The sequence below is a fragment of the Sandaracinomonas limnophila genome, from assembly GCF_004005965.1.
Lineage (GTDB): Bacteria > Bacteroidota > Bacteroidia > Cytophagales > Spirosomataceae > Sandaracinomonas > Sandaracinomonas limnophila.
In genome coordinates, this window is record NZ_SACY01000002.1 from 403,700 (window position 1) to 458,938 (window position 55,239).

The following is a 55,239-nucleotide window of genomic DNA, read 5'->3' on the forward strand; positions in this document are numbered from 1 at the left end:
TTGAGTAAACTTACCTACTAATTCAACTCCGTCCCACTCTAACCAGTTAAAACGCTTAGGAGAACGACCTTCTAATGAATTGGAAACAACTTCCAATGATTTTGATTTTTCACGAACACCTACTAATTGTCCAGGACGTAATGAGTAAGATGGCACATTTACTACATCTCCATCAACAATGATGTGCTTGTGAATAACTAATTGACGAGCTGCACGGCGAGTAGGAGCAATTCCTAAACGGTAAACAACATTATCTAAACGTGCTTCACACAATTTTAATAAGTTTTCACCAGTGATACCCTCTTTTACAGCTGCTTTATGGAACAAGTTTTCGAACTGACGCTCTAAAATTCCATAAGTATATTTAACTTTTTGCTTTTCTTTCAATTGTAATGCATATTCGGAAACTTTAGCGCGCTTGCCTTTTCCGTGCATACCTGGAGCATAATTTTTACGAGCTAATGCTTTACTCGGACCTAAGATTGCTTCTCCGAAACGACGTGCAATTTTAGATTTTGGACCTGTATATCTTGCCATTTTGTTAAAAAGTCATTGAACCTATTATTCAATGAAGTAATTAAATTGTGAAAAAATAATTGGAGGAAATAATTACTAATTGCTCCAACGTTAAAAAATTATTAAACTCTACGACGCTTTGGTGGGCGACATCCATTGTGTGGCATTGGAGTAATATCTTTAATGATAGATACTTCAATTCCAGAATTTTGGATGGTACGGATTGCAGACTCACGTCCTGCACCTGGTCCTTTTACAAAAACCTCAGCTTTTTTCATACCCGCCTCAACTGCAACTGCTGCACAGTTTGAAGCCGCCATTTGAGCAGCATAAGGAGTGTTCTTTTTAGAACCACGGAATCCCATCTTTCCTGCAGAAGCCCAAGAAATTACTTGTCCTGCAGAATTAGTAATAGAAATAATAATGTTGTTGAATGACGCCTTGATGTGTACTTGACCTGCTTGCTCAACTACAACCACCCTTTTCTTGGCTTTGTCTTTTCTTTTTGCTTGTGCCATACTATTTGTTTAGAAATCGGATCTCACGACCCTCGTTTATTACTTAGTTACCTTCTTTTTGTTAGCAACTGTTTTTCTTCTTCCTTTTCTGGTACGAGAGTTGTTTTTAGTACGTTGACCACGTAAAGGTAAACCCTTACGATGGCGCAAACCACGGTAACAACCAATATCCATCAAACGCTTAATGTTTAATGAAATCTCAGACTTCAATTGACCTTCCGTCTTGAACTCAGCAGCAATGATAGCACGAATAGCGCTAGCCTCTGTATCGTTCCACTCTCCGGCTTTTTTGTCCCATGAGATAGAAGCTTGTGTCAAGATTTTTTGAGCAGTGCTACGACCAATACCAAAGATATAAGTCAACGCAATCTCACCTCTTTTTTTATCGGGGATATCAACCCCAGCAATACGAGCCATATAGGTAATTTATTGTTTATTTATCTATTAAATTCTTATCCTTGTCTTTGCTTAAACTTTGGATTTTTCTTGTTAATCACAAAAAGTTTTCCGTGACGACGAATCACCTTACACTCGGCGCTACGCTTTTTAATGGATGCTTTAACTTTCATTTTTATTAATTTTTAATCTTTTATTTATACCTGTAAACAATTCTCGCCTTACTTAAATCGTAAGGTGACATTTCTAATTTCACCTTATCACCAGGTAAAATCTTAATGTAGTGCATTCGCATCTTACCAGAAATATGCGCAATCACTTGATGCGTATTTTCTAATTCAACACGAAACATCGCGTTCGAAAGAGCTTCTAAAATAATTCCATCAACTTCAATCGATGACTGTTTTGCCATAATTTATTTAAATATTCAACAATACTGTTGATGTTTTTAAAACTTCTTCAATCGGAGCAAAAGTCGTTAAAATTTCCGCTTTTTCTTTTCCGACAGCTACTGTATGCTCAAAATGGGCAGAAGGTCTTCCATCGCGTGTACGGATCGTCCAGCCGTCCTTATCCATCACAATGTTCTTTTGTCCCAAATTAATCATTGGCTCAATGGCAATAACCATTCCTGCCTTTAATTTAGAACCTTCACCTTTTCTACCATAATTAGGAACTTCAGGACTTTCATGCAAATTTTTACCAACTCCATGTCCTACCAATTCTCGTACCACACCGTAGCCTCTGGCTTCCGTGTAAACTTGAACAGCAGATCCTATATCGCCAGTTCTTTTACCTTCAATTGCCTGTTGAATTCCAACATACAAGGACTCTTTTGTCCTTTTTAATAATTCTTGCGCTTCCTCCGCCACATTTCCAATTCCGTAGGTATAAGCACTATCCGCGTGAAATCCATTCTTATAAACTCCGGCATCAATGGCAATTGTATCACCCTCTTTTAAAACTAAATTCCCAGGTAAACCATGAACAACCACGTCATTCACTGAAATACATAAAGAATAAGCATAGGTTTTACTACCTACTTTATAATTTAAAAAAGATGGATGTGCTCCATTATCTTTAATAAATGCTAAAGCAATTTTATCTAATTCCAAAGTGGTAATTCCAGGTTTAATTGCTTTAGCGACTTCCGCATGGCACTTTCCTAAAATTTCACCATTTTGTTTAATAATGGCTAATTCCTCTGGAGACTTAAGATAAATCATATTATCTTCCAATCACTTCAGAGCGACCTTTCACTCTTCCTGATTGCATTAATCCTTCGTACTTTCTCATCAACAAATAACTTTCTATTTGTTGCAATGTATCTAAAACAACACCTACTAAAATCAACAAAGAAGTTCCTCCAAAGAAGGATGCAAAACTTCTCGTTACACCAAACAAGTTGGCAATAGCAGGTAAAATTGCAATGATCGACAACATTACTGCACCTGGCAAAGTAATACGGTCTAAAATAGTTGCAATGAAATTTGATGTTTCTTCACCTGGCTTAATACCTGGAACAAATCCACCACCGCGCTTCATATCATCTGAAATTTGCGTCGGGTTGATAGAAATTGCTGTGTAGAAGAAGGTAAATAAGATAATTAAAACAGCAAACAAAACATTGTATTGCCAAGTTGTAAAATCTCCAAATGCCTGAGCCACCGATTGTGCAAATTCACTTTTATCAGCGAAAGACTGTGCTGCTAATCCTGGGATAAACATCAAAGCTTGCGCAAAAATGATTGGCATAACACCTGAAGCATTTAATTTCAAAGGAATATACTGACGCTCACCGCCAACCGCATTGGCATTCGAACCAACAACTTGCTTTGCATATTGAACTGGGATACGACGTACAGCCTGAACAACCATAACAGCACCCATTACAACAAAGAATAGAGCCAAAACTTCAATGATAAACAACAAGGCACCAGACATTCCGCGAGAAGTTGCTTCCTGAATTAATGCTGAAGGGAATCGAGAAACGATACCAATCATAATTAACATTGAAATACCATTTCCGATACCTTTGTCAGTAATTTTTTCACCTAGCCACATACATAACATGGTACCTCCTACTAAAATGGCAACACCATACAAGCGGAAAAACCAAGGATCTACTAAAATAGCTTCAGTAGGAATTGTAACCTGCAAGTAAGTAAAACCTTGTGCAGCAGTAACAAAAATGGTTAAAATACGAGTGATTTGATTCAATTTCTTACGTCCAGCTTCTCCATCCTTCTGCATTTTTTGGAAGTAAGGCAAAGCAATTGTTAACAATTGAATGGCAATTGAAGCTGAAATGTATGGCATAATACCCAAAGCAAATACAGACGCATTGCTTAAAGCTCCACCAGAGAACATATTCAACAATCCAAATAAACCACCATCACCAGTTTGAGTTAATTTCGTTGCATCTACACCTGGTAGTACGATGTAAGAACCCAATCTAAAGAAAGCAAGAAAAAGGAGCGTACTAAAGATACGTCCTTTTAATTCTTCGATAGAAAAAATATGCTTTAAAGTTGTAAATAACTTATTCATCAGCTGTTTTTAAGAAGATTAGTCAACAATAGCTTGTCCACCAGCAGCTTCAATAGCAGCTTTAGCGGCAGATGAGAATCCTTTTGCATGAACTTCTATAGCAGAAGAAATAGCACCACGACTCAAAATTTTAACTAAATCAGATTTGGAAACCAAACCGTGAGTATATAAGGCTTCGAAATCAACCACTTTCAACTTGTAAGTATCAGCCAATAACTGGATTGTATCCAAATTGATTGCTTTATACTCCACACGGTTGATGTTTTTGAAACCAAACTTAGGAACACGACGCTGTAAAGGCATCTGACCACCTTCAAAACCACGCTTACGTGAATAACCTGAACGTGACTGAGCACCTTTGTGTCCACGAGTGGAAGTTCCACCTAATCCTGAACCTTGACCACGACCAACTCTTTTTCTTGTTTTTACTGAACCTTCTGCAGGTCTTAAATTTGATAATTTCATATCTATTGGGCTTAGCGCTGTTTAAAAAACAACTCGCAAAATTAATTAAATATTTTCTACTACAACTAAGTGATTTACGGCACGAATCATACCTTGAATAGCAGGATTTAATTCTACCTCAACACTTTTACGGATTTTTCCTAATCCTAAAGCTTGGATTGTACGTTTTTGTACTTCCGGGCACTTAATTGCGCTTTTAACTTGAGTAACCTTAACTTTCGACATTTTAATCTTTGTATTAAGAGGTTCAGGACCTCGGATTATCCATTAAATACTTTTGCAACAGAAATTCCTCTCTGGAATGCAACACTGTGTGGAGCTCTCATTTTAACTAAGGCATCAACAGTTGCTTTAACCACGTTGTGTGGGTTTGAAGAACCTTTAGACTTAGCTAAGACGTCGTGAACACCAGCTGATTCCAATACAGCACGCATCGCACCACCGGCGATCAATCCTGTACCTGGAGCTGCAGGCTTCACTAAAACGAAACCACCAGAGAATTTACCTAATTGCTCGTGAGGAACAGTATTTTTAATTAAAGGAACTTGGAACAAGTTTTTCTTTGCATCTTCAATTCCTTTTGTGATTGCATCAGTAACCTCGTTCGCTTTTCCTAAACCGAATCCAACGATACCTTTACCATCACCCACTACTACGATAGCAGAGAAACTGAAACGACGACCACCCTTAACTACCTTCGCAACACGATTGATAGCTACAACTTTCTCCTTCAATTCTCCCTCGTTTACCTTAACAGGTTTTGCTTGTAAATGTGACATATTTATTAAAATTGTAAGCCACCCTCGCGAGCGCTTTCTGCTAATGATTTAATTCTACCGTGATACAAATAACCGTTACGATCAAAAACAACTTTGCTAATTCCAGCTGCTGTAGCTTTTTCAGCAATTGCTTTTCCAACTTTAGAAGCTGCTTCGATGTTATTGTTTACTTTTCCTTTAACATAAGAAGTTGCAGCAGCCAAGGTCTTTCCTTGTGCATCATCTATAATTTGCGCATATACTGCTGAATTAGAACGATACACGGTTAAACGTGGACGCTCTGCAGTACCCGCGATCTTACCACGGATTGATTTCTTAATGCGACTTCTACGAGAATCTTTTAATGTTGCCATTTTAAATTATATTTTGTGGATTTCCGACCCACTAATTAATTACTATTTTTTACCACCTGCTTTACCTGCCTTACGACGAACCTGCTCACCAACAAAACGTACACCTTTACCTTTGTATGGTTCAACTGGACGAAGTGACTTAATTTTAGCAGCTACTTGGCCAATTAATTGCTTATCAATACCTTCCAACACAACCATTGGATTCTTTCCTTTCTCCATTGCAGTTGCAACTTTGATTTCAGAAGGAACAGCCATGAAAATTGCGTGAGAATATCCTAAGTTCAACTCAAGGATGTTTCCTTGATTAGCAGCCTTGTAACCCACACCAATGATTTCCATTTCTTTCTTGAAACCATCAGAAACACCAACCACCATATTGTTGATCAATGAACGGTATAAACCATGTAGAGCTTTGTGACGCTTTTGTTCTGTAGGACGTTTTACAGTTAAAACGTTACCTTCTTGTTCAACAGTGATATCCACATCAATTTGCTGAGATAAAGTTCCTTTCGGGCCCTTTACTGTCACCAAATTAGCAGGACTAACTTCAATTGTTACACCAGCTGGAACGTTAATAATCTTGTTACCTATTCTAGACATTGTAAATTTTTTGTGCTTAAATTACGAGCTAGGCTCCTTTCAGCGTTAAACATTTATTAATATACGTAGCACAATACCTCACCACCTACGTGTAAAGTACGAGCTTCTTTATCCGTAATTACTCCTTTGGAAGTTGACAAAATCGCAATTCCTAAACCGTTCAATACGCGTGGTAACTCTTCTGTTCCTTTATACTTACGTAAACCAGGTTTAGAAATACGAGTTAGGTTAACGATTGCAGGTTGTTTAGTAACTGGGTTATATTTTAACGCAATTTTGATGGTTCCTTGAACGGAATTATCATCAAACTTGTAGTTAGCGATATAACCTTTGTCGAACAATACCTTCGTAATCTCCTTTTTAATATTAGAAGCAGGGATCTCAACTACCCTATGGCGAGCCTTAAGGGCATTTCTCAATCGGGTCAAATAATCTGCTATAGGATCTGTCATTGTCTTTAAATTTTCCGCAAACCTCTTAAAAAGGCCTGCAAAATTACAAAAATGAATTTAATTAATCAAATTTTTATTACCAGCTTGATTTAGTTACTCCTGGTATTAATCCGTTGGAAGCCATTTCACGGAATGTAACACGGCTAATTCCGAATTTACGCATATAACCACGAGGACGACCAGTTAACTTGCAACGGTTGTGTAAACGAACCGGAGAAGCATTTTTTGGAAGTTTATCCAAGCCAACATAATCACCTGCAGCTTTCAATGCAGCTCTTTTAGTTGCATATCTAGCCACTGTTGCTTCGCGCTTTCTTTCTCTTGCTTTTACTGACTCTTTAGCCATTATTTCTACGTTTAGTAATTGTTATCGTTTAATATTTGCAAATGGTAAACCAATCGCTGCTAATAAAGCATAAGATTCTTCATCAGTTTGAGCGGTAGTTACAAAAGTGATATCCATACCCGAGATTTTAGCTACCTTATCGATAGAAATTTCTGGGAAGATAATTTGTTCTTTCACACCCAACGTATAGTTTCCTCTTCCGTCGAATCCCTTTTCAGAGATACCTTTAAAGTCACGAACACGTGCTAAAGAAACTGTAGTCAAACGATCTAAAAATTCGAACATACGATTTCCACGTAAAGTAACTTTTACACCAATCGGCATATTTTCACGTAACTTAAAGTTAGAGATCGCTTTCTTAGAAATTGTCGCAACCGCTTTTTGACCAGCGATCAATGTAATTTCGTCGATAGCTACATCTACTAATTTCTTATCAGCCACAGCTGCTCCTACACCTTTATTGATTACAATTTTAGTAATCTTTGGTACTTGCATTACGGACTTGTACTGAAACTTTTCTTTCAAGCTTGGTACAACCTCCTTTACATAACGTTCTTTTAATCTAGGTACTGCCATTTTTTTGTTATTTGTGGATTTCCGACCCACCTAATGTTAAATTATCCGATAAATTTGCCTGTCGCTTTAGAATAACGTTGTAATTTACCCTTGTCATTCAATTTACGACCTGTACGAACTGCCTTTCCGTTTTCTACAACCATTAGGTTGGAGATATGAATAGAACCTTCGCGTTTTTCGATTCCACCTTGTGGATTGTTAGCAGATGGCTTAACGTGCTTAGTTTGCAAATTAACACCTTCCACAATCGCACGAGATTTCTCGATAATCACTTCTTTGATCACACCAGATTTGCCTTTAGCATTTCCAGAGATTACCATTACGGTGTCTCCTGTGCGAACGTGCAATTTTGATTGCTTGTTATTTTTATTTTCCATTGTCTGATTCGTAAAATGGGTTACCCCATCATTAATTCATCTTTTATTATAAAACCTCTGGTGCTAATGAAACAATTTTCATAAAACCTGCCTCACGCAATTCACGAGCTACTGGACCGAAAATACGAGTTCCTCTTGGCTCATCATTGTTGTTTAACAACACCGCTGCATTATCTTCAAAGCGAATATAAGTTCCATCTTTACGACGAATTTCTTTCTTCGTACGAACCACAACCGCTCTTGAAACAGTTCCTTTCTTCATACTTGAAGAAGAAAGAGCTGATTTTACAGAAACTACAATTTTGTCTCCAACTGAAGCATATCTTTTTCCAGTACCGCCTAATACGCGAATTACCAAAACTTCTTTTGCTCCAGAATTATCCGCTACACCCAATCTAGATTCTTGCTGTAACATTTCTTATATATCTTTAATATTGAATATTTATTTAACAAGTTTGGTTATTTCGCTTTTGCGATTACTTCAACCAATCTCCAACGCTTATTTTTAGAAAGAGGACGAGTTTCCATCACCTTCACTGTATCACCGATACCACACTCATTATTTTCATCATGAGCCATTAATTTGGTAGTCTTTTGTACGAATTTTCCATACAAGGGGTGTTTCACTTTACGTTCCACCGTAATTGTGATAGATTTATCCATCTTATCACTTACTACCTTCCCTATCCTAACTTTTCTTAGATTTCTTTCCATCGTTGGACTTGTTAAACAATTGGTCATTAGCAAAATCGAAATGACCTGTAAGGTTAAAAAATTATTAAGCTTGTGATTTTACGTTCAAAACAGTGTTTAAACGAGCAATCAATCTACGAGTTTGGCGGATTCTCATTGGGTTTTCGATTGGTGAGATAGCGTGCGCTAACTTCAAACGATCCAAATTTTCCTGCTCGTTAACGATTAATTTCGCTAACTCTTCAACTCCTAATTTATTTATTTCTGCGTTTTTCATATCAATGCGGGATAATCCTTATCGGATAAACTATTCTTGGTAATCTCTACGAACTACAAATTTGGTACGCAATGGCAATTTTTGAGCCGCTAAACGCAAAGCTTCTTGTGCCAATGCTAATGGAACTCCTGCAGATTCAAATAAAATCGTTCCAGGACGAACATTGGCTACCCAATATTCTGGAGCTCCCTTTCCCTTACCCATACGAACCTCAGCAGGCTTCTTTGTAATAGGTTTATCAGGAAAAATACGAATCCATACTTGGCCTTCACGCTTCATTGCACGCGTTACAGAAATACGAGCTGCCTCAATCTGACGAGCAGTAATACGTCCTGGCTCTAATGATTTGATAGCGAAAGATCCAAAATCAATTTCGTGTCCGCGGGTAGCAAGTCCTCTTACGCGGCCTTTTTGTTGCTTACGAAATTTCGTTCTTTTTGGTTGTAACATTTTAGTATTAGTCTAATGTCTGTTCTAATTGAATTCTAATTATCTCTTGCGAGGGGCACGACCACCTTTATTGCGATCGCCAGCATCAGCTCCCTCACCACGGCGACGGTCACGGCCACCACGACGGTCATCATCACGGCCACCACGTGGTCCACGATCTCCACCACGGCCTTCGTTGCCACCTGGTAAATTAGCTAAGTTCGCATTTGGAGAAAGGTCACGCTTTCCATAAACTTCACCGCGGAAAATCCATACTTTGATACCGATTTTACCATATACAGTTAAAGCTTCTGAGATTGCGTAATCAACATCTGCACGTAAAGTGTGCAATGGAATACGACCCTCCTTGTAACCTTCAGAACGTGCCATTTCAGCACCACCTAAACGTCCAGATAATTTTAATTTAATACCTTGAGCACCTACACGCATTGCTGAAGCGATTGCTTGCTTCATTGCGCGACGGAAAGAAATACGAGCTTGTAATTGTTGAGCGATTGCTTCTCCCACTAATTTTGCATCGATTTCAGGACGCTTAATTTCAAAAATATTGATTTGAACGTCTTTTCCAGTGATACTCTTTAATTCTTCTTTTAACTTATCAACCTCTGCACCATTCTTTCCGATAACCACACCTGCACGAGCCGTGTTGATTGTTAATGTAATTCTTTTTAAAGTACGCTCGATGATTACTTTAGAAATAGATCCTTTCGGGATACGAGCTGCAACGTACTTTCTGATTTTTTCGTCTTCAACTAATTTATCAGCAAAAGTCTTGCCTCCGTACCAATTGGAATCCCAACCTCTTACGATACCTAATCTTAAACCAACGGGGTTAATTTTTTGTCCCATTTCTTATATTATCTAATAGTTTATTATTCTGCTGAATTCGATTCTTCCATTGCAGGAGCTGCCGAAGAAGCTACTACCAAAGTAATGTGATTTGAACGCTTAAGGATTCTATGTCCTCTTCCTTGCGGAGCTGGACGAAGACGCTTCAAAGAAGCTCCACCATCAACAAAAATTGTTTTGATGAACAAATCTGCATCTTCAATCTTTGCATTCTCATACTTATTTTGCCAGTTTGAAACCGCCGATAAAAGACATTTTTCGATCGCTTTCGCACCTACTTTGGGCTCAAATTTTAAGATTCCAAATGCTTTGGATACCTTTTGTCCACGTACCATATCCGCTACAATACGCATCTTTTGAGGCGAGGTAGGAATATTTCTTAATTTAGCAACTGCTTCCATTTTTTCGATTACTGTTTAAGCTGGTCCTAAGACCATTCTTTTACTTTTTACCTTTGTCTTTTTTCGCTATGTGACCACGGAAATTACGCGTTGGCGAAAACTCTCCTAATTTATGACCTACCATATTTTCTGTTACATAAACCGGAATGAATTTATTCCCGTTGTGAACTGCGAAAGTATGACCAATGAAGTCTGGTGAAATCATCGAACGTCTAGACCATGTTTTGATAACTGATTTCTTTCCAGAATCATTCATAGCCTGAACCTTGATATCAAGGCGGTAATCAATGTAAGGACCTTTTTTTAATGAACGTGCCATCTACTATTTTTTTCTTCTACTAATGATAAGACGATTTGTATGTTTCTTTGGATTACGAGTTTTCTTACCCTTAGCCAATAAACCTGTACGAGAACGTGGGTGACCACCGGATGCACGGCCTTCACCACCACCCATTGGGTGATCAACTGGGTTCATCACAACACCACGAACACGTGGACGACGACCCAACCAACGCTTACGTCCTGCTTTTCCTAAGTTAACATTCATGTGGTCAGAGTTTGATACTGTACCAACCGTTGCTAAACAACGTGCCAATACCATACGCATCTCACCTGAAGGTAACTTTAACGTAGCGTATTTTCCATCACGCGCTAATAACTGAGCATACGTACCAGCTGAACGAGCCATTTCAGCTCCTTTACCTGGTTGCAACTCAATCGCGTGAACCAAAGTACCCAAAGGAATATTTGATAAAGGTAAAGTGTTTCCTACTTCTGGTGCTACATTAGAACCAGAAATAATAGTTTGCCCAACCTGAATTCCTTGAGGTGCAATAATATATGATTTCTCGCCATCTGCATATTCAATCAATGCAATACGAGAAGTACGATTCGGATCGTATTCAACGGTTAAAACAGTTGCAGATACATCAAACTTCGAACGATTGAAATCGATAATACGGTAACGACGCTTATGGCCACCACCGATATAACGCATCGAACGACGACCGTCTGCATTTCTACCACCTGTACGCTTAATAACCTCCAACAAAGGCTTGTACGGCTTGTCCGTTGTAATCTCCTCAAACGTTGGCGCAATACGCTGACGTTGTCCTGGAGTTGTTGGTTTTAATTTTTTAATTGCTGCCATTTAAAAGTTCAATTTATCGGGATGAACCCCCTTATTTTTTAAAATTAAATGCCTTGGTAGAAATCAATTACTTCTCCCGCAGCTACTGTAACGATTGCCTTCTTGAAAGTTGAAGTACGGCCAGTAGTAATCTTAGTACGTGTACTTCTAGATTTCTTCTTTCCGATCTGACGAAGAGTAGCTACATCCGTAACATTTACTCCGTACATCTTCTTAACCTCCTTAGCAATCTCAATCTTGTTTGCATCATTATCAACTACAAACACATACTTGCCTTTTTCTTGCATGGCTTGCGACTTTTCAGTCAAGGCCGGACGCTTAATTATGCCCATTGTATATTTGTTTTAACAGATTCTCTGATCTTATTTATTAAATGAAGTCTCGATTGCTTGAAGCGCAGCTTCAGTAATCAATAATTTGGAAGCATTTACTAAATCGTAAGTATTCAAATCAGCTGCAGTAGAAACTTTAGCTTTTGGAATGTTACGACCCGACAATACCACATTTTGATTTACTTCAGGAGTAATCAACAATGATTTAGTAGCATCGAATGAAAATGCCTTTAACATTGCCAAATAAGCTTTTGTTTTTGGCGCTGCAAATGCAACTGCATCTAAAATAGTTACATCGCCTGACTGTACTTTCGCAGCAATTGCTGATTGACGAGCCAAAGACTTCACTTTTTTATTCAATTTGAAATGGTAATCACGTGGACGTGGACCAAAAATACGACCACCACCTTTAAATAATGGTGATTTCATCGAACCTGCACGTGCTCCACCTGTTCCTTTTTGTTTCTTCAACTTACGAGTAGAACGTGAAACTTCTGCACGCTCCTTCGCCTTGTGTGTTCCTTGGCGCTGATTAGCAAGATATTGCTTCACATCCAAATACACAACGTGCTCGTTTGGAACAATTCCAAAGATCTCGTCAGAAAGCTTAACTTTCTTTCCGGTATCTTTTCCTTCTATGTTATATACTGATAATTCCATATTTCCGAATGTCTATCGAAAGACTGGCTTTCTTTTTTTAATTTTCAATGATTACGTATGAGTTCTTCGCTCCCGGTACAGAACCTGAAACAACTAATAAGTTCTTCTCAGGATAAACTTTCAAAACTTCTAAGTTTTGAACCTTAACGCGATTGCCACCTGTACGGCCCGCCATACGCAAACCTTTGAATACACGAGATGGGAATGAACATGCACCAATAGAACCTGGGTGACGACCCCTGTTGTGCTGTCCGTGAGTTTGACCACCCACACCACCAAATCCGTGACGCTTTACAACACCTTGGAAACCTTTACCTTTTGAAGTACCAATTGCATCAATAAATGATCCAACTTCAAATCCTTCAACTGTAATTACATCTCCTAAGTTTGAAGTACCCTCAAATGAACGAAACTCCACCAATTTCTTCTTAGGTGTAGTTTTAGCTTTCTTGAAATGTCCCAACAACGATTTAGTTGTATGTTTCTCTTTTTTCTCACCATAACCAACTTGAACAGCATCATAACCGTCAGTTGCTACAGTCTTAACCTGTGTAACCACACATGGTCCGGCTTCAATCAGCGTACATGCAAGAGCTCTTCCGTCTTCCATGTATAGGCTGGTCATACCGATTTTTTTTCCAATAATTCCAGACATAATTGTTTGTTTTTAATAATTATCGCTTACAAGGCTACCGTGGCTTGTTGTAAGACTTTATATTCAAAATCGCTCCAAAAAACGATATAGAATCAATTCAATAAGGCAGAACAGGATAAAAAGTGGACAAGATGAGGGCGCTGAAATCAGCGAGTGACACCTTGTGCAGCTTAATATTCAATCAATGAGATGGGCATTCAAAACATTAACCAATACCAGTTCTGTCACAAAAAAATCGGCTTTACCAATTTTTAACCCTTTTTCGAACCGTGCTTTTGTGTTTTTTAAGATAATCAAAGAAGTTCTGCCAACCTCTTTCGACTGAAAAAACCACGTAAGTCGAACGGGAGTGCAAAGGTAGGAATAAAAATTTAATTTACAAACATACTTAGCAAAATTTATATGTGTACCTTTGGTGAAAAATCAACCCAATGAAAAAACATTTTCTTCTTTTTGCCGCATTTATTGGGATTACACTCTCCATTGGCCTGTTTTCCTGCAACAACAACACGCCAGCTAACAGCAAAAACAATTATTTTAATCTGAAAGATTTTTTACAAAAAGAAATACAAAACCAACAAAATCAAGGATTTAAACTGCAAAAATCCATTATTTTAGACCAAAAAAAGGAAGACAAAATCCTTTCTGAAATCAAACTTGCAGACGAACTCTCCCTGTTCATTAATGCCGACCTCAATAAGCCCGCTTTTGAAAACAGCTATGATAACCTTTCTGAAAATGGCATCTTATGGTATTCACTAAAAACAGATGAAAATTTACCTGTAAAGAAAATGGTTATTCACCTAGATGCTTTTGAACATCCTGAAAATATTGAAATTGTCATTCAAGAAAAAAACATCCTTTTTCAAACAGAGAAAAAACTGAACATGAACCTGCATGAAGGACATATTCAAACCTATTCAATTGAAGGAAAGCAGCAATTGGCCTGGCTTGAACCTACCACCTATAAAATTTTAGGTGTGATTTTAAGCAAATAACCCTGACGACAAATACCGATCTCCACGATCACATATAATACATACAATAAGTCCAGTGTCCAAGGTTTGTGCCAATCGTAAACTGGCAGCCACTGCACCACCGCTACTCATCCCCCCAAATATGCCATCAACTTTTGCCAATTTCCGAGTAGTCTCAGTTGCCTCCGCCTCGGAAATATCCATTATCAAATCCACTCGCTCAGGTTGGTATATTTTGGGACGATATTCTATTGGCCAACGTCTAATACCTGGAATTTTTGAACCTTCCGTCGGCTGACATCCTACAATTTGTATAGCCGGATTTTGCTCTTTTAAATACATGGATGTCCCCATGATGGTACCCGTTGTACCCATTGAACTCACAAAATGAGTAATATGACCATCCGTATCCTTATATATCTCTGGCCCGGTACTTTTATAATGCGCCAAATAATTATCTGGATTTTCAAATTGATTCAACACAAAATACCCTTCCTTCTCAGCTTTATCTAAGGCATAATCTCTAGCCGACTCAATGGTTTCTGTCAAAGTCACCTTCGCGCCAAAGGCTTCCATTGTTTGGATTCTTTCTAAAGTAGAATTGGAAGGCATCGCCAATTCAATTTCTAATCCATACAATCGGGCAATCATTGCCAAAGCAATACCCGTATTTCCAGAAGTCGCTTCAATCAACCGACTTCCTCTTTTTATTTCTCCCCTTTCCAGTGCCGATTGAATCATGTTTTTGGCAGCACGGTCTTTTACCGACCCACCCGGATTATCTCCTTCCAATTTTCCATAAATCTTCACATTAGGATTTGGATTCAAGTTTTTGATTTCAACTAAAGGGGTATTTCCCACCAAATCCAATAAATTAAATAGCTTACTCATTGATTACTTTTACGTTTTCTTGGTGATAAATTTTTGTTTGAGCCGGAACTGACTTCGTCAACCAAACATTTCCGCCAATGATTGAATTAGCCCCAACAATGGTTTCCCCTCCTAAAATGGTTGCACCAGAATAGATAACTACTCCATCTTCAATTGTCGGATGCCGCTTGGTAGAAGCCATGCTTTTGTCTACCGATAGCGCTCCAAGGGTCACTCCTTGATAAATCTTTACCCGTTCTCCAATTTCACATGTTTCTCCAATTACAATTCCAGTGCCATGGTCCATAAAAAAATGTTTCCCAATTTTTGCGCCTGGGTGAATATCAATTCCAGTTTTGGAATGAGCATATTCGGTTAAAATTCGAGGGATAATCGGTATTTTCAATTCATGCAATCCATGAGCTAAACGATAAAAAGCTAAAGCATAAAACCCAGGATAGGTTCTCACGACCTCAAAATCGGTTGTAGCAGCTGGGTCTCCATCTACCATTGCCTGAATATCCGTACAAAGTAAATGATAGATTTCAGGTATTTTATTTAAAAAAGCTTTTGTCAAGGCAGGTACTTCCCCTGGGCATTGTTCTTTAATACTATACAATAGACTCTCCAATCCATTTTCAATCCCCGCCCAATACAATTCCAAATCTTCTAAACTTTTTACACGTTTTTGAGTTTGTTCTGGAAACAAGGACAAAACGATTTTAGTAAATAGTTTTTGGATTTCGGAAGTTGAAGGGAATGGATGTGTTTCGTTGTGTCGTTGAAACAATTCCTTTAAAAATTCTTTTGAAAACATCATTTTAAAATTCTTTGATCAAAGGCAAAATTGCCTCATACTGTAAATTAGGATCAATTGTATTTACTTCAATAGGTCGTATCTGAGGATTTTCTCTCTGATGCAAACCAAACATATACGCTTTATCGTAATAGGTCAAAGTGATTTTTGCTACCTCTGCAAAATCACCCACATCAAGTGCCTTCAATGCCAACTGATGCCAATTTCCACCTAATCGACGTTGAATTTTGCCTAAGGCCATCGCAATATCTTCCTTGGGATAACCTGCATAAACCTTGACTAAATGGGGCAATCGAGTTTCCACCGAAATATCCATGAACAGAATTGGAGCATTTCTTATTTTATTATAAAAAACCACATCCATAAAAACCTTGCCAATGTGCCTACTCTCGTCTTCGACCCAGATAGGTTTTGAAACATCTAAAGCTAATATTTCTTTTGCAAGCAAATTTTCAAAATGTTCAGAACTTGGCTGGGCTTCCATTCCAAAATGTCCAAACGCAGATCCCCTATGTTTGGCAATACCTTCTAAATCTAAAATTTGATGTCCATGTGATTTTATAACATGTAACAACTCTGTTTTTCCACTTCCAGTTTTACCGCCTAAAACACATAATTTAAGATCTTGTGCAAATTGACTTAAAACAAAATTTCGGTAGGCTTTGTATCCACCTTCTAGTAAATAAACTTTTAATCCGGCTGTTTCCAACAACCAGGCCATACTTCCAGAGCGCATTCCTCCTCTCCAACAATACACCAAAATTTCCCCATCAACTGCGAATTTTTTAGCCGTCTTTACAAATTGATGCAATTTGGGTCCAACAAACTCCAAACCCATTTCAACCGCTTTTTCTTTACCAATCTGTTTATAACATGTCCCAACCTTTGCACGTTCCTCATCGGTAAATAGGCACATGGAATTTGCACCTGGGATATGTCCTTTTTTATATTCGCCTGGTGAGCGAACATCCAAAATTGGAATAAATTTCGCCTTTTCAACAAATTCTTTAGCTACTAATTTTTGTGGCATTAGGCTTCCAGGGTCAAAAAGTTCATTTCAAAAGCAAATGGATCTAACTGTTCCAATAATTCTTGGATAAAATTAGTATGCTCTGCATAATAATTTAAAAAGCTATCTCTTCTCTCCTGCCAGGTTCCGTTTGGGAAAAGTTTAGATTTCAAAAGTAAGATTTGATCCAACCATTCCTTTTGGTTACGAATTTCTGCTTTGGCTAATTTCTTTTGTAAATCATCAAAAGCATTTGATGCCTTTTTCAAATGTGCCTCCACGCTTTGATCTAAGGTTTTTTCTATTTTAGAAGCCTTTTGCTTGATTTGGTCAAAGAGCCGCTTTAGCTCTATTTTTTGCTGTTTTAAATCTTCTTCCCCGCTCCCAAATTTGCTCAATACAAGTTGCTTGATTTCTAATTCGTTTAAAAACAAATCTTTTAAATCAAGTCCGATTTTTGCTACTTTTTCTCGTTGATTTTTCTTCAAAATAGTCGCAAAGTTTCTTGGAAATAACAAAGGGAAAGGCGTTTGATGTTGATCAAAAACAGCTTTAAGCTGTAGCCAATAGACAATTTCAGCAGGACCGCCAATATATGCCAAATTGGGTAAGATGTTTTCTTGGTACAAAGGCCTTAAAATAACATTCGGACTGAATCGATCAGGATGGCTGGCAATTTCATTATTAATTTCCTCTTCAGAAAACTGAATATTAGTTTCCAAAACTTCCCATTTGTCGTTTTTTTGAATTCTTTCTCTTAAACCATCTTTTAAATAAAAGAAATTTATCGATCGAGCATTGACCTGGGTTTTGTAGCCTAAATCATTTAATTTTTTTGAAGAATTTTGAACCAATTGTTCATGTGATTGCTGTAAAACATCCTTTGCAATCACATCCGAAAACAATTGCTTCATATCCTTGTGATCGGCATCTAAGCAAATTAAGCCTTCCTTGCCAAATAATTCATCCATGTAACGAATGACCGCTTCAGCCAGTGTTTTAGATGCTGCATAGGCCTTTTTAAAGATTGAAACCGTTTCGGGAAATTGATTGGCAAGTTTACTTAAATCTTCTACTTGGAATCTACCAACAGCACCCTTTTGGTCAGATTTCCATTCGTGCTTTTGATTATTCCAAAAGAAGTGATTGATTTCCTCAAAGTCATGATCCTCACTAGCTAACCAATAAATTGGCACAAAGTTTTTATCTGGAAATTGTTTTTTCAATTTTCGAGCCAATTGAATCGTGCTTACTATTTTGTAAATCACATATAATGGACCTGTAAATATATTGAGCTGATGACCCGTTGTAACTGTAAATGTGTTTGGGTCTGCCAGCAATTGTATCCCTTCTCTTTCTCCAATATTTTCATATTGCTGCTGCAAACAATGCACCAAAACTTCCCGATTTTTTGCAGAAAACGTAGATTTAGATTTGATTTGAGCCTCAAATGATGATAATATTGGTGGGGCTGTAAAAAAGGGTTGTAAATTTGACTTGTTATTTAAATAATCAATTAACAAAGGCGAAAAGCCCTTAATTTGAGAGATATGAACTACTTCTTTTTTCATTTAGTCAACAAGGCAAACACGAATTTAAGGATAAAATTCTCTTATATCGGAGGATTTTAAATATATTTATAGGATTATTTATCATCCAACAACGTTAATGAAATACCAAAGGTTCCTAATTCTCTTCTTTTTCTGTTCATTTTCGGTTTTAGGGCAACAAATTCCTCAGTTTTCACAATATTATGCTAATAAATTTTTGTACAATCCTGCCTTTGCTGGTTTTGAAGATTTTGCAGAAATAAAATCGGGGTATCGCTCACAATGGCAAGGTATTGGCAATACAAATTCCACATTTTATATCAATGGAAATATGCCTTTGGGAAAAACGGATTATACTTCAGATGGTCCTTCACCAAATATTTCATCCTCCAAATCCTATTCTTATAAAAAAACGTATACTCGAGGAAAAGAACATAGAACTGGAACACATAAAGGAGTTGGTTTTCAGTTAATGGCAGATAATTGGGGGCCAGTACAAAGTTTATCTTTTGCTGCAAGCTATGCCTTTCATTTGCCGGTTGGTGGAGAAAACAAGGTTTCAGGTGGCTTTTCATTGGGAAGCTATTACAGAACAATTTCTTTGGGGTATAAAGATTATGATGTATCAAATCCAAACGACCCTTTATTAAATTCATTGGGAAAATTAAGTGCCAGTCAAAATTTATTTAACATGGGAGTTACCTATTACAATAGAACTTCACATGTAGGATTAGCCATTTGGCAACCCATTATGGGATCCTTCAATTTCAGTGCAAAATCAGATAGTGTGTATTCGGTTTTACCTAATGCCAGCCAAACTGCAAAAGATACTATATCCATCACTAAAAACAGTTTAGGTCAAATGCCTACAGTTTTTATTTTGCAAGGCGGAACCCGATGGGACCTTTCGGAAGATATTAAAGTTTATCCTAGCGTAATGCTAAAATTCACAAGTTTAAGTCATTTAACCGCCGAAGGAACTTTGCGAACCATGTTAAAGGAAAAAATCTGGGCTGGAGTTTCGTATCGCTTCAAAGAAGCAGTTGGATTTCATTTAGGAGCATTGTTAGGACCTAAAACGACACTAAATTATTCTTATGACATCCATACTGGGATTGGTCCATTTTCAACGGCTTATAGCTCCAGTGAATTTACGCTGGGGTATATGTTTTATTGGAAAAAATAATTAGTTGAACTTTTCGTAGGCTTTTGGAGGGACTGGACTTTTGAAATCTTCGGCTTGAATGTTGGGTTTTTCCCATTCTAAATATCCTTTAACCCATGCATATGCAAGGCCCAAGCCTAAAATTCCTATAAAAATTAACATTTCAAATAGGGCAAAATGTTTCCAATTTTCAGAGGCTGCTGCCAACTGCTTGTCGCCAAATACTACTGCCCAAGGAAAAAGTAGAATTAATTCAATCTCAAATAATACGAATAAGAGAGCATAAAGATAGAAGCGTGGATTGAAACGCACATTGGCATTACCAACAGGTGCTTCTCCCGACTCATAGGTGCTCAGTTTTTCATCATTTGGGCGATTAGGTCTAATAAAACGTGCTAAAGTAAGAACCAAGGCCATAAATCCTGTTCCAGCAACTAAAAAAGCCAACACATAGCCAAACGACTCTATCATTTTTTCAATTTAAAATACCCACGAATTATTGTAAAAGTTGTAATTCCTAAGAAAAACAAAATAATATATTGTACATAGTTGATAATCCATGGAAATTCGTGCCCAAGATAATATCCAGAAGTAACTAAAATACCTACCCACAAAAATCCTCCTAATAAATTTAATCCAACAAAGGTAAACCAAGACATTTTAATGATTCCTGCCAATATGGGAGTAAAAGTACGCACTATAGGTAAAAACCTAGATATTACAAGCGCCATGACTCCATATTTATCAAAAAAATCTCGGGTAGAATCCAAGTTTTTCTTTTTAAATAAGAGGCTATCGGGTCGATTTTCAATAGATTTTCCAAAAAACCGCCCCGTGAGGTATCCGACCAGGGACCCGATGACGGCAGCGCCAAAAATACTAAGTAATAGTTGAGAAAGCGGCTCTTTAAGTACACCCGTTCCACCAAAAACACCTGTTAAAAACAATAGATAATCTCCTGGAAGAAAAAAGGCAAAAAATAAACCATTTTCAGCGAAGACAATTAAAGTAATAACCAAAAGTCCTGAACGGATAATCGTTTCAGAATCGGTTAGTTGGTGCCACAAGAGGTTTATTTGATCCATAAAAATAATCAAAAGCCAATTTAACTCATTTTTTGCAGCTTTTGTCTCAAATATTTCAAAATCAATTATAAATATCTGTGAAAAATTTCAAAAATGATTACATTTGAAAGATGAAAACCATTTTAGCTAGCATTTTGTTCTGTATTTTCTTTGGAGGTAGCCTACTTCCAAAAGTTGGTATAGAACAATCTTTCAAGGCTCATGAGCTGCTAAAACATTTTCAAGATCATAAAAAACAAGCCCCAAAAGGTTTTAGTTTTATAGATTTTCTTTGGATGCATTACAGTGCTGATTCCAAACACCCCAAAACATCTCAACATCCGAATATGCCAAGTCTCGATTTTTCTGGCATTTGTGGCTTTGTTTTACCTGGCTTGATGGTATTTTTTATTTCAGCCTACATTCGATCAATCTCAAGAAGAACACAAATTAATTGGTCAAATCTGTACCAATTTACGATTATAAATGTCCTAATTGCCCCTCCTCGAGCAATTGCAGTGTATCATTAATTTACATTGTTAGACATTTATGAACTTTTATGATTAATTCAATAATTCAATTTAGTATCAAAAACAAACTTATTGTGGGTTTGTTTGTACTTGGACTTATCACTTGGGGTGGATATTCCCTTACCCGACTCCCCATTGATGCCTTACCAGATATTACCTCTAACCAGGTTCAGGTAATTACACAATCCCCTGCATTAGCCGCTTCTGAGGTAGAAAAATTTGTTACTTATCCTTTAGAAATTTCGCTTAGAACCATCCCAAATGTAAAAGGAATACGTTCAGTTTCTCGAATGGGATTATCTATCATTACTGTAGTTTTTGAAGATGAAATTGCCACAGAAGTTACCCGCCAGCAGGTTTCAGAAAAACTTAAGGCAGCGGAACCCTATCTTTTAAAAGGCGCAGGTATTCCAGAAATGGCCCCTATTACTACCGGACTAGGGGAATTTTATCAGTACACCCTTGAAGTTGACCCTGCCTATAAAAATCAATACAGTCTAGCTGATTTAAGAACCTACCAAGATTGGATCATCAAACGACAATTATTAGGAATCAAAGGAGTTGTGGAGGTAAGTTCTTTTGGTGGTAATTTAAAACAGTATGAAGTTGCTATCAATCCAGAGCATTTAAAAGCCATGAACGTAACGGTTCAAGATATTTTTAAAGCCTTGGAAAACAATAATTCAAACTCTGGTGGGAGTTATATAGAGAAAGGATCAGATGCTTATTTCATTCGATCGGAAGGAATGATTACCTCCCTTGAAGACATTGAAAACACAGTTGTATCACAAAGGGGAAAAGGTGGTTTACCCATTTATGTGAAGGACGTGGCTAAGGTACAATTTGGCAAAGCAGTTCGGTACGGGGCTATGGCCAGAAATGGAGAAGGAGAAGCCGTGGGAGCTGTTATGTTACTTTTAAAAGGGGCCAATGCAAATGTAGTTGTTCAAGATGTAAAAGCTCAAATTGCAGAAATTGAAAAAACCTTACCACAAGGCATTCACATCAATGCGTTCTTAGATAGAAGCGTTTTGATTGGAAAATCGATCAATACCGTTGAGAAAAACCTGATTGAGGGTGGATTAATTGTTGTTTTCATTTTAGTTTTATTGTTAGGTAATTTACGTGCAGGACTCATTGTGGCCTCAATGATTCCCCTCTGCTTGTTGTTTGCCTTTGCTTTAATGAATGTTTTTGGCGTCTCGGCAAACCTAATGAGTTTGGGAGCCATTGACTTTGGATTAATTGTAGATGGCGCAGTAATTATTGTGGAATCAATTATCCATCGACTCCATTCCCACAAAAAGGGTGAAGTTTTGAGTCAGCATGGGATGGATGAAGAAGTAGCCATATCTGCCAAGGCCATTTTCAAATCTGCTGCTTTTGGGGTAATCATTATTCTTATTGTGTACTTCCCAATAATGGCATTAGGAGGCATAGAAGGAAAAATGTTTAGACCGATGGCCCAAACAGTAAGTTTTGCTATTTTAGGTGCACTTATTTTATCTTTGACCTACGTTCCGATGATGTCGGCATTATTTCTTAGCAAAAAGATTTCTCATAAGGTAACCATTGCCGATAGAATCATGAATTTCCTTTACGGGAAATACCACCCTGTGGTTAAAAAAGCCTTAGAGAATCCGAAAAAAGTAGTATTAGCATCAATTATACTTTTTGCTGGAAGTGCATTTGTTTTTAACACTTTAGGGGGTGAATTCATACCCGAATTAAACGAAGGCGATTTTGCAGTAGAAACCCTATTGCCAACCAATGCCTCATTGTCGCAAAGTATTAAAATGAATAATGAGGCACAGAAATTATTAATGAAGAAATTTCCTCATGAAATTAAGCAGATCGTTTCTCGTATTGGTGCTTCAGAAATACCAACAGATCCAATGGGAATCAACTCTTGCGATTTAATCATTCAATTGAAGGAGCCTTCTGAATGGACTGAGGCAAAAACCATGGATGAACTGGAGGAAAAAATGGACAAAGCATTGGATGTTTTTCCAGAAGTAAATTTTGAATTTACGCAACCTATTCAAATGCGATTTAACGAATTAATTGCTGGAGTAAAATCTGATATTGCAGTCAAAATCTTTGGAGATGATTTGCAAGAATTGTTTGAACATGCCACTGAAGCTGCCAGAATCATCCGAAAAATTGAAGGGGTTGGCGATATAAAAGTGCAGCAAATTGATGGCATTCCTCAATTAATAGTCAAATACAATCGCCAAAAATTAGCCCAATACGGTTTAAATATCCAAGATATCAACTCCATGGTAAAAATGACCTTTGCGGGTGAAACTGCAGGCATGGTGATGGAAGGAGAAAAACGATTTGATTTGGTAGTGCGATTGGATTCCACTTTCAGAAAAGACATCCAAAATATACGTGAATTGTATATCAATTTGCCAAACGGTGGTCAAATTCCATTACAAGAAGTAGCTTCGGTCAATTTCGAAAATGCCCCGGTTGAAGTTTCAAGAGATAACACACATCGAAGAATTACGATTGGTATCAATGTTCGAAACAGAGATGTAGAGAGTGTGGTAAAAGACATTCAACAAGTCATGAAAACCAAAGTTACCCTCCCTACAGGCTATTACGTAACCTATGGTGGCACTTTTGAAAATCTGCAAGCTGCCAAAGATCGATTGTATTTGGTGGTACCAATTGCCTTGGCCTTAATTTTTGCTTTATTGTTTTTTACGTTTAATTCGATGATAGAAGCGGCCATTATTTACTTGGCCATACCACTTTCTGCCATTGGTGGAATTTGGGCACTTTGGTTAAGAGGGATGCCATTCTCGGTTTCTGCGGGTATTGGTTTCATTGCCTTGTTTGGAGTGGCTGTTTTAAATGGAATTGTTTTATTATCTGTCTTCAAACAATTGAGAGAAGAGGAAGGACTTTCTATTAAAGAAAGTTTGTTAAAAGGATTATCGCTTCGTTTTAGACCAGTAATCATGACAGCGTCAGTTGCTTCATTGGGTTTTCTTCCAATGGCAATCAGCACCTCGCCAGGAGCAGAGGTTCAGAGGCCTTTGGCTACCGTGGTAATTGGAGGTTTAATCACCGCAACCTTTTTAACATTGGTGGTTGTACCTGTAGTTTACCAATTGGTTATGTCGAGAATTGAAAGAAAAAGAAGTTTAAAACTAGGTGCAGTTACTATCCTTTTGGTAATGTTTTTTTCAAGTAGTTTCACAGGGAATGCACAAACAAAATTGTCTTTGAATCAATGTGTAACAGAGGCTTTAAATAACAACCAATTGCTGAAAACGGCACAATTGGAATTGCAAAGTGCAGAGGCATTGGTTGCTTCCGGAAAAGAATTACCTAAAACAGGTTTTGATGTTCAATACGGGAAAACGCAGACCTATTACAGTACGGATTATACGGCTATTGTTTCTCAAAATATACCTTGGCCCGGACAATTAAAGGCACAGATCAAAGCTTTGTCATCACAGAAAAATATGGCCGAGAAACGGGTGAAAATTAGTCAGAATTTGGTAAAATCTGCTGTAAAAATCTTGTATTATCAGATTATGGTTCAAGAATTAAACTTGAACTATTTGAAAAAGCAAGAAGGAATTTACGCGATGATGTCCAAGGCCGCTACTCTAAAATTCAAACAAGGTGAAACCAATAAATTAGAGCAGGTGGCTGCAGAGGCTCGTTTAAGAGAATTTCAACAAAAAGAATTAAGTCTTTCAACTGACATTCAAAATTCCTACCGTTCCTTAGCCTATTGGATCAACAGAAAAGAAAGCTTTCAAATAAATGGGGAAGAAAAGTTGTCTTTGAATTTGCCTGAAAATCTGGGTACGATTCAAGCAAGTCCCAGCATTCAACTTTTGGAAGAACAAGTGTCCCATGGGAAATTCTTAACTGAGGTAGAAAAGCAAAAGTTAAAACCTGATTTGAAATTCGGACTTACCAATCAAAGCATAGAAAATGTGGGAGGACAAAATTTTATTCAGGCGGGATTAAATATCCCAATATTTACAAAAGGTCAAAAAGCCAAAGTTGCTGCCGCAGAAAAGCAGAGCCTTGCTTATGAAAGTCAATTGAATCAAAATAAATCCCAATTGGAGGTGGAAATCAATAATTTAAAAGATCAAAATTCGAAATACCAGAATTCATTGACTTATTTTATTGCTACAGCTCTACCGCAAGCAGATTTATTAGAAACCACAGCTCTGAAAAGTTACCAACAAGGGGAAATTGAATATGTTGAAATGCTACAAAACACACAATCGGCATGGAGCATTCGTGAAAACTACCTGATGGAGGTACAAAACAACAATCAAAATATCATTCAAATAGAAACGATTTTAGGAAATGAATAAATATATCAACATCCTGGCAACTGCCATAATTCTGGTTTCTTGCGGGAAAAAACAAGAGGAAACAATTACTGAGGAAGGCTCGCAAAAAATTACGGAAATCTCTTTAACGGCCGAGCAAAAACAAAATGCGGGAATAAGCTATGGAGAAATTAAGGAACAGGTTATTCCGATGGAAATCAAAGTTACTGGTTTTGTGAATGTGCCCCCAATAGCTTCTGCGTCAGTTTCGGTACCCATTGGCGGTTATGTTAAAACCACAAATGAGGTACTTCCAGGTAAAAAGGTTGCAGCTGGAGAAATACTGGCCACAATTGCTAGTTTAGATTACATCCAAATGCAACAAGATTACTTACAGGCAAAAAGTCAGCTACAATATCAATCCTTAGAAAAAAACAGACAGCAAACTTTGAATGCCGAAGAAGTAGGTTCTAAAAAACGTTTGCAACAAGCTGAAGCTGATTTAGGCACCTTACAGGCACAAGCCAAAGGATTGGCCTTGAAGTTGGAATTATTGGGTTGTGACATGAAAACCTTAGAAAATGGTACCATTCAGAAGGTAATACAAGTAAAATCACCTATTGCGGGTTATGTTTCCGATCAAAACATTGCACTAGGTAAGTATGTGAGCCCAACAGATGTTTTGGCAAAAATTGTTGGAGTAACTCATAAACATGTTGAATTAAAAGCCTTTGAAAAAGACTTGCATTTGATAAAAATTGGCCAAAATGTGGAAGTTGAATCGGAGGGAATTCAAGCCAACGCAAAGGTCTTTTTGGTGAGTAAACAAATTGATTTAGAAACAAGAAATGCCGCAGTTCATGCCCACTTTACCAATGAAAATCAGGAAGAAATGTTTACAGTTGGACAATTTGTACATGCCAAAATCCTAGTCGGAAATCAGAAAATTTTAACCATCCCACAAGCTGGTTTTGCTAGAAATGGCAAAGGAGGTTACATTTATATTGAAAATGCAGGAGGAAAAATCGAACAAATTCCTGTTGAAATTTTACATTCAAACGCTGAAATCATTGGTATTCGTCCCGAAAAAGATATTCCAGCCGGAAAAGTAATTGTAAGTGGTGCCTCGGCCTTGAATGCGATATTTTCAAAATAGAGTCGAGTTCAGATACCACAATTAATAATTCACAATTGATAATTCATAATTAAAAAAATGTTTGCCAGTAAACAACCCAATATAGGAACAACGATTTTCACAAAGATGTCGGCTTTGGCAACTGAGGAGGGAGCATTGAATTTATCTCAAGGCTTTCCGGGATTTGATTGTGACCCAGTCTTGCAAGATTTATTGGCACATTATTCCAAGGGACACAACCAATATGCCCCTATGGCGGGAATCCCAGAATTGCGAAATAGCATTGCTGAAAAGACTAAATTGGTATATGATGTCAACTTGTCGCCGATAAGTGAAATTACGGTAGTTTCCGGGGCAACAGAGGCATTGTTTGCTGCCATTCATTGCTGTGTTCATCCGGGAGATGAGGTGATTATGTTTGACCCTTCCTATGATGCCTATGACCCTATTGTCAGGCTAGCAGGAGGTGTCCCAATCCATTTAACTTTAAAGACAGAAAATGGGTTTCGAATTGATTTTGAAGAACTAGCTAGAGCCATAACACCGAAGACCCGTGCCATTTATGTAAATACACCACATAATCCTACGGGAGCAATTTGGGAAATGGAAGATTTAAATTCCTTGGCAGAAATTCTCAAAGGAACAGCTATTTTATTGGTTTCTGATGAAGTATATGAACACATTGTGTTCGACGGCAAACAACATGCAAGTGTATTGTTGCATCCAGAATTACGCAAAAGAAGTTTTGTTTGTGGTTCTTTTGGAAAGACCTATCACATTACAGGTTGGAAAATGGGCTATTGTTTAGCGCCAGAATATCTTACAGCAGAATTCAGAAAATTACATCAATGGGTAACTTTTTCTAGTGCTACTCCCTTACAATGGGCCTTGACAGATATGCTCAAAATGCCAAAATATTGGCAAGAACTATCTTCTTTTTACCAACAAAAAAGAGATTTATTTGCAAAGGCTTTAAAAGGAAGTAAATTTAGATTGTTACCAAGCCAAGGCAGTTTTTTCCAATGTGTAGATTATTCTGAAATTAGTCAAGAATTCGACCAAGACTTAGCGGTTCGATTGACCAAAGAAATCAAAGTAGCATCTATTCCTATTTCGGTATTTTACGAACAACCGCCAGAGCAAAGAATTTTAAGATTCTGCTTTGCCAAAACAGATGATGTGTTGATTGAAGCAGCAAATCGTTTAAGTAAGCTATAAAAAAAAGACCCATAGAAATATGGGTCTTTTTTTTTAAATAATATAAGATTACTCGGCAGACTCAGCTTTCTTAGTAGTCTTTTTTGCTTTTGGAGCTTTTTCTTCAGCAACTTCAACAGCTGGAGCAGCTTCTGCTACAACTTCTGCTTTAGGAGCAGCAGCCTTTTTTGCAGGAGCCTTAGGAGCTGGAGCAACTGCTACTGGAGCAGCATCTGCAGAGATAACCTCTACAAAAGAACGGCCTTTGAAACCTTTTTTGAAAGCCACAACACCATCTGCTAATGCAAATAATGTGTGATCCTTACCAATACCTACGTTTTTACCAGGATTGTGTGCAGTACCACGCTGACGAACGATGATGTTTCCAGCGATAACTGTTTGTCCTCCGAATAACTTAACACCTAATCGCTTACTATGCGACTCACGACCGTTTTTTGACGAACCGACCCCTTTTTTGTGTGCCATTTCTTTTTCTTATTTATGTCTATTAGACTAGTTAAACCTTATTTTACGTTGATCGCCTCAATCATGATTTTAGTTAAATCCTGACGGTGACCATTCATTTTTTGATAGCTCTTTCTACGCTTCTTCTTGAAAACAAGAACTTTTTCGCCACGAACGTGAGCTAAAACTTTTGCTTTTACAGTAGCACCTGCAACAGTTGGTGCACCTACGGAAACTTTTCCGTCATTATCAACAAGTAATACCTTGTCGAATACCAGTTCAGCGCCTTCATCTCCAGTTAAACGATGTGTGAAGATGTAACGGTCTTTTTCTACTTTGAATTGCTGACCGGCAATTTCTACGATTGCGTACATTTTAATACAGTTTTTGTGAAACAATCCCACGAGGCCAGAACTTTATCTTTACAAAAGCCTTTTAAATGGGGATGCGAATTTACAAAGAAATTTTATTATTCACAAACTAGACTTGCAAATTTAAATTAAATCTTTAAACAGGCAATGATACTCCTCAAGCATCTCATCTAATTGTAAGCATATTTCTGAACTGAGGTCTGGAACATTTCTTCTTGTAAAAATATCCATAGGAATGCCCTGCTTTTGCAAACAATATTTTGCAGCTCTTGGATAAGCCTGATGCATCAAGGAAAAATGCTTCCAAAAAAAGCCTTCTACTTGCAGTGCACGTGGGTGTTCAAAATTTCCATGCAACCAAGTTATTAAGCTTGGGAAATAATTACCTTGAATGCAAGTTAGGCCGGAAGCTCCAGCCCGCAAACTTTCCCGAGAATTTCCTAAATAGGCTTCATAAATCCCTAAAGATGTTTCTTTGCACATCTCAACTCGACTAGAAAGGCTTTCCAAAGACAAGGAAGTATCCTTGAAATAAACAAATCGATTCTTAGAAATTAAATATTGCAGTGTTTCTTTTGGAACAAGTCGCTTATAAGGAACAGGACATTCATAAATCCCCAGAGGAACATCAGGGAATCGAATTTGAAACTCTTCTAATTTTTCAATCAGATAGGCTTCAGAATCGTCCTCGTGAGACAAAACATTATTTAAAACCACAATGACATCAACTCCAACCTCCACTAATTTTGTGGAAAATCGAACCATTTCAGCCAAATCGCCTTGAATTGTGCCAACAGCTAAAATAGGAACTCGTTTATTCGTTACCCTAACAACAGTTTGAACTACGGCTAAAGCCTCCGCTTCGGATAATTCAAACATCTCAGAAGACAAACAATTGGCAAACAAAGCCACTGCCCCGTTATCAATATACCAATTAGTCAACTTTTCTAAGCATGGAAAATCAATCTGACCCGCTTTGGTAAATGGGGTTAACATAACTGGAATAAATCCCTTGATTGGCCAATTATTCATTTTTCCCGAATTTATGTAATAACCAAGTAATAATTAGCATGGATCCCGTTCCCAAAACAATTGTCATTTTACTATCGAAGGGCAATTGCAAAGGCTGGGGCAAGGAATCTTTAAAACTCATCCAGGCAATAAGGATAACGGAAAGGCAAAGCGCCAATTTAACCTTATTAGATTTCAAATTTTTGAGCAGGAATCCAATTAAAAACAAACCCAACATTCCAGCTGCAAAAATTCCGGAGAGTTTCCACCAAATGTCCAACAAACTTTTGACACCAATCATCCCAATTCCAAAACCCATGCCCAAAATACCCATTCCCAAAGTACTTAATTGCAAAATTCTGATTTGTTTTTTAGAATCAGCTTGGGGTTGAACATAACGCAAATAAACATCTTTTAAAAAAACAGTCGCTGAGCTATTCATTCCAGAACTCATGGTGCTCATGGCAGCGGAAAGAAGTGCCGCTACTAAAAGCCCTAAAAAACCTTTAGGTATTTGGGTTTTAAGAAAGAATGGCAAGACTCGATCGCCAAAATCGCTTTCCTTCAGTTGAGATATTGCAATTCCTTTTTCTGCACCGACTTGTTGTTTTAGTTCCAAAATTAATTCAGGATAAGTTTGGTAATACACAAAAAGAGCAGTACCAATAAAGAAAAATAATGCAGAAACAGGAACATAATAAATAGCGCACAACCAAATACTTTTTTGTGCTTCTTGGGTGCTATTGGCAGAGTGATACCTTTGAATGTAATTTTGATCCACTCCAAAGTTGGTCAGGTTGATGAAAAATCCATACAAAAAAATGACCCAAAAGGAGCTCGTACTAAAATCTAGGTCAAAGGATCCTAATGCAAATTTTCCCTTTTCATGGCCTATTTGAGCAATTGAATCCATTGAAACTTTTTGAAGAATAATCCATAAAATTAAAATGGCCCCAAAAGTTTTAATAATCGCTTGTAGTACCTCCGTCCAAATCACGGCTGACATTCCACCTAAAATCGTGTAAAAAATAATACATATCCCGGCAAGGATAATAATCAAACGCATATCATAACCTGTCAATGCATTCACGGTAAGGGCCACTCCATAAAATATGGTTCCCATGCGTGCCAATTGGGTAAGTACAAAGCATAACATAGAGTAGGTTCTTGCCCAAGAGCCTATTTGATGTTCCAAATGGGTATAGGCTGAAATTTCGCCAGAATTCCTGTAAAATTTTACAAAATATTTGGAAGCTACAAAAGAGGCAAATGGGATAGATATACTAAAAACGAAGGGATTCCAATTGCTTCCAAACGATTTTCCTGGATCACCTAAAAAGGTAATTACCGACAAAAAAGTAGCGTAAAAACTCAAACCTAATGCCCAACCGGGTATCGCCTCCGCGGTAACTGAGAAAGAATTGGAAGATTTATTTTTAAATGAAAAATATACCCCAATGCCAATCATGGCCAACAAATAAATAACAATTATAGATAAATCTAAGCCGTTCATTTGCCTAAATCAATTACAACATGTTTAATAAGCTTTCTTTTCCAAGTATAAGAAATATGAATTTTACCATCTCTGGTTTGAATGACAGCGGGGTAGGAAAACTCCATTTTGGGTTCAGATTCTAAAACTGCTATTTCCTTCCAATGCGCTGCATCATCTGAAATAGAAACATTTAAAGGAGAGCGTTTCCCGCCCCATTCCATTGATTCTTTTGTCACATGATTATACACCAAAATATGTTTACCGTTTTTTAAGGTAAGTGCATCGGTCCCTGAATTTGGATTGGGCAAATCTGTTGCAACTAATGGCGACCAAGTCTTTCCCTTGTCCTTTGAAATAGAAGATAAAATAAACCCATTTTTGCTTCTGCATAAAATTTTCAAATCGCCATTTGGCAAAAATAAAATGCTTGGCTGAATGGCTGAAAACTCTTTCCCATCGTTAATTGCATTGGTTTTAGTCCAGGTTTTACCCCAATCTTTGGTCATTTCAAAATGAACCTTCCATCCGTCATCTTCGGAACTTGTAGGACAAAGCAAAGTGCCATCTGAAAGTAATTCGGGTTTATTTTTGATTGGTCCATAAATTCCTTGAGGTAATTTTTCTGCTGCAGACCAGGTTTTGCCTCCATCAAATGACCGCTTCAATTCCCCCCACCATTCGGAAGGACTAGGCCCAACCTTATAAAAAAGAATTAGCTCTTTGTTCGGTACTTGAAATAAAACAGGATTCCATGTCGGATATCTTTCTGTTGAACTAATTACACCATTAGCAACCTCTACAGGATCCGTCCATTTTTCACCAATTTTTCGAGCAACCCATATTCCTACATCTTTATTTCTTTCGGCCGTACCACCAAACCATGCGCAAACTAAAGCATCAGGAGTTTCTGCTAAGGTTGAGGCATGACAAGAAGGAAAAGGGGCTTTTTCGTATACAAATTCTGATTGAATATTTTGAGCAAACGACGAAAATGCAACAAGTACAAAGGCTAAAATGCCTAATTTTTTCATAAGTAAATAGATTGACAACTCAATATAGAAAAAATTATTACCTTTGAAAAATTAACCACTAATTAATCCATCATGAAGAAAATATTATTTTCAGCATTAATTATTTCTATTTTTTCCTGCAAAAGTACAACAGAGGAACCTATCCCAAATGAATACTTAAATTTGCCAGCAAATCCTTTCGACTATTCGAGTACCAATTTGCCAAGTAATTTATTGGCAGAGTTAAAAATTAGAGACAATACACCATCTGATAACCAAATCTCAAATCATACGGCAACCTTGGGAAGAGTATTATTTTATGATAAAAACTTGTCGATAAACAATACCATAAGCTGTGCCAGTTGTCACAAACAAACATTATCCTTTTCCGATACCACTCAATTTAGTCAAGGTTTTGAAGGGAAATTAACATCAAAGCATACAATGCGTTTGATAAACATTCGTTTTTTTGAACAAAAAACTATGTTTTGGGACAACAGGGCGGCAAGTTTAGAACACCAGGCAACTCAACCTATTAGCAACTCGATTGAAATGGGTTTAAGTTTGAAATCTGCCATAGCAAAAATCAGTAAGCTTCCTTACTATCCTACCCTATTCAAAAATGCATTTGGAAATGAAACCATCGACTCTATAAGAATTACAAAAGCATTAGCTCAATTTGTCAGATCAATTGTTACCACCAATTCAAAATATGATTTGGTAAAAGCTGGGAAAGATAAATATACAGCAAGCGAAGCAAGAGGAGATTCTTTGTTCTTTAATATCCCGGTTCAAAATGGGATTTTTTGTAACAATTGCCACACTGCACCTGCATTTTTCCCAGTAAACAATGTGATATCTAGAAACAGTAAACTGAATGCCCAATTTAAAACCGTAGAATCTGAATTGGGTAATTTCAAATTCGGGACCTTAAGAAATACAGGAAACATGCTTCGTTTTTTGCATGATGGAAGCTATCGTACATTAGATGACTTATTCAGCGGAGATGTCCTTTTTCACTCTATTCCAGCAAAGCAGGATCGACAAGATTTAATCAATTTCATTAAAACCTTAGATGACCCTAGTTTAGCAACAGAAGTTAAATTTAGTAATCCATTTAAAAAATAAATCAACCTACAATTGATTGCGTAAATGAAACAATATCCTTTTTAAGGTCTTTAGATTTTGACAACAACTTCACAAAAGCAGATCCAATAATTGCCCCAGATGCATGTTTAGAGGCCTTCAAAAAGGATTCCTTATCCGAAATACCAAATCCAATTAATCTTGGATTCTTTAAATTCATACCTGCAATACGCTGAAAATATGCCTCTTGCTCTTCAGAAATTCCTGTTTTTGCGCCGGTTGTGCTTGCTGAAGAAACCATGTAAATAAATCCATGACTGTGCTCGTCGATATACCGAATACGCTCATCACTCGTCTGTGGGGTAATTAAGAATATATTGTATAATCCGTATTGATCAAAAATGGATTTATATTCCTCCAAATATTCAACCATAGGAAGGTCTGGCAAAATCAAGCCATCTATGCCCACTTCAGCACATTTTTGGCAAAATTTTTCTATGCCAAACTGTAAAACTGGATTCACATAACCCATTAAAATTACCGGCGTTTGAACCTCTTTTCGCAAATCTTTCAATTGCTCAAATAATTTTGCAACCGACATCCCATGGTCCAAAGAAACCTGATTTGCCATTTGAATCGTTTCTCCATCTGCAACCGGATCTGAATAGGGCATTCCAATTTCAATAATATCTGCTCCCCCCTCAGAAAGAGCCTTTATTACGGTCATGGTGTCATCAAAATTAGGAAAACCCGCTGTGGCATAAATGTTTAATACAGGTCCTTTTGCCTCCCTAAATACTTTGTCTATTCTGTTCATCCCTATATCAAGTTCAAACGTTTCATATATGTTCCTAAATCCTTATCTCCTCTTCCCGACAAATTAATTACTACAATTTCATCCTTTTTAGCCTTCAAATGTGGCAAAACCGCCAATGCATGTGAAGATTCCAATGCAGGAATAATTCCTTCTAATTGACTCAATTCTAATGCGGAGGTTAAAGCTTCGTCGTCTTCAATGGCAAAGAATTGAGCTCTACCTGTTTTAAACAAATGCGCATGCATGGGTCCAATGCCAGGGTAATCTAGTCCGGCCGAAATAGAATAGGGCTCCACCACCTGACCATCTTCTGTTTGCATCAACAAGCTTCTACTGCCATGTAAAACTCCTTCTTTACCAAGAAATGTAGTTGCAGCCGAATGTCCAGAGGCAACCCCTTGGCCTGCAGCCTCAGCTGCAATTAATTTAGTTTCTGGGGCATCCAAAAAATGGTAAAATGCTCCAGCCGCATTTGAACCACCGCCTACACATGCAATTACATAATCTGGATTTTCTTTCCCTTCTTTCTCCTTCAACTGCCACTTAATTTCTTCAGAAATAACTGATTGAAAACGTGCCACCATGTCCGGGTAAGGATGTGGACCCACCACTGAACCAATAATGTAATGCGTATCCACCGGGTTGTTGATCCAATGGCGCATAGCCTCATTCGTCGCATCTTTCAATGTTTTGGAACCACTTTGTGCTGCTACCACCGTTGCTCCCAACATACGCATTCGAGCTACATTTGGCGCTTGTCGCTCAATATCAATGGCACCCATATAAACGATACACTCTAAACCCATCAATGCACAAACCGTTGCGGTGGCAACACCATGCTGACCAGCTCCAGTTTCGGCTACAATTTTATTCTTTCCCAAACGCTTCGCCATCAAAATCTGCCCAATGGTATTATTTACCTTGTGCGCACCCGTGTGACATAAATCTTCACGTTTTAAGTATATATTGGTTTGGTATTTTTCAGATAAACGGTTGGCTTTAAATAATGGCGTTGGTCGACCCACATAGTCACGCAATAAGTCATGAAACTCCTTTTGAAAAGAAGGTTCTTGCATAATTTGCAAGTAATTCAATCTTAATTCTTCCACATTTGGATACAACATTTCAGGGATAAATGCTCCCCCAAAATCTCCATAATATCCTTTTTCGTTTACGTTAAATTTCATATCAATTATATTTTTACCGCCCCCGGCGCTTTGCGCCACTCCCTCCTTGCGAAGGAGGGGGCTGGGGGAGGTCTACTTTAATTTCTCGCTCACTCGGCTCACTTTACTCACTATCTTCACCCCCGGACTAAGCTCCAACTTACTATTAAAATCCAGCACTTCAATTGGATATTTTTTACTTATTGTTAGGGCTTCTTGAAGGTTATTTTCATCCAAGCCACCTGCCAAAATCAAGGGAACATTTAACTTATAATTTTCCAAGATATTCCAATCAAACCGTTCACCAGTCCCACCGACCTCTTTTCCCTTTTTCGTATCAAACAGAAAATAATCAGGTAAATTTACAAACTTATTCACTTCATCAACATCCGCCCTTGTAGCAACTGAAAGTGCTTTTATTACTTTCAGACCAGCTTTATGTAAGGTATCAATTTCATCATCTCCTTCCTCACCATGTAGTTGCACCCATGTAAATCCAGCTGATTTTGACAATTCTATAATTTTATCAACTTTTTCATTCACAAATACCCCCACTTTCTGAATATGATTCGGAATGGTTGCAGGAATTACATAATCCTCCCCCACATATCTTGGTGATTTTTTGGCCCAAATAAAGCCCATAAAATCTGGATTTACTTGTGCTACCTCCTCACAATTTTTACTTTCTCGCATGCCACACACCTTCCATTTCATCTTTTAATTAGCTAAAAATGATCGTAATGACTCTCCTGGAGAATCAGTTTTCATAAAGCTTTCTCCAATTAAAAATCCTTTATAACCATAATCCTTCAATTCTCTGATAATCGCAGCACTTGAAATACAGCTTTCAGAGATTTTGATAAAATTAGATGGGATTTTATCTGATAGGTATTTTGAAGCCTCTACATTTTGCTCAGCAAAGTTTTTCAAATTACGGTTATTAACTCCAACCAATGAAATATAATCACCTAGGCTTCTATTTAATTCCTCCTCATCATGGACCTCCAATAGCGTCTCCATCCCTAAGGAACGGGCCAAAGTACCTAAGGTTTTTATTTCATCAGGACTTAAAGCAGCTGCTATCAATAAAATCACATCGGCCCCCATCGATTTTGCCTCAACAACCTGGTATTCATCTACCATAAAGTCCTTTCGAAGCATGGGAGTAAAAGGATTTGCAACGCGAGCTTCTTCAAAATCTTTCCGTGTGCCACCAAAAAATGGCTCATCTGTTAAAACTGATAATCCAGCTGCTCCAGCATTTACATAAGCGGAAGTTACTTCCGCAGGACTTAATTTATCGTTGATAATACCTTTTGAAGGCGATTTACGCTTATATTCTGAAATTATTCCTGAACTACTTGGCTCTACCAAAGAAAGACAAAGAGATTGGCAGGTTCTAGCAAAATATCCAGACTTTTCCAATTCTTTTACAGAAACTTGCTCTTTAGAAAGGGCTATTTCCTTCTTTTTCTCAACAATTATTTGATCTAAAATAGTCATCTTAATCCATGATAAATTTCTTGAATGCTTGGAAGGCCTTTCCACTTTCCAAAGATTCTTTCGCAAATGCTATACCATCTTGCAAGGTACCTGCCTTTTGAGCCACCCATAGTGCTGCACCTGCATTTGCTAAGACCGCATTTGTTTGGGCTTCTGTTCCTTCTCTTTGCAAAATCTTATACATTATATCTGCAGAATGCTCAACAGTTGATCCTCCAGATAGTTGTTCTGCCGAAGCTATGCCTAAGCCAAGATCGTGTGCCTCATAATCGGAACGACCTGCATTCGTTGCCAATCGAAATCCACTTGTAAGCGAAATTTCATCGTATCCATCTTCTCCAAAAACAATCCCAAATTGCTTTCCACTCTCTTTAAAAAATTCATGGTACAAATCGAATACCTCAGCAGAATAAACTCCTGTCAATTGCTTATTAACTTTAGCTGGATTCAATAAAGGTCCTAATAAATTAAAGAAAGTTTTCATCCCTAACTCTTTTCGAATTGGACCCACAAAACGCATTGCTGGATGAAACAAGGGAGCATGTAAAAAACATATTCCTGCATTTTCCATTTTACGTTTCAAATAGGATTCGTCGTTTTTAAATTTTATTCCTAAAAATTCTAAGACCGTTGAGGAGCCTACAGCAGAAGAAACACCATGATTTCCGTGCTTAGCAATTTTTTGGCCAGCCCCAACCACTACAAAACTTGAAGTTGTACTAATATTGAATGTGTCTTTCCCATCACCACCCGTTCCACAAACGTCCATAGCATCAAACTCTGACAAATCTACTGTAACTGCCAATTCCAACATAGCGTCTACAAATCCCTTCAATTCTTGAACTTGAATTGGGTGGTACCAGTAACTTGATAAAAAAGCGGCAATTTGACTTGGATTTATTTCTCCCCTTCCAATTCGCAAAACGATTTCTTTTGCAGATTGCTCGTCTAAGGAAATACCATCAATTCTACTTTTTAATATATTTTTCATTTCTTATTTCATCCAATTTTTAATCATTTGCAATCCATGCTGCGTCAAATATGCTTCTGGGTGGAATTGCACCCCACGAACATCATATTTTTCATGTGCCTCTGCCAAAACAAATCCCTTATCATCTAGGGCAGTCACCTTTAATCCTGAAGGCATCGTTTCAGGCAAAACTGTCCACGAATGATATCTACACACCTCAAAACGCGAAGGAATACCTTGAAATAACAACTCATTGGGGTCAGAAACAACACACTCCGTGGTTACACCATGCAACACTTCTCCCATATTTGAAAGGCTTGCCCCAAAAGATTCAGCAATTGCCTGATGTCCTAAACAAACACCAAAAATGCGTTTGCTCGACTTATATTCGTTCAATAAGTCCAACATAATACCGGCTTCAGAAGGAATTCCTGGACCGGGAGACAATAAAATATGATCAAATTTCTTGACCTCTTCCAAGGTAATTTTATCATTTCTGTGAACTTCTACTTCACAGCCAATTTCCTTTAACAAATACACTAAATTGTACACAAAGGAATCGTAATTATCGACAACTAAAACCTTTTTCATTTTCCTTTATTTTAAATTTTGTGCAACATCCAAGGCCCTTTTCAAAGCCGCTAATTTATTATGAATTTCTTGCATTTCGCTATCCACATTCGACTTAGCCACAACACCCATACCAGCTTGATAGAACAAGGTTTTTCCTTTACTCAAAAATGTTCGAATGGCGATGGCATGATTGAAATTCCCATCAAAGTCCATAAATCCAATCGCACCACCATAAATGTGACGATTTGTAGGTTCAAGACGATTTATGATAGTCATGGCATTGTGCTTAGGCGCCCCACTCAAAGTACCAGCAGGGAAAGTATCCGCAACCAATTGAAGAGGATTTACGCCTTTATGCATTTTACCTGTCACCTTTGAAACCAAATGAATCACATGCGAGAAAAATTGTACTTCTTTAAAAGTTTCTACCTTTACCTCATCGGCACTTTTACTTAAATCGTTTCTTGCCAAATCGACCAACATCACATGTTCAGCGGTTTCCTTGGGATCTTCGGTCAATGCCTTGGCCAATTCCGCATCTTTTTCATCATCTCCAGAGCGTCTAAAGGTGCCAGCTATCGGATGAATCTCAGCTAAGCCTTTGTCAATTTTGATTTGTTTTTCTGGAGAAGCTCCAAAAATTCGGTAATTTTCGTAATCAAAATAGAACATATAAGGAGAAGGATTTACCGAGCGAAGCGCGCGATAAACTTGAAAATCGTCTCCCTTAAAATCCTGTGAAAATCTTCTTGAAGGTACTATTTGGAATACATCTCCACGCAAACAATGTTTGATACAGGTATTTACGATAACCCTTATTTGATCATCTGTTAAATTTGTTTTCTCTTCTCCAACCATAGAAAATGGCTCAACTGCATTTTGAGGGCCATTCAACAATTGATTCACAAAATCCAAATTAGGTTCAGAACCATCATAACTATGTGCATAGCAAGTCATTTGGTTGTTAAAATGATTGATGGCAATCACATATTTGTACACCAAATATTTAATGGAAGGTATTTCAGTTTCAGTATTTTTTGATTGAATTTGAATATCCTCAAAATACTGCACGGCATCATAGGATATGTGTCCAAACAAACCATTAGCCATTGGCGAATCCCCAGTTTGAATTTGAAATTCAAATCGGTCTGCAAAATTTTTGAGCGCTTGAACAGCCAATTTTTTGTTTTCTAAAACAAATTCCTCTTGAGTGCCATCAGGCAGCACCTGAGTAACTTTTGAGTCATTTAATTCAAAGCTTGCTATGGGATTAAAGGCAATGTGAGAAAATCCGTGTTCTCTGCCATGGTAATCGGCACTTTCGAGAATTACAGAATTTTTAAAATTGTGACGAACACGCAAAAACACTGCTACGGGAGTGAGGGTATCGGCCAACAATTGTTGGCGGCTCGTTTTTACTGGAAATGTATGTACAGTTGACATATTTATTTGGAAAAGATAAAACAAAAAGGCTTACTGTGAACAGCAAGCCTTTTGTATATATCAAAACACACAGCAATACTGCTCACAAGGGATTTTATCCTTGCCACCAGTTAGTATTGCGTGCATTATTTTTCATATTTTTTTAATATTATGGTACGAATATAACTTCAAAAGTTTAAAAATGCAAAATTTACCCAATCAGCAACTTGATTTCCCTATTAAATCCCACTTATTTCCAAAAATATCTTCAAAGACAATTACTTTACCATAAGGTTCATCTATAGGGCCACGAACAATTTTTAAGTTGTTTTCAATAATTCTTTGATAATAAAAATCAAATTTTTCCGTGTGCAAAAACAAAAACACACGCCCACCCGACTGATTACCAATGGCTGCCTCTTGCTGCTCCCCCACAGCCTTGGCAAGTAAAAGGGCACATCCACCATCTTCATTGGGTTTCACTACTACCCAACGTTTGGTTTCAGATTGGGGAGTGTCTTCAATCATTTGAAATCCTAAGGCATTGCAATAAAAGTTAATTGCAAGATCATAATCAGGAACAAGAAGGGCAATTTGGGTTAATCCAAGAGACATGAAAATATCAGTTTTTTGATAAAAATAATAAGGGGAATTTAATTTTTTGGGATTTGATTTAAATAAATTTATTCCTAGATAATGTCCGACCCCTCTGGGGTCGTGGGACATGGGGTGACAAATTCATTTGCTATAAATGCGCAATCCCGCTGGGATTGAATAAAAAATAAAAATGCAGTTGAACAAATAAAATACCATTATAGAAAACATGATCAAAACGCAAAAATCTTTAACCTCTAACCAAACCACATAATCCATAATTCATAACTCATAACAGCCCATCCCAGAGGGATGGCACGTCTATAACCAATAAATAAACCACATTACCCCATCCCAGAGAAATGACATGTCTATAACCAATAAATAAACCACATTACCCCATCCCAGAGGGATGGCACGTCTATAGCAGCAAAATAGCAACCCCAACCAGCGACCCCGCTGGGGTCGCGAAACGGAATCAACAAATCCAAATGGCTATAGATATGCAATCCCGCTGGGATTGAATAAAAAATAAAAATGCAGTTGAACAAATAAAATACCATTATAGAAAACATGATCAAAACGCAAAAATCTTTAACCTCTAACCAAACCACATAATCCATAACTCATATCATAACAGCCCATCCCAGAGGGATGGCACGTCTATAGCACCAAAATCGCAACCACACAACAAGCGACCCCAGCGGGGTCGCAAAACCTAACCCTAACATGGCAAATACATACACACAAATTTACATCCAAATTGTTTTTGCTGTCAGAAATAGACAAGCCTTGATTCACCCTGAATGGGAATCAGAATTATTCAAATTCATCACAGGAACTGTACAAAAGCATGGACAAAAAATGATTACCATCAATGGCGTTTCCGACCACATCCATATTTTTATTGGCATTAAACCAACTTGTTGCATTTCAGATCTAGTTCGAGAAATCAAAAAATCCTCCAACAAATACATTAATGATCAAAATTTTACAATATTCAATTTCGAATGGCAAGGTGGATTGGGGGCATTTTCTTATAGCCATTCACATATTTCCAATGTTTCAAAATATATTGAAAATCAAAAAATTCACCACAAAAAACAAACCTTCAAAGACGAATATTTAACGCTTTTGAAGGTTTTTAAAATTGAATATAAAGATGAATATCTCTTTGAATGGTTAGATTAAAACCCTACCACTGCGAATATGCCGTAGGCTCCAAGAATCTTCGAACGGTTCGAGAATGACTATTTGCAAAGCGTGGATCTGAAACAATTCGCTTCCAATCAGGATCTGCAGAGAATTTGGCCCAATTTTCATCACGCTCTTTCATAGAATCAAAACTGATAAAATAACTCAAACAAGGTGTGTTTTCTCCAGCTAATACTTCTGAAAACATCACATTATGCAAACCTACTTTATCAAAAATCTTTAATTCTTCTTCATTAAACATTTGAATTTTACGTCTCAAGGCATCTTCATTGTATGCCTCATAGGTACGCCATTCAAAAATACGAGAAGCGGAGGTTGTCGGCAATTGGAATGATTTGAAGCCCTCAAAGGCCTTGCCAAAATAAGTTGAAACACGTTCATAAAGAGGCTTATCATTACCAACTGTTTCAAAATAAGGTTTTGCAATAGTGTTATATTCTGTGTCTGCAGCTAATTTCTCTTTGTAAGCGCTGTAGGCATTCAAGTCTTTAAATGGAATAACCACTACCAACACAACTGGTTCTGGCTTCCCTAAATCTTTAAATACTCCAACCTTAGAAACTCCTTGTTTATTTAATGCAGGGATTAAGGCCTTAGAAATATAATTTTCAAGAACTGCCACACGCCCACCAAATTTCATGTGATAGGTTCGCATTTCATAATACTCCTGACTAAAAGCTTGAAATGAAAATAGGGATAGTGTGATGGCTAAAACGGAAATGAATTTTTTCATAAGAATAGATTTGTTTAGATAAAGGTAAAAAAAAAGAGCGACTTTCGTCGCTCTTTTTTACTATATCAAGTAAGTATTACTCTAAAATTTCAGTTACCTGACCAGCACCTACTGTACGACCTCCTTCACGAATCGCGAAACGAAGACCTTTATCCATAGCTACTGCGTTCAATAATGTAACTTCGATAGTTAAGTTATCACCTGGCATACACATTTCTACACCTGCTGGCAACATGATTTCTCCTGTTACGTCAGTTGTACGGAAGTAGAACTGTGGACGGTACTTGTTAAAGAATGGAGTGTGACGACCACCTTCCTCTTTAGACAAGATATAAACCTCAGCCTTGAACTTAGTGTGAGGCTTAACAGAACCTGGCTTACAGATAACCATACCACGACGGATATCAGTTTTCTCAATACCACGTAATAATAAACCTACGTTGTCACCAGCTTCACCACGATCTAAGATCTTACGGAACATCTCAACACCAGTTACAACTGATTTTAAGTTTTCAGCTCCCATACCTAAGATATCAACTGCTTCACCTGAGTTAATAACACCTGTTTCGATACGACCTGTTGCAACAGTACCACGACCTGTGATCGAGAATACGTCTTCAACTGGCATCAAGAATGGCTTATCAACATCACGCTTAGGAAGTGGAATCCAGCTATCTACTGCATCCATTAAAGCTTCGATAGTAGCTACCCACTTAGCATCTCCATTTAATCCACCTAAAGCAGATCCTTGGATTACTGGAATGTTATCACCATCGAATTCATAGAATGACAATAATTCACGAATTTCCATTTCTACTAATTCTAATAATTCTGGATCGTCAACCATGTCAACTTTGTTCATGAAAACAACCAATTGAGGTACACCAACCTGGCGAGCCAAAAGGATGTGCTCACGAGTTTGAGGCATTGGACCATCTGTAGCAGCAACTACTAAGATAGCACCGTCCATCTGTGCAGCACCAGTAACCATGTTCTTAACGTAGTCAGCGTGACCTGGACAGTCAACGTGAGCGTAGTGACGGTTTGCTGTTGCATACTCAACGTGTGCAGTGTTGATAGTGATACCACGCTCTTTTTCTTCTGGAGCAGAGTCAATTGAAGAGAAATCTTTTTTCTCAGCAAGACCTTTCTCAGAAAGAACTTTAGTGATAGCAGCTGTCAATGTTGTTTTACCGTGGTCAACGTGGCCAATAGTACCAATGTTAACGTGGGGTTTACTTCGGTCAAAATTCTCTTTTGCCATGATTATTTAGTTCTTAATTAATTATAAAAAGTTTCAAATGTTTTACTAAATCAATTAGCAAAGTTTGGAGCCTTTGAGCAGGATTGAACTGCCGACCTCTTCCTTACCAAGGAAGTGCTCTACCACTGAGCTACAAAGGCCTTTACCTTTCTAGGCCTCTAGTAACAAAATGTTACTAAATGAAAAAGCACTTGACGCATTTCCGCCAAGTTTCTTTTTCAGAGCGGGAGACGGGGCTCGAACCCGCCACCTATAGCTTGGAAGGCTATCGCTCTACCAAATGAGCTACTCCCGCTAATGGTGCAAAAACCTTTCAGTTTTTACGATTTTTTTGTGGGGACAGATGGATTCGAACCACCGAAGGCGTACGCCAGCAGATTTACAGTCTGCCCCATTTGGCCACTCTGGTATATCCCCTCTTTACTTTACTTTCAGTTAATCGTTTCACTGAAAGAGTTTGCAAAAGTAGATGTTTTTTTTATTTCTGCCAAAAGGTTTGCAAAAAATTATCAAGAAATTTTTAATAATCGAACCCCAAAGCTAAATACATTCAAATTTGCCCCTTTATTATCCTGGAAAATAGGTGTTACATCATAATTGAAAAACAAATCTGGGAAATTCCGAATGTAAACTTCCATACGCGCACCATACCTAAAATCATTCAATAAAAAGGATCCATTCACATGATTTTTATCGCCAGAATTCTCCTCCTTCGTTTTTACCCAAGAATCTAATCGATAACCAACATATCCACCCAATGCAATCATTTGAATGGTCGATTTTTTATCAAATGAAATATGTGGCATAATAGGTAGGGTCAAATAACTCGCAGCCAATTTGTTCTTTGAAAACTTTATTTCTGTACCTTGTTTATCCAAAACTGGCGCAAAATTGATTGCAGAACCATTATTCTGGATAATTCGATGATGATCAAACATGAGATTTACCCACTCAACCCCCAAACCAAATCCCAATCGGAAAGCACTCTTTTTTCCTTTCGACAAGTTCAAAAATCGACTCCACTCCATACTCACATATCGAGAACCCAAGGGACTTAAGTTCTTGTCTGTTTCCAACAAGGGTGGAGGATAAATAGCTGTGGCCAATGCCATTCCACCGCCCATTGTTCCTGACCAGTTGTTCAATCCAAAATTCAAAGAAAACCCTCTTCTGTCCATCAGTTGGACTCCGTCTTCCTTCTTCTTATTAAAATCCTTACCCCAAATTATTTCAGTCTTCTCATTTCCATCTTTAACTGAAATCCCACTCAAATTAACAATTACTTCCTCTGCTCCATCTTTTACATGAATTCCGTCTTTAAGCGAGACTGAAACTTCCTCGGGACCATCCTTAATATGAATACCTTCTTTTAAGCTTAAATCTTTCGCAGCTCCAGATATTACATTTTTTGCCTCCCATTTTGGCTGAAACAATCCCATTACAACTTTTTTACCATTAACAGAAAACTCCAATCGTTGGTTTTGATTTTCACTTTTTGTAATGGCTGATTTTACTTCAGACCACAAACTGTCAGTTAAAGAAATTCCATTTTTCTCAAAAATCCCAGCAACCTCTTCTTTCAAATTTTTGCCTTTCGATTTCGCCCCAATCAATTCTTGATTCCTCGCATCAATTTTTACGACAATGGAATCTTGTGGTGTTGTCCATCCTAAAAAACTAATTCCAATAAAAGTAAATAGCATCAATAATTTTAAATTTCTCATAATGATATGTATCGTTTAATATTTTCTTCTTTTTCAACAATTTTGTTTAATACTTGATGAATTTCATCATTCATCTTTCCTTCTTCCTTTTTATTTTTTGCCTGAACCGCCTGCACCAATTTCCCCTCTTTAACCTTTTCAATAAAATCTAAAGCACGTTTTAAAAATTTCTTTTTCGGAGTTTTTTCAATTTCTACAACTAATATTTGATCTTCTTGAGCCAGCGAGGTTGCAGGTACGAGGTTTGAGGTGGAAGATTGAGATTCGGAGTTAGCTGCCATCTGGGCAAGGTTTTCTGAACTAGCTGGAGAATTTATGAGGTTTGAAGATTGAGGTAAAAAATCAACTCTTTGGGAAACTTTAATTTCCTCATTTTCTTCTAAAATATTCTTTGAGAATTCCTTCAACTTTACATCTTTAAAATGATTTTGATTTTTTGAAAAATAAGCAGTTTTCACTTCTTTCTCTTTTTCTAAAATTTGGGTTTCTTGTATTTGAACCTTAGGTGGATTTATGGTTTTACTAACAACCTTATCTGTTTGATCAAAATCATTAGTAGACAATGTCCATCCCAAAATCAAAACCACGGCCACCGAGGCAGCAATAGACCATTTTTGCGAATAAATCCAAATTGCAATTCCTTTCTTCTTATTTTTTCCCTCTAATTTAGCTTCAATTTGGCTCCATAAATTCTCAGAAACCAACTCATGCTGGCCCTCCAATTTACTTTTCCAATTATTATCCAAGTGCTCCCAATTCTTCATTGAATTACTTTTATTTTTCATAGTTCAATATATTTTTTTGTAACAACACTCTCGCTCTCGACAATTGTGATTTAGAAGTTCCAACCGAAATCCCTAACATTTCAGCAATTTCCTGGTGGGAATACCCTTCAATCGCATATAAATTAAATACAGTTCTAAACCCGTCTGGCAAATTACTAATCATTCGAAAAATTTCTTCTGCTTCCAATTCGAATAAAACAGCTTCTGGATCTGAAACTTCAATTTTATCTTCTAATTCAACCCAAATCATTTTACGTTTCCGAATATGCATGAGCGATTCGTTTACCATAATTCTTCGAATCCAGCCTTCCAAACTACCGGCTTCCTTAAAATCTGAAATCTTGGCAAAAACTATCATAAACCCCTCCATTAGAACTTCCTCGGCCTCCATCATTTCTCCAACATATCGCTTGCAAACTGACAACATTTTACCAGCATACTTTTTAAACAATTCGTTTTGCGCCTTTGAGTCTCCTTTTTTACAGGCATTCAATAAATCAGACTCTTGGGAATAATTGAATTTCAAGGTTATTAAAAATTGATGAAACAGTAAATATAAGATGCAATTTGAGGAGAAAAGGTTGCATCCCATCAAAATATATTTCAATTTTACATAATTAAGCTCATAAGACATTTATGCCCAACAGTGCTCCTATTGGAATTTTTGATAGTGGAATCGGTGGATTAACCCTTGCCCACGCAATTACCAAATTACTTCCTAAAGAATCTATCATCTATTTTGGAGACACCGCGCATTTACCTTATGGTGACAAATCGGCTACTGCCATTCAATCCTATTCCTTAAAAATATGTAATCTATTATTGGAAAAGAATTGCAAGCTTATCCTCATCGCCTGCAACTCTGCCTCTGCTGCAGCTTATGATTTAGTGAAAACGTATGTAGGCTCTAAAGCCATTGTGGTGAACGTGATTGATCCTGTGATTGAATATTTATCAAAAAACTGGAAAAACCATACACTCGGACTAATCGGCACTAAACAAACCGTTAACTCTGGCTTATATGCTCAAAAAGCAGCAGACCTTCACCAAGGCGTAGAAATAAAATCTTTAGCGACCCCTCTTTTGGCGCCAATGATTGAAGAAGGATTTTTCAACAATAAAATATCAGCTTCCATAATTGAAGAATATTTACAGAATGAAAATCTTCAAAATATTGAGGGATTAATTTTAGGATGTACACACTACCCTTTAATCAAAAATCAAATTGAACAATTCTACCAAGGGAAAACCCAGGTAATCGATACTTCAGAAATTGTTGCAGAAAAAATTCGATCGATTTTAATACAGCAAAACTTAGAAACTCCATCTAAGGAACAAGGTGATAGACAGTTTTTTGTTTCAGACTATACCAAATCCTTTGAACAATCTACCAAACTTTTTTTTGGTGAGGAAATTAAATTGGAGCTGTATCCGATTTGGGACTGAAAAAATTATGAGTTATGAATTATGAGTTATGAATTTACATTTAATTTATAATCCATAATTTATAATTCATAATTAGCTTTACTTGACTTCCACCACATAAACGCCACAACAACCACTATCAAATACGGAGCTGCTAATAAATACAAGATTCCTGTATTTAATCCCGTAGCAATATTACTTCTTCCATTGGATACCGTACTTTCAACGGTTGTTCTACACATGGCACATTGTGCAAAAGTTTCAATACTCTTGAAACAAGTGAAAATAATTGTCCAAAAAACTAATTGAATAATTTTACGCATAGTATGGAGAGATTAATAGGTAAACTAAAACTCCAGAAATAGAAACATAAAGCCAAATTGGGAAAGCCCATTTAACAAATTTTTTGTGAGCGGGAATATCTCCAGCTAATGCATTATAAATTGCCAATAATACAAAACGAACCACCACCACGGATAATAAAATATGAGATAGCAATAGAAAATAATAAATCGGACGGATGATTCCTTCTCCACCAAAAGCTGTTGAAGGGTTTGAAATATGGTACAAAATATACAAAACCAAAAAAACTGCACCTTGCAAGAAAGAAATTCCCATCATTTTACGATGCAATTCAATGTTCTTTCTTTTAACAGCACCATAGCCAAGAACCAAAGTCAAGGCAGTTGTTGTGTTTAACAAACCAATGATATGAGGTATAACTTTAGTCCAACTTCCTAGTGGAATTCTTGTTTGAATACCAATTAATAAAGCCACTGCCACTGGAATAGCAATGGATAAAACCTGAATTAATTTGTCGTTTGCAGCTGTTTTTTTCATTATTTTATTGTTGATAAATGCTTTTTAGTACTTTAATTTCCATTAATAAACGATCTACATCCTTTGGATCTGTACCTACATAAAATCCTCTAATTACCCCTTCCTTATCTACCAACACCAATCTCTCTGAGTGGATAAACGTTTCATCTGGATTTTTGATGGCTTGGTCATATTCAGAAGCATCTGCTAAAGGAACATGAAACCCTTTTAAGATTAAAGGATAAATATATTTCTTTTCACCGGTTAAAAAATCCCATTGTCCCGACTTTGCCTCAAATCTATTAGCATAGTCAGCCAACTTATCAACTTGGTCAAATTTTGGATCAACCGACATCGAGATGAATTTTATTTCCTCATCACTTATAAAGGCATCGCGAACTCTAGCTAATTGAAAACTTATTTTTGGACAAATAGTACCACAGCGAGTAAAGAAAAAACTCGCAACAAATATTTTACCCTTTAAATTTTTTGAGTCAAACTTTTGTCCTTTTTGGTTTATTAAGGCGAATTCTGGAATTGTTTGAAAAACGGTATCTTTTTCAGGTTCATTCCATTTGCGATCAGGATTTTCACGCATTAAAATTTCACCGGAGGCAGAATCGATTGCGGGAATAAATCGAGGTAATTGATAGTGGTTTTTGCCATTTAATTTGAGCCCTAAATAAATAAAAGTAGGCACAATTAATACAAGAACTAATATGCCTACTTTCTTTATCATAGAACCAACAAAATGGCTTATTTACTAATATAAATGTCCGCCTTCGTAAATTAAAGCAGTTAAAAGCCAAACTATAAAAACGATTGGCAATAATACCATCCAGATTAAAGATTTTACTTCGTGTTTTAAGTGCATAAATTCACCTACGATATAAAACGCTTTAATAATAGTCATACCAGAGAAAATTGCTACACGCAAACCATTGTTTGGTAAGGTAAATGCAATGACGAATTCGATTGCCGTAAGGATTAACAAAATCCAAAACGTTTTCCAAATGGCACCTGTATTAGGAGCTGGAATTTCTTTTTCTGCGGTTTCGTGAGATACGTGCGAAGCCATATATTTTTAAATTTAAATATTAAACAAGGTAAAAGAAGGTAAAAACAAATACCCAAACAAGGTCTACAAAGTGCCAGTACAAACCAACTTTTTCAACCATTTCATAGTGACCTCTTCTTTCATACACACCTGTTGCGGCATTGAAGAAAATCAAAATGTTTAAGATAACTCCCGAAAATACGTGGGTTCCGTGGAATCCAGTAATGAAGAAGAATAAATCTGCAAATGCTGGAGGGCCGTAAGGATTACGAACCAAGTTAGCACCTTCAATTGGAACTGTTACTCCATCTACTACCTGCTTAGCTGCAACAGCTAAATCTTCTGGACCATGGATAAAGTGCGTCCATTCCCAAGCCTGAGAACCTAAGAAAGTAAAGCCCCCAATAATTGTCCACAACATCCATTTCTCAACATCCTTACGATCACCACGGTGTCCAGCCTCAACAGCCAATACCATTGTAACAGAAGATGCAATCAAAATGAAGGTCATGATTCCAACGAAAACTAATGGCAGTGACATTCCATGTAAAAAAGGAACTGCTTCAAATACTTTTTCAGGAATTGGCCAGTGAGTGGTTGAGAAATAAAATTTATCGACCGCACCTTCCCAAGCTGGTTGGCTGAAACGGATCATGCCGTAAGAAACCAATAATGCTGAGAATGTGAAGGTATCCGATAAAAGGAAAAACCACATCATTAATTTTCCATAGCTTGCCTTAAGAGGCTCAGAACCACCGGACCAAGTTAACTTTTCAGGAACAGCCGGTGCTGCGTGTGCAACTGACATTCGGTTAAATATTAATTGTTAAAAACTAAAAACAAAAATAAATATATCCACAAAGCATCCAAAAAATGCCAATAGGTGGAACAAATTTTAATTTGGGTTAATGCGTTTGCATTTATTTTTAGACGAAAAGCTGATACTAAAGCGACCAACAGAACAACTAAACCGGAAACAAGGTGTAAGCCATGTAAACCAGAAAATACATATACAAAAGAACCCGATGGATTACCGACAAAATATACGTTTCGTTCCACTAATTGGCCCCACGCATAAAATTGCATTACTAAAAAGAGTAATCCGAGCACAAAAGTAATAGAAATACTCGTTTTTAACACATTAAATTGGTCTTTTTTTGCAGCTAAATATGCAAAATGCATGGTAAGGCTGCTAAAAGCTAACACAATGGTGCTAATCCAAAATAAATTTGGCAATTCAAACTCTGTCCAATTACCTTCTGCCTTTCTAACTAGGTAGGCACTTGTGAAGGCTGCAAACAACATGACGATAGATACAATGAATAACCACATGGTAAAAACCTTAGGATTCATGGTTCTCGTTTGCTTTGCTTCTTGCATGTTAATTGTTTCCATTATAATTAAACTTTATCAAGTAAAAATGCGATTTGTACAACCGGTAAATACAAAAATGAGCCAAACATCATCCATTTTGCCGACTTATCAGTTGGACGCATCATGAGATAAAATGTTTGACATAAAAATAAGGTACTTGCAATTACTGCAATAATTGCTGAATTAATTCCTGTAATATGTAAAAGGTAAGGAACGAAACCCAAGGGAACCAAAAAAATGGTATAAATCATGATAGTGAAAGCTGTTCTAACATCCTTCTTACCATCATTGGGTAACATTTTAAATCCTGCCTTTTTATAATCATTATCAGCCACCCATGCAATCGCCCAAAAATGTGGAAATTGCCAAAAAAATTGAATGGCGAATAAAATACCGGGCTCCCAGCCAAATTGGTTTGTAGCTGCTAACCAGCCAATCATAGGAGGAAAGGCTCCTGGAAATGCACCAACAAATACGGAAATTGGACCAACGCGTTTTAATGGAGTATAAACATAACCATATAAAATATAGGAAAGAAAGCCTATTCCCATAGTTTTTAAATTGAAAGAGGCCAACATACCTAAGGCTAATACGGCAACTAACCAACCAAAAATCTTAGCTTGATTCGGACTTAAAGTTTCAGTAGGCAATGGTCGTTTTGCTGTCCTTTTCATCAATTTGTCAAAATCAATTTCTTTCAATTGATTGACAATATTAGCAGCACCAGTTAATAAAAAACCTGCCAACGAAATTCGGAAAATTGAAATCCAATCAGGATTAGAAGGATGGGCCAATATAAAACCAAATGTACCAGAAAACGCAACTGTCATTGACAATCGGGTTTTCAAAAGGGCAATATAAGGTTTCAAATTAAGCATTTGCTTTTGTTATAGTCCAAGCTTTCATGTGTGCCCCAAGCGTCAACAAAGAAAGCAATAAATGTATGGGTTGTGATCCAAAAGGCAGAGCAAAATATGCCATTGCGATTCCAGATATGATAGATATACCTAATAGAACAAAAATACTGCGTAAATAGTTCTTTAAAAAGAGCTGAGATTTGTCTAATTTATACCAAAGGACGGAATTTGTAACTAAAATAACCCAAGTAAAACTTCTGTGGATTATATATTTTAAACCAAGTAAATCAATCCACTGATCCTTGGCCGTTTCTCCTACTTGTTTAATCACAAGATCCATCTCTTCACGGACCTGTGTACCTAATAAAATTTGAATGGCAATTAAAACTAAGTTGATCAAAACTAAACTTCTTCCATAGGTAGTGATATTCTCTTTTTCTTGTGCATGGTATAATGCCTGTATAAGAAAAAATATAACAGCAATGGTTAGTGCCATGTGGGCGGTAACAACACCAGGATGTAAAAAAGAATCAACTACCAACTTACCTAAAATCCCATTACCAATTACAAAAAGTAATGCCAAAAGTGTAAATAAAAATGTTTTTTTACCTTCTTTTCGAGAAAGAAAAGTACAAATCAACATAATTAATCCCGTCAACGCACCTAACAGACGATTTACATATTCAATCCAAGTTTTGGTGGGATTAAACAATACTTCGCCGTGCAATTTTTCCTTATAAATCTCTTGGTAATTAAAGGGTAATTGAGATTCACTTGTTGGTGGAACAATTCTACCAAAACAAGTGGGCCAATCTGGGCATCCCATTCCGGAACCCGTGCTTCTTACCACCCCACCAGCTAACACCAAGAGGTAAACAAAGATTAATGTAAGAAGTCCAAATTTTCGGAAACTCATTTTCGGGGTATAAAAAAAGGTGCATCTGAATAATTTTATTCGATGCACCTTTTCAATTAGATTATATTAACGGTTGTAAACCTCATTTTGTGCTGACAATAAACCTTCAATATCTTTTTCGATTGCAATTTCTTCTGTTTCCTCAGGCAAGTTCGACTCAGGCGTTGCTGAATAGGGAACGTTTTGAGGAATAAAATCAGTTGCAGAACCAGGCTTAGAGTAATCATAAGGCCAACGATAAACTGCTGGAATTTCACCTGGCCAGTTACCGTGTCCAACCTCAACCGGAGTAGTCCACTCTAAAGTATTTGAATTCCAAGGGTTTTGACTTGCTTTTTTACCTTTAAAGATTGAGATAAAGAAGTTAAAGAAGAAAATCGCTTGAGAACTGAATGTTATAATTGCTGCAATTGAAATAAATGCATTCAAATCTGTAAATGCCGCTTCAGCGTTGTTTCCTAAAGCAGTAAATGAATAATATCTACGAGGGAAACCTGCAATACCGATATAGTGCATTGGGAAAAATACCGCATAAACACCTACAAATGATAACCAGAAGTGAATATATCCTAAAGTTTTGTTCATTTCACGACCAAACATTTTAGGGAACCAGTGGTAAACTCCAGCTAATAATCCAAAGAAAGAAGCAGCTCCCATTACTAAGTGGAAGTGAGCTACAACGAAATAGGTATCGTGTAAGTTAATATCTAAAGCTGAGTTACCTAAGATAATACCCGTAACACCACCAGAAATAAACAAGGAAACCAAACCAATAGAGAACAACATAGCTGGAGTGAAAATGATATTTCCTTTCCATAAAGTTGTAATATAGTTAAAGGCCTTTACCGCAGAAGGAACCGCAATAATCAACGTTAGGAACATAAATACAGATCCTAGGAAAGGATTCATACCTGTTACAAACATGTGGTGAGCCCATACAATAAATGCTAAAACGGTAATACCCATCATTGAACCAATCATCGCACGGTAACCAAAGATAGGCTTACGTGAATTAGTTGCAATAATTTCTGATGTCATACCTAATGCAGGCAATAATACGATATAAACCTCTGGGTGACCTAAGAACCAGAATAAGTGTTGATACAAGATTGGAGATCCACCCATATTTGGTAGAGCCTGACCTTGAATATAAATTTCTGACAAATAGAATGATGTTCCAAAACTTCTATCAAAAATCAATAATAAGGCAGCTGATAATAATACCGGGAAAGATAATAAACCTAATACCGCAGTAAAGAAGAATGCCCAAATTGTAAGTGGCATACGAGAGAAATACATTCCTCGTGTACGTAAGTTAATTACAGTACAGATATAATTGATACCTCCCATTAAAGAAGAAACAATAAAGAGCGCCATGGCAATCAACCACATGGTTAATCCTAATCCTGAACCTGGCATAGATTGAGGTAAAGCAGAAAGAGGTGGATAAACTACCCAACCACCTGAAGCAGGACCTGTCTCTAGGAATAAAGAACAGAACATAATGGCCGAAGACAAAAAGAAGAACCAATACGAAAGCATATTGATAAATCCAGATGCCATATCACGTGCACCAATTTGCAAAGGAATCAAGAAGTTTGAGAAGGTACCTGACAAACCTGCAGTTAATACAAAGAATACCATGATAGTTCCGTGCATTGTAACCAGAGCAAGGTAAAATTCTTTATCTAATTTTCCAGACTCATCAATCCAACCACCTAAAATAGGCTTTAACCATTCCAAGTTCATATCTGGGAAGCCCAACTGTAAACGGAAAAGAATTGATAAAGCACCTCCAAAGAAAGCCCAAAGGATACCAGTAATCAAATACTGCTTAGCAATTACCTTGTGGTCTTCAGAAAAGATATACTTTCTGATGAATCCTAATTCGTGGTGGTCATGATCATGGTCATGATCGTGTCCGTGTGAATGTATTTCTTCTACTGTTGAATGTGTAGTTGACATATTATTCTATTTTTCTAAATTCTCTAATTAGTTAACACTTACAGCTTCTGTAGCAGTACTATCTACTGCAACTGGCTCAGCTGGAATATATTTTGCAGCTTTTGCTTTCAAATTTGCTGGTACTTTATCCAAATAAGTTGGATTTAAAGTTAAGAAAGGCTTTTGCTCTTTTTTCCATTTTTCATAATCAGCAGGCTCATCAACAAAAACAGTAATTGCCATACCGAAGTGACCTCTACCACAAATTTCAGTACAATTCAATTTGAAGTTAAAGTCTGGATTATTCAATTTAGCACGCATTTCATCAGTTGACATGGTTGGAGTAAACCAAAACTTAGTTGGCATACCTGGCACTGCATCCATTTTAACACGCTGATAAGGTAAATACACAGAGTGCAATACATCTTGTGCCTTTATTTTCAATAATACTGGCTTCCCTTTTGGAAGGTGAATTTCAGTTGCTGTAAAATCGTCAAATGAATTTTTATCAGCTAAATCAATTCCAATGCTATTGGTATCGTCAATCAACTTATAATTTGAGTTGCCTAGAGCATTGTCATCATTACCAGCATAACGTACATACCAGCCAAATTGGTGACC

Annotated in this window: 69 protein-coding genes, 3 tRNA genes and 1 pseudogene (2 of these 73 only partly in view); 9 read left to right on the plus strand and 64 right to left on the minus strand. The window is 37.2% G+C overall.

The window, feature by feature from the left end:
- The 27 genes from rpsD to rplC form a co-directional block, all read right to left on the minus strand.
- Positions 1 to 537: the 5' portion of a 30S ribosomal protein S4 gene (gene rpsD / locus EOJ36_RS05350; RefSeq protein ID WP_127803111.1), read on the minus strand. Its footprint begins 69 nt before the window's first position; 537 of the gene's 606 nt are visible here — the first part of the coding sequence; it begins with the start codon at positions 535 to 537; its stop codon lies off the left edge, out of view.
- Between the two features lie 101 nt (positions 538 to 638).
- Positions 639 to 1,034, minus strand: a complete 396-nt coding sequence (rpsK, locus tag EOJ36_RS05355; RefSeq protein WP_127803113.1) for a 30S ribosomal protein S11 — start codon at positions 1,032 to 1,034, stop codon at positions 639 to 641.
- Between the two features lie 39 nt (positions 1,035 to 1,073).
- Entirely contained in the window at positions 1,074 to 1,451 is a 378-nt protein-coding gene (rpsM, locus tag EOJ36_RS05360) for a 30S ribosomal protein S13 (protein WP_127803115.1), read from the minus strand.
- A 35-nt stretch (positions 1,452 to 1,486) separates the two neighbouring features.
- On the minus strand, positions 1,487 to 1,603 hold the full coding sequence (gene rpmJ / locus EOJ36_RS05365; protein WP_109741971.1) for a 50S ribosomal protein L36: 117 nt from the start codon (positions 1,601 to 1,603) through the stop codon (positions 1,487 to 1,489).
- A 20-nt stretch (positions 1,604 to 1,623) separates the two neighbouring features.
- Positions 1,624 to 1,842 (minus strand): translation initiation factor IF-1, encoded by a 219-nt coding sequence (gene infA / locus EOJ36_RS05370; protein ID WP_127803117.1) that lies wholly within the window; start codon positions 1,840 to 1,842, stop codon positions 1,624 to 1,626.
- A 7-nt stretch (positions 1,843 to 1,849) separates the two neighbouring features.
- Positions 1,850 to 2,656, minus strand: coding sequence for a type I methionyl aminopeptidase (map, locus tag EOJ36_RS05375; protein WP_127803119.1), 807 nt, complete (start codon positions 2,654 to 2,656; stop codon positions 1,850 to 1,852).
- 1 nt (position 2,657) lies between these two features.
- The gene (gene secY, locus EOJ36_RS05380; RefSeq protein WP_127803121.1) at positions 2,658 to 3,980 is read right to left on the minus strand and encodes a preprotein translocase subunit SecY; all 1,323 of its coding nucleotides are present in this window, start codon (positions 3,978 to 3,980) and stop codon (positions 2,658 to 2,660) included.
- 18 nt (positions 3,981 to 3,998) lie between these two features.
- Positions 3,999 to 4,445, minus strand: coding sequence for a 50S ribosomal protein L15 (rplO, locus tag EOJ36_RS05385; RefSeq protein ID WP_127803123.1), 447 nt, complete (start codon positions 4,443 to 4,445; stop codon positions 3,999 to 4,001).
- 45 nt (positions 4,446 to 4,490) lie between these two features.
- A complete protein-coding gene (gene rpmD / locus EOJ36_RS05390; RefSeq protein WP_127803125.1) occupies positions 4,491 to 4,670 on the minus strand; it encodes a 50S ribosomal protein L30 in 180 nt (59 codons plus the stop codon).
- A gap of 35 nt (positions 4,671 to 4,705) precedes the next feature.
- A complete protein-coding gene (gene rpsE, locus EOJ36_RS05395) occupies positions 4,706 to 5,224 on the minus strand; it encodes a 30S ribosomal protein S5 (RefSeq protein ID WP_127803127.1) in 519 nt (172 codons plus the stop codon).
- Positions 5,225 to 5,229: 5 nt separating this feature from the next.
- Positions 5,230 to 5,577 carry a 50S ribosomal protein L18 gene (rplR, locus tag EOJ36_RS05400; protein ID WP_127803129.1) on the minus strand — a complete coding sequence of 116 codons (348 nt, stop codon included), beginning with the start codon at positions 5,575 to 5,577 and terminating at the stop codon, positions 5,230 to 5,232.
- Positions 5,578 to 5,619: 42 nt separating this feature from the next.
- Positions 5,620 to 6,177, minus strand: coding sequence for a 50S ribosomal protein L6 (rplF, locus tag EOJ36_RS05405; RefSeq protein ID WP_127803131.1), 558 nt, complete (start codon positions 6,175 to 6,177; stop codon positions 5,620 to 5,622).
- A gap of 56 nt (positions 6,178 to 6,233) precedes the next feature.
- Positions 6,234 to 6,629 (minus strand): 30S ribosomal protein S8, encoded by a 396-nt coding sequence (rpsH, locus tag EOJ36_RS05410; protein ID WP_127803133.1) that lies wholly within the window; start codon positions 6,627 to 6,629, stop codon positions 6,234 to 6,236.
- Between the two features lie 76 nt (positions 6,630 to 6,705).
- Positions 6,706 to 6,975, minus strand: a complete 270-nt coding sequence (rpsN, locus tag EOJ36_RS05415) for a 30S ribosomal protein S14 (RefSeq protein WP_127803135.1) — start codon at positions 6,973 to 6,975, stop codon at positions 6,706 to 6,708.
- Positions 6,976 to 6,996: 21 nt separating this feature from the next.
- Complete coding sequence (gene rplE, locus EOJ36_RS05420; protein ID WP_127803137.1) at positions 6,997 to 7,551, minus strand: 50S ribosomal protein L5; 555 nt, start codon at positions 7,549 to 7,551, stop codon at positions 6,997 to 6,999.
- A gap of 41 nt (positions 7,552 to 7,592) precedes the next feature.
- A complete protein-coding gene (gene rplX, locus EOJ36_RS05425; RefSeq protein ID WP_127803139.1) occupies positions 7,593 to 7,928 on the minus strand; it encodes a 50S ribosomal protein L24 in 336 nt (111 codons plus the stop codon).
- A gap of 46 nt (positions 7,929 to 7,974) precedes the next feature.
- Positions 7,975 to 8,343, minus strand: coding sequence for a 50S ribosomal protein L14 (rplN, locus tag EOJ36_RS05430; protein ID WP_127803141.1), 369 nt, complete (start codon positions 8,341 to 8,343; stop codon positions 7,975 to 7,977).
- 44 nt (positions 8,344 to 8,387) lie between these two features.
- Entirely contained in the window at positions 8,388 to 8,642 is a 255-nt protein-coding gene (rpsQ, locus tag EOJ36_RS05435) for a 30S ribosomal protein S17 (RefSeq protein WP_127803143.1), read from the minus strand.
- A gap of 64 nt (positions 8,643 to 8,706) precedes the next feature.
- On the minus strand, positions 8,707 to 8,898 hold the full coding sequence (gene rpmC, locus EOJ36_RS05440; protein WP_127803145.1) for a 50S ribosomal protein L29: 192 nt from the start codon (positions 8,896 to 8,898) through the stop codon (positions 8,707 to 8,709).
- A gap of 30 nt (positions 8,899 to 8,928) precedes the next feature.
- A complete protein-coding gene (gene rplP, locus EOJ36_RS05445) occupies positions 8,929 to 9,348 on the minus strand; it encodes a 50S ribosomal protein L16 (RefSeq protein WP_127803147.1) in 420 nt (139 codons plus the stop codon).
- A 39-nt stretch (positions 9,349 to 9,387) separates the two neighbouring features.
- A complete protein-coding gene (rpsC, locus tag EOJ36_RS05450) occupies positions 9,388 to 10,197 on the minus strand; it encodes a 30S ribosomal protein S3 (RefSeq protein WP_127803149.1) in 810 nt (269 codons plus the stop codon).
- Between the two features lie 23 nt (positions 10,198 to 10,220).
- Positions 10,221 to 10,598 (minus strand): 50S ribosomal protein L22, encoded by a 378-nt coding sequence (gene rplV / locus EOJ36_RS05455; RefSeq protein ID WP_127803151.1) that lies wholly within the window; start codon positions 10,596 to 10,598, stop codon positions 10,221 to 10,223.
- A 40-nt stretch (positions 10,599 to 10,638) separates the two neighbouring features.
- A complete protein-coding gene (gene rpsS, locus EOJ36_RS05460) occupies positions 10,639 to 10,917 on the minus strand; it encodes a 30S ribosomal protein S19 (protein WP_127803153.1) in 279 nt (92 codons plus the stop codon).
- A gap of 3 nt (positions 10,918 to 10,920) precedes the next feature.
- Complete coding sequence (rplB, locus tag EOJ36_RS05465) at positions 10,921 to 11,748, minus strand: 50S ribosomal protein L2 (protein ID WP_127803155.1); 828 nt, start codon at positions 11,746 to 11,748, stop codon at positions 10,921 to 10,923.
- Positions 11,749 to 11,792: 44 nt separating this feature from the next.
- The gene (gene rplW / locus EOJ36_RS05470) at positions 11,793 to 12,080 is read right to left on the minus strand and encodes a 50S ribosomal protein L23 (RefSeq protein WP_127803157.1); all 288 of its coding nucleotides are present in this window, start codon (positions 12,078 to 12,080) and stop codon (positions 11,793 to 11,795) included.
- A gap of 30 nt (positions 12,081 to 12,110) precedes the next feature.
- Positions 12,111 to 12,740, minus strand: coding sequence for a 50S ribosomal protein L4 (gene rplD, locus EOJ36_RS05475; protein WP_127803159.1), 630 nt, complete (start codon positions 12,738 to 12,740; stop codon positions 12,111 to 12,113).
- A gap of 37 nt (positions 12,741 to 12,777) precedes the next feature.
- Positions 12,778 to 13,395, minus strand: coding sequence for a 50S ribosomal protein L3 (gene rplC / locus EOJ36_RS05480; protein ID WP_127803161.1), 618 nt, complete (start codon positions 13,393 to 13,395; stop codon positions 12,778 to 12,780).
- 431 nt (positions 13,396 to 13,826) lie between these two features.
- On the opposite strand from rplC, the gene EOJ36_RS05485 reads away from it, so the two are divergent.
- On the plus strand, positions 13,827 to 14,393 hold the full coding sequence (locus EOJ36_RS05485) for a hypothetical protein (protein WP_127803163.1): 567 nt from the start codon (positions 13,827 to 13,829) through the stop codon (positions 14,391 to 14,393).
- On the opposite strand, the gene cysM is transcribed toward EOJ36_RS05485, so the two are convergent.
- Genes cysM through bshC form a run of 4 tightly spaced genes read right to left on the minus strand, consistent with a single transcriptional unit; the run spans position 14,382 to position 18,639 of the window.
- A complete protein-coding gene (gene cysM, locus EOJ36_RS05490) occupies positions 14,382 to 15,263 on the minus strand; it encodes a cysteine synthase CysM (RefSeq protein ID WP_127803165.1) in 882 nt (293 codons plus the stop codon). The two genes, EOJ36_RS05485 and cysM, sit on opposite strands and share 12 nt — an antisense overlap.
- Positions 15,256 to 16,059, minus strand: coding sequence for a serine O-acetyltransferase EpsC (gene epsC / locus EOJ36_RS05495; RefSeq protein ID WP_127803167.1), 804 nt, complete (start codon positions 16,057 to 16,059; stop codon positions 15,256 to 15,258). Before epsC ends, cysM begins: the two co-directional genes overlap by 8 nt.
- A gap of 4 nt (positions 16,060 to 16,063) precedes the next feature.
- Positions 16,064 to 17,089: a tRNA 2-selenouridine(34) synthase MnmH gene (gene mnmH, locus EOJ36_RS05500; protein WP_127803169.1), complete on the minus strand. Its 1,026-nt coding sequence runs from the start codon at positions 17,087 to 17,089 to the stop codon at positions 16,064 to 16,066.
- On the minus strand, positions 17,089 to 18,639 hold the full coding sequence (gene bshC / locus EOJ36_RS05505; protein ID WP_127803171.1) for a bacillithiol biosynthesis cysteine-adding enzyme BshC: 1,551 nt from the start codon (positions 18,637 to 18,639) through the stop codon (positions 17,089 to 17,091). Before bshC ends, mnmH begins: the two co-directional genes overlap by 1 nt.
- Positions 18,640 to 18,736: 97 nt before the next feature.
- Between bshC and EOJ36_RS05510 the strand changes: the two genes are divergently transcribed.
- On the plus strand, positions 18,737 to 19,804 hold the full coding sequence (locus EOJ36_RS05510) for a PorP/SprF family type IX secretion system membrane protein (RefSeq protein WP_127803173.1): 1,068 nt from the start codon (positions 18,737 to 18,739) through the stop codon (positions 19,802 to 19,804).
- On the opposite strand, the gene EOJ36_RS05515 is transcribed toward EOJ36_RS05510, so the two are convergent.
- A complete protein-coding gene (locus EOJ36_RS05515) occupies positions 19,805 to 20,254 on the minus strand; it encodes an NADH-quinone oxidoreductase subunit A (RefSeq protein WP_127803175.1) in 450 nt (149 codons plus the stop codon).
- On the minus strand, positions 20,251 to 20,868 hold the full coding sequence (locus EOJ36_RS05520; RefSeq protein WP_127803177.1) for a DedA family protein: 618 nt from the start codon (positions 20,866 to 20,868) through the stop codon (positions 20,251 to 20,253). The genes EOJ36_RS05515 and EOJ36_RS05520 overlap by 4 nt, the downstream gene beginning before the upstream one ends.
- Before the next feature lie 110 nt (positions 20,869 to 20,978).
- Between EOJ36_RS05520 and EOJ36_RS05525 the strand changes: the two genes are divergently transcribed.
- From EOJ36_RS05525 to EOJ36_RS05540, 4 genes are read left to right on the plus strand one after another with little or no spacing between them, the layout of a single operon-like run.
- Complete coding sequence (locus EOJ36_RS05525; protein WP_127803179.1) at positions 20,979 to 21,377, plus strand: hypothetical protein; 399 nt, start codon at positions 20,979 to 20,981, stop codon at positions 21,375 to 21,377.
- Between the two features lie 29 nt (positions 21,378 to 21,406).
- Positions 21,407 to 25,732: a CusA/CzcA family heavy metal efflux RND transporter gene (locus EOJ36_RS05530; protein WP_127803181.1), complete on the plus strand. Its 4,326-nt coding sequence runs from the start codon at positions 21,407 to 21,409 to the stop codon at positions 25,730 to 25,732.
- The gene (locus tag EOJ36_RS05535) at positions 25,725 to 26,846 is read left to right on the plus strand and encodes an efflux RND transporter periplasmic adaptor subunit (RefSeq protein WP_127803183.1); all 1,122 of its coding nucleotides are present in this window, start codon (positions 25,725 to 25,727) and stop codon (positions 26,844 to 26,846) included. The genes EOJ36_RS05530 and EOJ36_RS05535 overlap by 8 nt, the downstream gene beginning before the upstream one ends.
- A gap of 57 nt (positions 26,847 to 26,903) precedes the next feature.
- Positions 26,904 to 28,043: a methionine aminotransferase gene (locus EOJ36_RS05540; protein WP_127803185.1), complete on the plus strand. Its 1,140-nt coding sequence runs from the start codon at positions 26,904 to 26,906 to the stop codon at positions 28,041 to 28,043.
- A gap of 207 nt (positions 28,044 to 28,250) precedes the next feature.
- Here EOJ36_RS05540 and rpmA read toward each other — a convergent pair.
- The 5 genes and pseudogenes from rpmA to EOJ36_RS05565 all read right to left on the minus strand — a co-directional run.
- Positions 28,251 to 28,508: pseudogene (gene rpmA, locus EOJ36_RS12060) on the minus strand (50S ribosomal protein L27); the annotation flags it as partial.
- 38 nt (positions 28,509 to 28,546) lie between these two features.
- Positions 28,547 to 28,861, minus strand: coding sequence for a 50S ribosomal protein L21 (gene rplU / locus EOJ36_RS05550; protein ID WP_127803189.1), 315 nt, complete (start codon positions 28,859 to 28,861; stop codon positions 28,547 to 28,549).
- A 120-nt stretch (positions 28,862 to 28,981) separates the two neighbouring features.
- Positions 28,982 to 29,890 carry a dihydrodipicolinate synthase family protein gene (locus EOJ36_RS05555; RefSeq protein ID WP_127803191.1) on the minus strand — a complete coding sequence of 303 codons (909 nt, stop codon included), beginning with the start codon at positions 29,888 to 29,890 and terminating at the stop codon, positions 28,982 to 28,984.
- Positions 29,883 to 31,382, minus strand: coding sequence for a sodium:solute symporter family transporter (locus EOJ36_RS05560; RefSeq protein WP_127803193.1), 1,500 nt, complete (start codon positions 31,380 to 31,382; stop codon positions 29,883 to 29,885). Before EOJ36_RS05560 ends, EOJ36_RS05555 begins: the two co-directional genes overlap by 8 nt.
- Positions 31,379 to 32,395, minus strand: a complete 1,017-nt coding sequence (locus tag EOJ36_RS05565; RefSeq protein ID WP_127803195.1) for a sialidase family protein — start codon at positions 32,393 to 32,395, stop codon at positions 31,379 to 31,381. Before EOJ36_RS05565 ends, EOJ36_RS05560 begins: the two co-directional genes overlap by 4 nt.
- 72 nt (positions 32,396 to 32,467) lie before the next feature.
- Here EOJ36_RS05565 and EOJ36_RS05570 point away from each other — a divergent pair, with 72 nt between their 5' ends.
- Positions 32,468 to 33,502 (plus strand): cytochrome-c peroxidase, encoded by a 1,035-nt coding sequence (locus EOJ36_RS05570; RefSeq protein ID WP_127803197.1) that lies wholly within the window; start codon positions 32,468 to 32,470, stop codon positions 33,500 to 33,502.
- A gap of 1 nt (position 33,503) precedes the next feature.
- On the opposite strand, the gene trpA is transcribed toward EOJ36_RS05570, so the two are convergent.
- The 8 genes from trpA to EOJ36_RS05610 form a co-directional block, all read right to left on the minus strand.
- Entirely contained in the window at positions 33,504 to 34,277 is a 774-nt protein-coding gene (gene trpA / locus EOJ36_RS05575) for a tryptophan synthase subunit alpha (RefSeq protein WP_127803199.1), read from the minus strand.
- A 2-nt stretch (positions 34,278 to 34,279) separates the two neighbouring features.
- Positions 34,280 to 35,464 (minus strand): tryptophan synthase subunit beta, encoded by a 1,185-nt coding sequence (trpB, locus tag EOJ36_RS05580; RefSeq protein ID WP_127803201.1) that lies wholly within the window; start codon positions 35,462 to 35,464, stop codon positions 34,280 to 34,282.
- A 72-nt stretch (positions 35,465 to 35,536) separates the two neighbouring features.
- Entirely contained in the window at positions 35,537 to 36,136 is a 600-nt protein-coding gene (locus EOJ36_RS05585) for a phosphoribosylanthranilate isomerase (protein ID WP_164847852.1), read from the minus strand.
- Positions 36,137 to 36,160: 24 nt separating this feature from the next.
- Complete coding sequence (trpC, locus tag EOJ36_RS05590) at positions 36,161 to 36,946, minus strand: indole-3-glycerol phosphate synthase TrpC (RefSeq protein ID WP_127803205.1); 786 nt, start codon at positions 36,944 to 36,946, stop codon at positions 36,161 to 36,163.
- A gap of 1 nt (position 36,947) precedes the next feature.
- Positions 36,948 to 37,937 (minus strand): anthranilate phosphoribosyltransferase, encoded by a 990-nt coding sequence (trpD, locus tag EOJ36_RS05595; protein WP_127803207.1) that lies wholly within the window; start codon positions 37,935 to 37,937, stop codon positions 36,948 to 36,950.
- A 3-nt stretch (positions 37,938 to 37,940) separates the two neighbouring features.
- The gene (locus EOJ36_RS05600; protein ID WP_127803208.1) at positions 37,941 to 38,507 is read right to left on the minus strand and encodes an anthranilate synthase component II; all 567 of its coding nucleotides are present in this window, start codon (positions 38,505 to 38,507) and stop codon (positions 37,941 to 37,943) included.
- A gap of 6 nt (positions 38,508 to 38,513) precedes the next feature.
- Positions 38,514 to 39,932, minus strand: a complete 1,419-nt coding sequence (locus EOJ36_RS05605; RefSeq protein WP_127803210.1) for an anthranilate synthase component I family protein — start codon at positions 39,930 to 39,932, stop codon at positions 38,514 to 38,516.
- Between the two features lie 198 nt (positions 39,933 to 40,130).
- A complete protein-coding gene (locus EOJ36_RS05610; protein ID WP_127803212.1) occupies positions 40,131 to 40,526 on the minus strand; it encodes a VOC family protein in 396 nt (131 codons plus the stop codon).
- A gap of 708 nt (positions 40,527 to 41,234) precedes the next feature.
- On the opposite strand from EOJ36_RS05610, the gene tnpA reads away from it, so the two are divergent.
- Positions 41,235 to 41,696, plus strand: a complete 462-nt coding sequence (tnpA, locus tag EOJ36_RS05615) for an IS200/IS605 family transposase (RefSeq protein WP_127803214.1) — start codon at positions 41,235 to 41,237, stop codon at positions 41,694 to 41,696.
- Between the two features lie 4 nt (positions 41,697 to 41,700).
- On the opposite strand, the gene EOJ36_RS05620 is transcribed toward tnpA, so the two are convergent.
- The 8 genes from EOJ36_RS05620 to EOJ36_RS05655 form a co-directional block, all read right to left on the minus strand.
- Positions 41,701 to 42,453: an NIPSNAP family protein gene (locus EOJ36_RS05620; RefSeq protein ID WP_127803216.1), complete on the minus strand. Its 753-nt coding sequence runs from the start codon at positions 42,451 to 42,453 to the stop codon at positions 41,701 to 41,703.
- A gap of 76 nt (positions 42,454 to 42,529) precedes the next feature.
- The gene (gene tuf, locus EOJ36_RS05625; protein WP_127803218.1) at positions 42,530 to 43,717 is read right to left on the minus strand and encodes an elongation factor Tu; all 1,188 of its coding nucleotides are present in this window, start codon (positions 43,715 to 43,717) and stop codon (positions 42,530 to 42,532) included.
- Between the two features lie 65 nt (positions 43,718 to 43,782).
- Positions 43,783 to 43,857: transfer RNA gene (locus tag EOJ36_RS05630), tRNA-Thr, on the minus strand.
- An 82-nt stretch (positions 43,858 to 43,939) separates the two neighbouring features.
- Positions 43,940 to 44,012, minus strand: a tRNA-Gly gene (locus tag EOJ36_RS05635).
- A gap of 39 nt (positions 44,013 to 44,051) precedes the next feature.
- Positions 44,052 to 44,134: transfer RNA gene (locus EOJ36_RS05640), tRNA-Tyr, on the minus strand.
- Between the two features lie 92 nt (positions 44,135 to 44,226).
- On the minus strand, positions 44,227 to 45,441 hold the full coding sequence (locus tag EOJ36_RS05645) for an outer membrane beta-barrel protein (RefSeq protein WP_127803220.1): 1,215 nt from the start codon (positions 45,439 to 45,441) through the stop codon (positions 44,227 to 44,229).
- Positions 45,438 to 46,226 carry a hypothetical protein gene (locus tag EOJ36_RS05650; protein WP_127803222.1) on the minus strand — a complete coding sequence of 263 codons (789 nt, stop codon included), beginning with the start codon at positions 46,224 to 46,226 and terminating at the stop codon, positions 45,438 to 45,440. The genes EOJ36_RS05645 and EOJ36_RS05650 overlap by 4 nt, the downstream gene beginning before the upstream one ends.
- Positions 46,216 to 46,752: an RNA polymerase sigma factor gene (locus EOJ36_RS05655; protein ID WP_317125899.1), complete on the minus strand. Its 537-nt coding sequence runs from the start codon at positions 46,750 to 46,752 to the stop codon at positions 46,216 to 46,218. Before EOJ36_RS05655 ends, EOJ36_RS05650 begins: the two co-directional genes overlap by 11 nt.
- A 110-nt stretch (positions 46,753 to 46,862) precedes the next feature.
- Between EOJ36_RS05655 and murI the strand changes: the two genes are divergently transcribed.
- Positions 46,863 to 47,672: a glutamate racemase gene (murI, locus tag EOJ36_RS05660; protein WP_127803224.1), complete on the plus strand. Its 810-nt coding sequence runs from the start codon at positions 46,863 to 46,865 to the stop codon at positions 47,670 to 47,672.
- Positions 47,673 to 47,731: 59 nt separating this feature from the next.
- Here the strand turns inward: murI and EOJ36_RS05665 are convergent, their stop codons facing one another.
- From EOJ36_RS05665 to EOJ36_RS05710, 10 genes are all read right to left on the minus strand, one after another.
- Positions 47,732 to 47,974 carry a hypothetical protein gene (locus EOJ36_RS05665; protein ID WP_127803225.1) on the minus strand — a complete coding sequence of 81 codons (243 nt, stop codon included), beginning with the start codon at positions 47,972 to 47,974 and terminating at the stop codon, positions 47,732 to 47,734.
- Positions 47,967 to 48,491, minus strand: a complete 525-nt coding sequence (locus tag EOJ36_RS05670) for a DUF420 domain-containing protein (RefSeq protein ID WP_127803227.1) — start codon at positions 48,489 to 48,491, stop codon at positions 47,967 to 47,969. The genes EOJ36_RS05665 and EOJ36_RS05670 overlap by 8 nt, the downstream gene beginning before the upstream one ends.
- Before the next feature lie 4 nt (positions 48,492 to 48,495).
- Positions 48,496 to 49,209, minus strand: coding sequence for an SCO family protein (locus EOJ36_RS05675; protein WP_127803229.1), 714 nt, complete (start codon positions 49,207 to 49,209; stop codon positions 48,496 to 48,498).
- Positions 49,210 to 49,233: 24 nt separating this feature from the next.
- Positions 49,234 to 49,548, minus strand: a complete 315-nt coding sequence (locus tag EOJ36_RS05680; RefSeq protein ID WP_127803231.1) for a cytochrome C oxidase subunit IV family protein — start codon at positions 49,546 to 49,548, stop codon at positions 49,234 to 49,236.
- Positions 49,549 to 49,567: 19 nt separating this feature from the next.
- The gene (locus tag EOJ36_RS05685) at positions 49,568 to 50,335 is read right to left on the minus strand and encodes a cytochrome c oxidase subunit 3 (RefSeq protein WP_238944415.1); all 768 of its coding nucleotides are present in this window, start codon (positions 50,333 to 50,335) and stop codon (positions 49,568 to 49,570) included.
- 11 nt (positions 50,336 to 50,346) lie between these two features.
- Positions 50,347 to 50,922 (minus strand): cytochrome c oxidase subunit 3, encoded by a 576-nt coding sequence (locus EOJ36_RS05690; protein ID WP_238944416.1) that lies wholly within the window; start codon positions 50,920 to 50,922, stop codon positions 50,347 to 50,349.
- A 5-nt stretch (positions 50,923 to 50,927) separates the two neighbouring features.
- The gene (gene cyoE, locus EOJ36_RS05695; RefSeq protein WP_127803233.1) at positions 50,928 to 51,779 is read right to left on the minus strand and encodes a heme o synthase; all 852 of its coding nucleotides are present in this window, start codon (positions 51,777 to 51,779) and stop codon (positions 50,928 to 50,930) included.
- Complete coding sequence (locus tag EOJ36_RS05700; protein WP_127803235.1) at positions 51,772 to 52,674, minus strand: COX15/CtaA family protein; 903 nt, start codon at positions 52,672 to 52,674, stop codon at positions 51,772 to 51,774. The genes cyoE and EOJ36_RS05700 overlap by 8 nt, the downstream gene beginning before the upstream one ends.
- Positions 52,675 to 52,740: 66 nt before the next feature.
- A complete protein-coding gene (locus tag EOJ36_RS05705) occupies positions 52,741 to 54,639 on the minus strand; it encodes a cytochrome c oxidase subunit I (protein WP_127803237.1) in 1,899 nt (632 codons plus the stop codon).
- A gap of 27 nt (positions 54,640 to 54,666) precedes the next feature.
- Positions 54,667 to 55,239, minus strand: partial view of a cytochrome c oxidase subunit II gene (locus EOJ36_RS05710; RefSeq protein WP_127803239.1) — the 3' portion only. Its footprint extends 513 nt past the window's final position; 573 of the gene's 1,086 nt are visible here — the last part of the coding sequence; its start codon lies off the right edge, out of view; it ends in the stop codon at positions 54,667 to 54,669.

Bases quoted from the DNA above. Each gene is read 5' to 3' on its own strand.
- EOJ36_RS05665 (WP_127803225.1), bottom strand. From the start codon at position 47,974: ATGCGTAAAATTATTCAATTAGTTTTTTGGACAATTATTTTCACTTGT.
- rplE (WP_127803137.1), bottom strand. From the start codon at position 7,551: ATGGCAGTACCTAGATTAAAAGAACGTTATGTAAAGGAGGTTGTACCA.
- EOJ36_RS05620 (WP_127803216.1), bottom strand. From the start codon at position 42,453: ATGAAAAAATTCATTTCCGTTTTAGCCATCACACTATCCCTATTTTCA.
- rpsH (WP_127803133.1), bottom strand. From the start codon at position 6,629: ATGACAGATCCTATAGCAGATTATTTGACCCGATTGAGAAATGCCCTT.
- rpsC (WP_127803149.1), bottom strand. From the start codon at position 10,197: ATGGGACAAAAAATTAACCCCGTTGGTTTAAGATTAGGTATCGTAAGA.
- rplC (WP_127803161.1), bottom strand. From the start codon at position 13,395: ATGTCTGGAATTATTGGAAAAAAAATCGGTATGACCAGCCTATACATG.
- EOJ36_RS05530 (WP_127803181.1), top strand. From the start codon at position 21,407: ATGATTAATTCAATAATTCAATTTAGTATCAAAAACAAACTTATTGTG.
- rplN (WP_127803141.1), bottom strand. From the start codon at position 8,343: ATGTTACAGCAAGAATCTAGATTGGGTGTAGCGGATAATTCTGGAGCA.
- epsC (WP_127803167.1), bottom strand. From the start codon at position 16,059: ATGTTTTCAAAAGAATTTTTAAAGGAATTGTTTCAACGACACAACGAA.
- EOJ36_RS05675 (WP_127803229.1), bottom strand. From the start codon at position 49,209: ATGATAAAGAAAGTAGGCATATTAGTTCTTGTATTAATTGTGCCTACT.
- cyoE (WP_127803233.1), bottom strand. From the start codon at position 51,779: ATGCTTAATTTGAAACCTTATATTGCCCTTTTGAAAACCCGATTGTCA.
- rplU (WP_127803189.1), bottom strand. From the start codon at position 28,861: ATGTACGCAATCGTAGAAATTGCCGGTCAGCAATTCAAAGTAGAAAAA.
- rplO (WP_127803123.1), bottom strand. From the start codon at position 4,445: ATGAAATTATCAAATTTAAGACCTGCAGAAGGTTCAGTAAAAACAAGA.
- EOJ36_RS05570 (WP_127803197.1), top strand. From the start codon at position 32,468: ATGAAGAAAATATTATTTTCAGCATTAATTATTTCTATTTTTTCCTGC.
- EOJ36_RS05700 (WP_127803235.1), bottom strand. From the start codon at position 52,674: ATGAGTTTCCGAAAATTTGGACTTCTTACATTAATCTTTGTTTACCTC.
- EOJ36_RS05685 (WP_238944415.1), bottom strand. From the start codon at position 50,335: ATGTCAGTTGCACACGCAGCACCGGCTGTTCCTGAAAAGTTAACTTGG.
- EOJ36_RS05560 (WP_127803193.1), bottom strand. From the start codon at position 31,382: ATGAACGGCTTAGATTTATCTATAATTGTTATTTATTTGTTGGCCATG.
- cysM (WP_127803165.1), bottom strand. From the start codon at position 15,263: ATGAGTAAGCTATTTAATTTATTGGATTTGGTGGGAAATACCCCTTTA.
- EOJ36_RS05510 (WP_127803173.1), top strand. From the start codon at position 18,737: ATGAAATACCAAAGGTTCCTAATTCTCTTCTTTTTCTGTTCATTTTCG.
- trpA (WP_127803199.1), bottom strand. From the start codon at position 34,277: ATGAACAGAATAGACAAAGTATTTAGGGAGGCAAAAGGACCTGTATTA.
- bshC (WP_127803171.1), bottom strand. From the start codon at position 18,639: ATGAAAAAAGAAGTAGTTCATATCTCTCAAATTAAGGGCTTTTCGCCT.
- rpsN (WP_127803135.1), bottom strand. From the start codon at position 6,975: ATGGCTAAAGAGTCAGTAAAAGCAAGAGAAAGAAAGCGCGAAGCAACA.
- trpB (WP_127803201.1), bottom strand. From the start codon at position 35,464: ATGAAATTTAACGTAAACGAAAAAGGATATTATGGAGATTTTGGGGGA.
- rplF (WP_127803131.1), bottom strand. From the start codon at position 6,177: ATGTCTAGAATAGGTAACAAGATTATTAACGTTCCAGCTGGTGTAACA.
- EOJ36_RS05485 (WP_127803163.1), top strand. From the start codon at position 13,827: ATGAAAAAACATTTTCTTCTTTTTGCCGCATTTATTGGGATTACACTC.
- EOJ36_RS05520 (WP_127803177.1), bottom strand. From the start codon at position 20,868: ATGGATCAAATAAACCTCTTGTGGCACCAACTAACCGATTCTGAAACG.
- rplW (WP_127803157.1), bottom strand. From the start codon at position 12,080: ATGGGCATAATTAAGCGTCCGGCCTTGACTGAAAAGTCGCAAGCCATG.
- EOJ36_RS05645 (WP_127803220.1), bottom strand. From the start codon at position 45,441: ATGAGAAATTTAAAATTATTGATGCTATTTACTTTTATTGGAATTAGT.
- rpmJ (WP_109741971.1), bottom strand. From the start codon at position 1,603: ATGAAAGTTAAAGCATCCATTAAAAAGCGTAGCGCCGAGTGTAAGGTG.
- rpmD (WP_127803125.1), bottom strand. From the start codon at position 4,670: ATGTCGAAAGTTAAGGTTACTCAAGTTAAAAGCGCAATTAAGTGCCCG.
- murI (WP_127803224.1), top strand. From the start codon at position 46,863: ATGCCCAACAGTGCTCCTATTGGAATTTTTGATAGTGGAATCGGTGGA.
- rplX (WP_127803139.1), bottom strand. From the start codon at position 7,928: ATGGAAAATAAAAATAACAAGCAATCAAAATTGCACGTTCGCACAGGA.
- rplD (WP_127803159.1), bottom strand. From the start codon at position 12,740: ATGGAATTATCAGTATATAACATAGAAGGAAAAGATACCGGAAAGAAA.
- tnpA (WP_127803214.1), top strand. From the start codon at position 41,235: ATGGCAAATACATACACACAAATTTACATCCAAATTGTTTTTGCTGTC.
- rplV (WP_127803151.1), bottom strand. From the start codon at position 10,598: ATGGAAGCAGTTGCTAAATTAAGAAATATTCCTACCTCGCCTCAAAAG.
- EOJ36_RS05515 (WP_127803175.1), bottom strand. From the start codon at position 20,254: ATGATAGAGTCGTTTGGCTATGTGTTGGCTTTTTTAGTTGCTGGAACA.
- rpsQ (WP_127803143.1), bottom strand. From the start codon at position 8,642: ATGGAAAGAAATCTAAGAAAAGTTAGGATAGGGAAGGTAGTAAGTGAT.
- EOJ36_RS05555 (WP_127803191.1), bottom strand. From the start codon at position 29,890: ATGAATAATTGGCCAATCAAGGGATTTATTCCAGTTATGTTAACCCCA.
- EOJ36_RS05525 (WP_127803179.1), top strand. From the start codon at position 20,979: ATGAAAACCATTTTAGCTAGCATTTTGTTCTGTATTTTCTTTGGAGGT.
- trpD (WP_127803207.1), bottom strand. From the start codon at position 37,937: ATGAAAAATATATTAAAAAGTAGAATTGATGGTATTTCCTTAGACGAG.
- EOJ36_RS05670 (WP_127803227.1), bottom strand. From the start codon at position 48,491: ATGAAAAAAACAGCTGCAAACGACAAATTAATTCAGGTTTTATCCATT.
- EOJ36_RS05585 (WP_164847852.1), bottom strand. From the start codon at position 36,136: ATGCGAGAAAGTAAAAATTGTGAGGAGGTAGCACAAGTAAATCCAGAT.
- tuf (WP_127803218.1), bottom strand. From the start codon at position 43,717: ATGGCAAAAGAGAATTTTGACCGAAGTAAACCCCACGTTAACATTGGT.
- EOJ36_RS05705 (WP_127803237.1), bottom strand. From the start codon at position 54,639: ATGTCAACTACACATTCAACAGTAGAAGAAATACATTCACACGGACAC.
- mnmH (WP_127803169.1), bottom strand. From the start codon at position 17,089: ATGCCACAAAAATTAGTAGCTAAAGAATTTGTTGAAAAGGCGAAATTT.
- rplR (WP_127803129.1), bottom strand. From the start codon at position 5,577: ATGGCAACATTAAAAGATTCTCGTAGAAGTCGCATTAAGAAATCAATC.
- EOJ36_RS05610 (WP_127803212.1), bottom strand. From the start codon at position 40,526: ATGTCTCTTGGATTAACCCAAATTGCCCTTCTTGTTCCTGATTATGAT.
- rpsE (WP_127803127.1), bottom strand. From the start codon at position 5,224: ATGTCACATTTACAAGCAAAACCTGTTAAGGTAAACGAGGGAGAATTG.
- EOJ36_RS05690 (WP_238944416.1), bottom strand. From the start codon at position 50,922: ATGGAAACAATTAACATGCAAGAAGCAAAGCAAACGAGAACCATGAAT.
- rpsM (WP_127803115.1), bottom strand. From the start codon at position 1,451: ATGGCTCGTATTGCTGGGGTTGATATCCCCGATAAAAAAAGAGGTGAG.
- trpC (WP_127803205.1), bottom strand. From the start codon at position 36,946: ATGACTATTTTAGATCAAATAATTGTTGAGAAAAAGAAGGAAATAGCC.
- EOJ36_RS05650 (WP_127803222.1), bottom strand. From the start codon at position 46,226: ATGAAAAATAAAAGTAATTCAATGAAGAATTGGGAGCACTTGGATAAT.
- rplP (WP_127803147.1), bottom strand. From the start codon at position 9,348: ATGTTACAACCAAAAAGAACGAAATTTCGTAAGCAACAAAAAGGCCGC.
- EOJ36_RS05565 (WP_127803195.1), bottom strand. From the start codon at position 32,395: ATGAAAAAATTAGGCATTTTAGCCTTTGTACTTGTTGCATTTTCGTCG.
- EOJ36_RS05535 (WP_127803183.1), top strand. From the start codon at position 25,725: ATGAATAAATATATCAACATCCTGGCAACTGCCATAATTCTGGTTTCT.
- map (WP_127803119.1), bottom strand. From the start codon at position 2,656: ATGATTTATCTTAAGTCTCCAGAGGAATTAGCCATTATTAAACAAAAT.
- infA (WP_127803117.1), bottom strand. From the start codon at position 1,842: ATGGCAAAACAGTCATCGATTGAAGTTGATGGAATTATTTTAGAAGCT.
- rpsK (WP_127803113.1), bottom strand. From the start codon at position 1,034: ATGGCACAAGCAAAAAGAAAAGACAAAGCCAAGAAAAGGGTGGTTGTA.
- EOJ36_RS05600 (WP_127803208.1), bottom strand. From the start codon at position 38,507: ATGAAAAAGGTTTTAGTTGTCGATAATTACGATTCCTTTGTGTACAAT.
- EOJ36_RS05540 (WP_127803185.1), top strand. From the start codon at position 26,904: ATGTTTGCCAGTAAACAACCCAATATAGGAACAACGATTTTCACAAAG.
- EOJ36_RS05605 (WP_127803210.1), bottom strand. From the start codon at position 39,932: ATGTCAACTGTACATACATTTCCAGTAAAAACGAGCCGCCAACAATTG.
- rplB (WP_127803155.1), bottom strand. From the start codon at position 11,748: ATGGCAGCAATTAAAAAATTAAAACCAACAACTCCAGGACAACGTCAG.
- secY (WP_127803121.1), bottom strand. From the start codon at position 3,980: ATGAATAAGTTATTTACAACTTTAAAGCATATTTTTTCTATCGAAGAA.
- EOJ36_RS05680 (WP_127803231.1), bottom strand. From the start codon at position 49,548: ATGGCTTCGCACGTATCTCACGAAACCGCAGAAAAAGAAATTCCAGCT.
- rpmC (WP_127803145.1), bottom strand. From the start codon at position 8,898: ATGAAAAACGCAGAAATAAATAAATTAGGAGTTGAAGAGTTAGCGAAA.
- rpsS (WP_127803153.1), bottom strand. From the start codon at position 10,917: ATGGCACGTTCATTAAAAAAAGGTCCTTACATTGATTACCGCCTTGAT.